Origin of the sequence: Dactylosporangium siamense (genome assembly GCF_016862795.1) — a bacterium.
Classification (GTDB): domain Bacteria; phylum Actinomycetota; class Actinomycetes; order Mycobacteriales; family Micromonosporaceae; genus Dactylosporangium; species Dactylosporangium siamense.
The window spans coordinates 56293-111948 of sequence record NZ_BONQ01000056.1; the positions used below are offsets into that span (position 1 = coordinate 56293).

At 71.3% G+C, this 55656-nt stretch carries 56 protein-coding genes and 1 riboswitch (1 of these 57 only partly in view); of the genes, 35 read left to right on the plus strand and 21 right to left on the minus strand.

What is annotated here, in order from left to right:
* The first annotated feature begins 42 nt into the window (after window positions 1-42).
* The 3 genes from cobC to cobA are packed head-to-tail and all read left to right on the plus strand — an operon-like array spanning window position 43 to window position 3289.
* The gene (cobC, locus tag Dsi01nite_RS19305) at window positions 43-1044 is read left to right on the plus strand and encodes an Rv2231c family histidinol phosphate aminotransferase CobC (RefSeq protein ID WP_203847584.1); all 1002 of its coding nucleotides are present in this window, start codon (window positions 43-45) and stop codon (window positions 1042-1044) included.
* Between the two features lie 2 nt (window positions 1045-1046).
* The gene (cobT, locus tag Dsi01nite_RS19310) at window positions 1047-2090 is read left to right on the plus strand and encodes a nicotinate-nucleotide--dimethylbenzimidazole phosphoribosyltransferase (protein ID WP_203847585.1); all 1044 of its coding nucleotides are present in this window, start codon (window positions 1047-1049) and stop codon (window positions 2088-2090) included.
* The gene (gene cobA, locus Dsi01nite_RS19315; RefSeq protein WP_203847586.1) at window positions 2087-3289 is read left to right on the plus strand and encodes a uroporphyrinogen-III C-methyltransferase; all 1203 of its coding nucleotides are present in this window, start codon (window positions 2087-2089) and stop codon (window positions 3287-3289) included. Before cobT ends, cobA begins: the two co-directional genes overlap by 4 nt.
* Before the next feature lie 68 nt (window positions 3290-3357).
* Here the strand turns inward: cobA and otsB are convergent, their stop codons facing one another.
* A complete protein-coding gene (otsB, locus tag Dsi01nite_RS19320; protein WP_203847587.1) occupies window positions 3358-5910 on the minus strand; it encodes a trehalose-phosphatase in 2553 nt (850 codons plus the stop codon).
* Between the two features lie 81 nt (window positions 5911-5991).
* Complete coding sequence (locus tag Dsi01nite_RS19325; RefSeq protein ID WP_203847588.1) at window positions 5992-7392, minus strand: alpha,alpha-trehalose-phosphate synthase (UDP-forming); 1401 nt, start codon at window positions 7390-7392, stop codon at window positions 5992-5994.
* Window positions 7393-7502: 110 nt separating this feature from the next.
* On the opposite strand from Dsi01nite_RS19325, the gene Dsi01nite_RS19330 reads away from it, so the two are divergent.
* The 8 genes from Dsi01nite_RS19330 (at window position 7503) to Dsi01nite_RS19365 (ending at window position 14474) form a co-directional block, all read left to right on the plus strand.
* Window positions 7503-8102, plus strand: a complete 600-nt coding sequence (locus Dsi01nite_RS19330) for a hypothetical protein (protein ID WP_203847589.1) — start codon at window positions 7503-7505, stop codon at window positions 8100-8102.
* An 81-nt stretch (window positions 8103-8183) separates the two neighbouring features.
* Window positions 8184-9863, plus strand: a complete 1680-nt coding sequence (ettA, locus tag Dsi01nite_RS19335) for an energy-dependent translational throttle protein EttA (RefSeq protein ID WP_203847590.1) — start codon at window positions 8184-8186, stop codon at window positions 9861-9863.
* A gap of 1 nt (window position 9864) precedes the next feature.
* Entirely contained in the window at window positions 9865-10266 is a 402-nt protein-coding gene (locus Dsi01nite_RS19340) for an acyl-CoA thioesterase (protein WP_239136000.1), read from the plus strand.
* A complete protein-coding gene (locus Dsi01nite_RS19345; protein ID WP_308442068.1) occupies window positions 10254-10886 on the plus strand; it encodes a DUF8185 domain-containing protein in 633 nt (210 codons plus the stop codon). The genes Dsi01nite_RS19340 and Dsi01nite_RS19345 overlap by 13 nt, the downstream gene beginning before the upstream one ends.
* Window positions 10887-11056: 170 nt before the next feature.
* The gene (locus Dsi01nite_RS19350; RefSeq protein WP_203847591.1) at window positions 11057-11611 is read left to right on the plus strand and encodes a type III secretion system chaperone family protein; all 555 of its coding nucleotides are present in this window, start codon (window positions 11057-11059) and stop codon (window positions 11609-11611) included.
* 135 nt (window positions 11612-11746) lie between these two features.
* Complete coding sequence (lepA, locus tag Dsi01nite_RS19355) at window positions 11747-13624, plus strand: translation elongation factor 4 (protein ID WP_203847592.1); 1878 nt, start codon at window positions 11747-11749, stop codon at window positions 13622-13624.
* Window positions 13625-13665: 41 nt separating this feature from the next.
* Window positions 13666-14124, plus strand: coding sequence for an NUDIX hydrolase (locus tag Dsi01nite_RS19360; RefSeq protein ID WP_203847593.1), 459 nt, complete (start codon window positions 13666-13668; stop codon window positions 14122-14124).
* A 68-nt stretch (window positions 14125-14192) separates the two neighbouring features.
* Window positions 14193-14474, plus strand: a complete 282-nt coding sequence (locus Dsi01nite_RS19365; protein WP_203847594.1) for a GlsB/YeaQ/YmgE family stress response membrane protein — start codon at window positions 14193-14195, stop codon at window positions 14472-14474.
* A gap of 191 nt (window positions 14475-14665) precedes the next feature.
* On the opposite strand, the gene Dsi01nite_RS19370 is transcribed toward Dsi01nite_RS19365, so the two are convergent.
* The 3 genes from Dsi01nite_RS19370 to Dsi01nite_RS19380 all read right to left on the minus strand — a co-directional run bounded on the left by Dsi01nite_RS19370 (window position 14666) and on the right by Dsi01nite_RS19380 (window position 17496).
* The gene (locus Dsi01nite_RS19370; RefSeq protein WP_203847595.1) at window positions 14666-15586 is read right to left on the minus strand and encodes a phytanoyl-CoA dioxygenase family protein; all 921 of its coding nucleotides are present in this window, start codon (window positions 15584-15586) and stop codon (window positions 14666-14668) included.
* Window positions 15587-15732: 146 nt separating this feature from the next.
* Window positions 15733-16632, minus strand: a complete 900-nt coding sequence (locus tag Dsi01nite_RS19375; protein WP_373318797.1) for a VldE C-terminal domain-containing protein — start codon at window positions 16630-16632, stop codon at window positions 15733-15735.
* Between the two features lie 87 nt (window positions 16633-16719).
* Window positions 16720-17496: an enoyl-CoA hydratase-related protein gene (locus Dsi01nite_RS19380; protein WP_203847597.1), complete on the minus strand. Its 777-nt coding sequence runs from the start codon at window positions 17494-17496 to the stop codon at window positions 16720-16722.
* A 17-nt stretch (window positions 17497-17513) separates the two neighbouring features.
* On the opposite strand from Dsi01nite_RS19380, the gene hemW reads away from it, so the two are divergent.
* Complete coding sequence (gene hemW / locus Dsi01nite_RS19385; protein ID WP_203847598.1) at window positions 17514-18713, plus strand: radical SAM family heme chaperone HemW; 1200 nt, start codon at window positions 17514-17516, stop codon at window positions 18711-18713.
* 43 nt (window positions 18714-18756) lie between these two features.
* Here hemW and Dsi01nite_RS19390 read toward each other — a convergent pair whose 3' ends face one another.
* Entirely contained in the window at window positions 18757-19335 is a 579-nt protein-coding gene (locus tag Dsi01nite_RS19390) for a DUF4870 domain-containing protein (protein ID WP_203847599.1), read from the minus strand.
* Window positions 19336-19521: 186 nt separating this feature from the next.
* Here Dsi01nite_RS19390 and hrcA point away from each other — a divergent pair, with 186 nt between their 5' ends.
* From hrcA to Dsi01nite_RS19405, 3 genes are all read left to right on the plus strand, one after another.
* Window positions 19522-20544, plus strand: coding sequence for a heat-inducible transcriptional repressor HrcA (gene hrcA / locus Dsi01nite_RS19395; RefSeq protein WP_203847600.1), 1023 nt, complete (start codon window positions 19522-19524; stop codon window positions 20542-20544).
* A 32-nt stretch (window positions 20545-20576) separates the two neighbouring features.
* Complete coding sequence (dnaJ, locus tag Dsi01nite_RS19400; RefSeq protein ID WP_203847601.1) at window positions 20577-21701, plus strand: molecular chaperone DnaJ; 1125 nt, start codon at window positions 20577-20579, stop codon at window positions 21699-21701.
* A gap of 199 nt (window positions 21702-21900) precedes the next feature.
* Window positions 21901-22599: a 16S rRNA (uracil(1498)-N(3))-methyltransferase gene (locus Dsi01nite_RS19405; RefSeq protein ID WP_203847602.1), complete on the plus strand. Its 699-nt coding sequence runs from the start codon at window positions 21901-21903 to the stop codon at window positions 22597-22599.
* A gap of 151 nt (window positions 22600-22750) precedes the next feature.
* On the opposite strand, the gene Dsi01nite_RS19410 is transcribed toward Dsi01nite_RS19405, so the two are convergent.
* Complete coding sequence (locus Dsi01nite_RS19410; protein WP_203847603.1) at window positions 22751-23488, minus strand: SDR family NAD(P)-dependent oxidoreductase; 738 nt, start codon at window positions 23486-23488, stop codon at window positions 22751-22753.
* A 33-nt stretch (window positions 23489-23521) separates the two neighbouring features.
* Here Dsi01nite_RS19410 and Dsi01nite_RS19415 point away from each other — a divergent pair, with 33 nt between their 5' ends.
* Window positions 23522-23872: a histidine triad nucleotide-binding protein gene (locus Dsi01nite_RS19415; RefSeq protein ID WP_203847604.1), complete on the plus strand. Its 351-nt coding sequence runs from the start codon at window positions 23522-23524 to the stop codon at window positions 23870-23872.
* Window positions 23869-25218 carry a serine hydrolase domain-containing protein gene (locus Dsi01nite_RS19420; RefSeq protein WP_203847605.1) on the plus strand — a complete coding sequence of 450 codons (1350 nt, stop codon included), beginning with the start codon at window positions 23869-23871 and terminating at the stop codon, window positions 25216-25218. Before Dsi01nite_RS19415 ends, Dsi01nite_RS19420 begins: the two co-directional genes overlap by 4 nt.
* On the opposite strand, the gene Dsi01nite_RS19425 is transcribed toward Dsi01nite_RS19420, so the two are convergent.
* On the minus strand, window positions 25215-25985 hold the full coding sequence (locus tag Dsi01nite_RS19425) for a VOC family protein (protein WP_203847606.1): 771 nt from the start codon (window positions 25983-25985) through the stop codon (window positions 25215-25217). The genes Dsi01nite_RS19420 and Dsi01nite_RS19425 overlap by 4 nt on opposite strands.
* 262 nt (window positions 25986-26247) lie before the next feature.
* On the opposite strand from Dsi01nite_RS19425, the gene Dsi01nite_RS19430 reads away from it, so the two are divergent.
* The 6 genes from Dsi01nite_RS19430 to Dsi01nite_RS19455 are packed head-to-tail and all read left to right on the plus strand — an operon-like array spanning window position 26248 to window position 30893.
* Complete coding sequence (locus tag Dsi01nite_RS19430; RefSeq protein WP_203847607.1) at window positions 26248-27306, plus strand: PhoH family protein; 1059 nt, start codon at window positions 26248-26250, stop codon at window positions 27304-27306.
* A gap of 24 nt (window positions 27307-27330) precedes the next feature.
* Window positions 27331-27783, plus strand: a complete 453-nt coding sequence (ybeY, locus tag Dsi01nite_RS19435; protein ID WP_033364073.1) for an rRNA maturation RNase YbeY — start codon at window positions 27331-27333, stop codon at window positions 27781-27783.
* A 5-nt stretch (window positions 27784-27788) separates the two neighbouring features.
* Window positions 27789-29099 (plus strand): hemolysin family protein, encoded by a 1311-nt coding sequence (locus tag Dsi01nite_RS19440; RefSeq protein ID WP_203847608.1) that lies wholly within the window; start codon window positions 27789-27791, stop codon window positions 29097-29099.
* Complete coding sequence (locus Dsi01nite_RS19445; RefSeq protein WP_203847609.1) at window positions 29092-29433, plus strand: cytidine deaminase-like protein; 342 nt, start codon at window positions 29092-29094, stop codon at window positions 29431-29433. Before Dsi01nite_RS19440 ends, Dsi01nite_RS19445 begins: the two co-directional genes overlap by 8 nt.
* Before the next feature lie 31 nt (window positions 29434-29464).
* Window positions 29465-29977: a MarR family winged helix-turn-helix transcriptional regulator gene (locus tag Dsi01nite_RS19450; protein ID WP_203847610.1), complete on the plus strand. Its 513-nt coding sequence runs from the start codon at window positions 29465-29467 to the stop codon at window positions 29975-29977.
* A gap of 1 nt (window position 29978) precedes the next feature.
* Window positions 29979-30893, plus strand: a complete 915-nt coding sequence (locus Dsi01nite_RS19455; protein WP_203847611.1) for an aminotransferase class IV — start codon at window positions 29979-29981, stop codon at window positions 30891-30893.
* On the opposite strand, the gene Dsi01nite_RS19460 is transcribed toward Dsi01nite_RS19455, so the two are convergent.
* Window positions 30863-31561, minus strand: a complete 699-nt coding sequence (locus Dsi01nite_RS19460; protein WP_203847612.1) for a sulfotransferase-like domain-containing protein — start codon at window positions 31559-31561, stop codon at window positions 30863-30865. The genes Dsi01nite_RS19455 and Dsi01nite_RS19460 overlap by 31 nt on opposite strands.
* Before the next feature lie 209 nt (window positions 31562-31770).
* Between Dsi01nite_RS19460 and Dsi01nite_RS19465 the strand changes: the two genes are divergently transcribed.
* The 4 genes from Dsi01nite_RS19465 to Dsi01nite_RS19480 are packed head-to-tail and all read left to right on the plus strand — an operon-like array spanning window position 31771 to window position 37653.
* On the plus strand, window positions 31771-35154 hold the full coding sequence (locus tag Dsi01nite_RS19465) for a type VII secretion EssC family protein (protein WP_203847613.1): 3384 nt from the start codon (window positions 31771-31773) through the stop codon (window positions 35152-35154).
* Between the two features lie 15 nt (window positions 35155-35169).
* Entirely contained in the window at window positions 35170-36057 is an 888-nt protein-coding gene (era, locus tag Dsi01nite_RS19470) for a GTPase Era (RefSeq protein WP_203847614.1), read from the plus strand.
* 10 nt (window positions 36058-36067) lie between these two features.
* Complete coding sequence (gene recO, locus Dsi01nite_RS19475) at window positions 36068-36862, plus strand: DNA repair protein RecO (protein WP_203847615.1); 795 nt, start codon at window positions 36068-36070, stop codon at window positions 36860-36862.
* Window positions 36859-37653 (plus strand): isoprenyl transferase, encoded by a 795-nt coding sequence (locus tag Dsi01nite_RS19480; protein ID WP_203847616.1) that lies wholly within the window; start codon window positions 36859-36861, stop codon window positions 37651-37653. Before recO ends, Dsi01nite_RS19480 begins: the two co-directional genes overlap by 4 nt.
* 294 nt (window positions 37654-37947) lie before the next feature.
* Here Dsi01nite_RS19480 and Dsi01nite_RS19485 read toward each other — a convergent pair whose 3' ends face one another.
* The 5 genes from Dsi01nite_RS19485 to Dsi01nite_RS19505 all read right to left on the minus strand — a co-directional run bounded on the left by Dsi01nite_RS19485 (window position 37948) and on the right by Dsi01nite_RS19505 (window position 42741).
* Window positions 37948-38328: a hypothetical protein gene (locus Dsi01nite_RS19485; protein ID WP_203847617.1), complete on the minus strand. Its 381-nt coding sequence runs from the start codon at window positions 38326-38328 to the stop codon at window positions 37948-37950.
* Window positions 38328-40022 carry a PHP domain-containing protein gene (locus Dsi01nite_RS19490; protein ID WP_239136002.1) on the minus strand — a complete coding sequence of 565 codons (1695 nt, stop codon included), beginning with the start codon at window positions 40020-40022 and terminating at the stop codon, window positions 38328-38330. The genes Dsi01nite_RS19485 and Dsi01nite_RS19490 overlap by 1 nt, the downstream gene beginning before the upstream one ends.
* 110 nt (window positions 40023-40132) lie before the next feature.
* Window positions 40133-40870, minus strand: a complete 738-nt coding sequence (locus Dsi01nite_RS19495; protein WP_203847619.1) for an energy-coupling factor transporter transmembrane component T family protein — start codon at window positions 40868-40870, stop codon at window positions 40133-40135.
* Entirely contained in the window at window positions 40867-42168 is a 1302-nt protein-coding gene (locus Dsi01nite_RS19500; protein ID WP_203847620.1) for an ABC transporter ATP-binding protein, read from the minus strand. The genes Dsi01nite_RS19495 and Dsi01nite_RS19500 overlap by 4 nt, the downstream gene beginning before the upstream one ends.
* 6 nt (window positions 42169-42174) lie before the next feature.
* Window positions 42175-42741, minus strand: a complete 567-nt coding sequence (locus tag Dsi01nite_RS19505) for an ECF transporter S component (protein ID WP_203847621.1) — start codon at window positions 42739-42741, stop codon at window positions 42175-42177.
* 90 nt (window positions 42742-42831) lie between these two features.
* Window positions 42832-42948: riboswitch (TPP riboswitch) on the minus strand.
* Between the two features lie 219 nt (window positions 42949-43167).
* Here Dsi01nite_RS19505 and Dsi01nite_RS19510 point away from each other — a divergent pair.
* The gene (locus Dsi01nite_RS19510; RefSeq protein WP_203847622.1) at window positions 43168-45114 is read left to right on the plus strand and encodes an acyl-CoA dehydrogenase family protein; all 1947 of its coding nucleotides are present in this window, start codon (window positions 43168-43170) and stop codon (window positions 45112-45114) included.
* Window positions 45115-45426: 312 nt separating this feature from the next.
* On the opposite strand, the gene Dsi01nite_RS19515 is transcribed toward Dsi01nite_RS19510, so the two are convergent.
* The 5 genes from Dsi01nite_RS19515 to Dsi01nite_RS19535 all read right to left on the minus strand — a co-directional run bounded on the left by Dsi01nite_RS19515 (window position 45427) and on the right by Dsi01nite_RS19535 (window position 48431).
* On the minus strand, window positions 45427-46062 hold the full coding sequence (locus Dsi01nite_RS19515; RefSeq protein ID WP_203847623.1) for a hypothetical protein: 636 nt from the start codon (window positions 46060-46062) through the stop codon (window positions 45427-45429).
* 121 nt (window positions 46063-46183) lie between these two features.
* Window positions 46184-46480, minus strand: coding sequence for an ArsR/SmtB family transcription factor (locus tag Dsi01nite_RS19520; protein ID WP_203847624.1), 297 nt, complete (start codon window positions 46478-46480; stop codon window positions 46184-46186).
* Between the two features lie 20 nt (window positions 46481-46500).
* Complete coding sequence (locus tag Dsi01nite_RS19525) at window positions 46501-47391, minus strand: metal ABC transporter permease (protein ID WP_203847625.1); 891 nt, start codon at window positions 47389-47391, stop codon at window positions 46501-46503.
* The gene (locus tag Dsi01nite_RS19530) at window positions 47388-48143 is read right to left on the minus strand and encodes a metal ABC transporter ATP-binding protein (RefSeq protein ID WP_203847626.1); all 756 of its coding nucleotides are present in this window, start codon (window positions 48141-48143) and stop codon (window positions 47388-47390) included. The genes Dsi01nite_RS19525 and Dsi01nite_RS19530 overlap by 4 nt, the downstream gene beginning before the upstream one ends.
* A gap of 39 nt (window positions 48144-48182) precedes the next feature.
* Complete coding sequence (locus tag Dsi01nite_RS19535; protein ID WP_203847627.1) at window positions 48183-48431, minus strand: DUF6703 family protein; 249 nt, start codon at window positions 48429-48431, stop codon at window positions 48183-48185.
* Window positions 48432-48467: 36 nt separating this feature from the next.
* Here Dsi01nite_RS19535 and Dsi01nite_RS19540 point away from each other — a divergent pair, with 36 nt between their 5' ends.
* The 3 genes from Dsi01nite_RS19540 (at window position 48468) to Dsi01nite_RS19550 (ending at window position 50842) form a co-directional block, all read left to right on the plus strand.
* Window positions 48468-48791: an antibiotic biosynthesis monooxygenase family protein gene (locus Dsi01nite_RS19540; RefSeq protein WP_203847628.1), complete on the plus strand. Its 324-nt coding sequence runs from the start codon at window positions 48468-48470 to the stop codon at window positions 48789-48791.
* 17 nt (window positions 48792-48808) lie between these two features.
* A complete protein-coding gene (locus Dsi01nite_RS19545) occupies window positions 48809-49303 on the plus strand; it encodes an Rv0361 family membrane protein (RefSeq protein ID WP_203847629.1) in 495 nt (164 codons plus the stop codon).
* A 156-nt stretch (window positions 49304-49459) separates the two neighbouring features.
* Complete coding sequence (locus tag Dsi01nite_RS19550) at window positions 49460-50842, plus strand: glycine--tRNA ligase (RefSeq protein ID WP_203847630.1); 1383 nt, start codon at window positions 49460-49462, stop codon at window positions 50840-50842.
* Here Dsi01nite_RS19550 and Dsi01nite_RS19555 read toward each other — a convergent pair.
* Window positions 50839-51273 (minus strand): XdhC family protein, encoded by a 435-nt coding sequence (locus tag Dsi01nite_RS19555; protein ID WP_203847631.1) that lies wholly within the window; start codon window positions 51271-51273, stop codon window positions 50839-50841. The two genes, Dsi01nite_RS19550 and Dsi01nite_RS19555, sit on opposite strands and share 4 nt — an antisense overlap.
* Window positions 51274-51321: 48 nt before the next feature.
* Here Dsi01nite_RS19555 and Dsi01nite_RS19560 point away from each other — a divergent pair, with 48 nt between their 5' ends.
* From Dsi01nite_RS19560 to Dsi01nite_RS19575, 4 genes are all read left to right on the plus strand, one after another.
* On the plus strand, window positions 51322-52320 hold the full coding sequence (locus tag Dsi01nite_RS19560; RefSeq protein ID WP_203847647.1) for a permease: 999 nt from the start codon (window positions 51322-51324) through the stop codon (window positions 52318-52320).
* Complete coding sequence (locus tag Dsi01nite_RS19565) at window positions 52317-53273, plus strand: TIGR03943 family putative permease subunit (RefSeq protein ID WP_239136003.1); 957 nt, start codon at window positions 52317-52319, stop codon at window positions 53271-53273. The genes Dsi01nite_RS19560 and Dsi01nite_RS19565 overlap by 4 nt, the downstream gene beginning before the upstream one ends.
* Before the next feature lie 119 nt (window positions 53274-53392).
* Window positions 53393-54121, plus strand: a complete 729-nt coding sequence (locus Dsi01nite_RS19570) for a histidine phosphatase family protein (protein WP_203847632.1) — start codon at window positions 53393-53395, stop codon at window positions 54119-54121.
* A 70-nt stretch (window positions 54122-54191) separates the two neighbouring features.
* Window positions 54192-54731, plus strand: coding sequence for a hypothetical protein (locus Dsi01nite_RS19575; RefSeq protein ID WP_203847633.1), 540 nt, complete (start codon window positions 54192-54194; stop codon window positions 54729-54731).
* 11 nt (window positions 54732-54742) lie between these two features.
* Here the strand turns inward: Dsi01nite_RS19575 and Dsi01nite_RS19580 are convergent, their stop codons facing one another.
* Window positions 54743-55656 carry the 3' portion of a class I SAM-dependent methyltransferase gene (locus Dsi01nite_RS19580; RefSeq protein ID WP_239136004.1) on the minus strand. 109 nt of this gene lie beyond the right edge of the window, so only the last 914 of its 1023 coding nucleotides appear in the window; its start codon lies off the right edge, out of view — the gene reads right to left on this strand; the stop codon is at window positions 54743-54745.

Consider the following 55656-nt stretch of genomic DNA (forward strand, 5'->3'; position numbering starts at 1 on the left):
CAAGCTAGGACAAATCGCCTCGCTGTACGCGACGATCGCCTGATGCTGCGGTTCCATGGTGATGCCGAGGTCGCGCCGGGTCTGGTCGACCTGGCGGTCAACGTGCGACAGGAGACGCCGCCGTCGTGGCTCACGGGCCCGATCGCGGCGTCGCTGGCGCACCTCGCGCGGTATCCGGATCCGGTGGAGGCGACGGCGGCGATCGCGGCGCGGCACGGGCGGCCGGCTGACGAGGTGCTGCTGACCGCGGGGGCCGCACAGGCGTTCACGCTGCTGGCGCAGGCGCTGCGGCCCGCGCACGCGGTGGTGGTGCATCCGCAGTTCACCGAGCCGGAGAGCGCGCTGCTGACCGCGGGCCACGCGGTGGACCGGCTGATCCTCGACGCCGAGGACGGATTTACACTGAAAAATCCGCCGGAATCGGCGGATCTCGTCATCGTCGGAAATCCCACCAATCCAACGTCATGTCTGCATAAATCAGCGCAAATCGCGAGCTGGGTCAGGGCAGGGCGGACGGTCGTCGTCGACGAAGCGTTCGCGGACACCGTCCCCGGGGAGCCCGAAACGCTCACCGGCAACCGCGACGTCGTCGTCATCCGGAGCCTGACGAAGACCTGGGGCCTCGCCGGGCTGCGCATCGGCTACGTCCTGGGCCCCCGCGACCTGATCGCCGAACTGGCCCGCCACGCACCCCTGTGGAGCGTCTCGACGCCCGCCCTGGCCGCCGCCCTCGCGTGCGCGTCGCCGCGCGCCGTGCAGACCGAGCGGGCCATCGCGGAGCGGCTCACCGCCGACCGGGACCACCTCGTCGCCGCGCTGCGCCGGGAAGGCGTGGCGGTCGCCGGTGTGCCCCGCAGCTCGTTCGTGCTGATCAGGGTCGCCGATGGCACGCGGGTCCGGGAGGCGCTGCGGGCCCACGGCTTCGCGGTGCGACGTGGCGAAACGTTCCCGGGACTGGGCCAGGACTGGTTACGTATTGCGGTGCGGGACACTGCCACGAGTGACGCGTTCGTCGCGGTGTTGTCGAAGGTACTGGGAGGGTGAGCATGCTTACGGAGACACTCGCGGCGATCCGGCCGCTCGACGACGAGGCGATCGCGGCGGCCAGGGCGCTGCAGGCCAGGCTGACGAAGCCACCGGGCTCGCTCGGTGCGCTGGAGATGCTCGCGGTGCGCCTCGCGGGGCTGGCCGGCGCGTGCCCGCCGCCCATCCCGGAGCCCGCCGCGCTGGCGATCTTCGCCGGCGACCACGGGGTGCACGCGCAAGGGGTGACGCCGTGGCCGCAGGAGGTCACGGGGCAGATGGTCGCCAACTTCCTGGCCGGCGGGGCGGTCGTCAACGCGTTCGCCCGGCAGTGCGGCGCGACCGTCACCGTCGTCGACGTCGGCGTGAAGACCACCCTCGACCCGGCCAAGGGGCTGGAGCTGCGCAAGGTCCGGGCCGGCACCCGTGACCTCAGCGTCGAGCCGGCGATGACCCGCGAGGAGGCGCTGCAGGCCGTCGAGGTCGGCATCGAGATCGCCCAGAAGCTCGTCGACGAGGGCGCGAAGGTGCTGCTGACCGGCGACATGGGCATCGCCAACACCACCCCGTCGGCGGCGCTGATCGCCGCGTTCACGCACGCCGACCCGGCCGCGGTGACCGGCCTCGGCACCGGCATCGACAGCGAGACCCACGCCCGGAAGGTGGCGGTCGTCACGTCCGCGGTCGTCGCGCTGCACGCCGAGGACCCGGTCGACGTCCTCGCCGCCGTCGGTGGCCTGGAGCACGCCGCCCTCGTCGGCTACATCCTGCGCGGCGCGGCGCTGCGCGTTCCCGTGATCATCGACGGGGTCATCGCCGCGTCGGCGGCCCTCGCCGCCGCCGCGCTCGCCCCGGCCAGCACCGCGGCGATGGTCGCCGGGCACCGGTCGGCCGAACCCGGCGCCAGCGTGGCGCTCAGCTATCTTGAGCTGGAACCGCTCGTCGACCTGGGCCTGCGCCTGGGCGAGGGCACCGGCGCCGTCCTGGCGCTGCCGATCGTGGCCAGTGCTGTCCGCGTGTTGCACGAGGTAGCCACTTTCGACTCAGCTGGAGTTGCCCACAAGTGAACCCATACCCCCTCGGTCTGGTGCTCAACGGTTTGCGTGTCCTGGTGGTCGGCGGCGGTGCCGTGGCCACCAGGCGCGTTCCCGCGCTGCTCGACGCCGCCGCGGACGTCGTGCTGGTGTCACCCCACATCACCCCGGCACTGCGGGCGCACGTCGACGCCGGCCGGGTCACCTGGCGCGCCCGGCGCTTCGAGCCGTCCGACATCGACGACGCGTGGCTGGTCCACGTGGCGGTCAGCGACCCCGACGCGGCGGCCACGATCAGCGACCTCGCGGCGGCCCGCCGGGTCTTCTGCGTCCGTGCCGACGACCGCCACGCCGCCACCGCCTGGACCCCGGCGGTGACCCGGCAGGGGCCGGTGACCGTCGCCGTGCTCGGCGGGGGCGACCCGGCCCGTTCCGTCGCCGTCCGTGACGCGATCGGCGAGCAGCTCGCCGCCGGCGCGATCGTGGCCGCCACCCCGCCCGAGGCCGCACCCGGCCGGGTCGCGCTGGTCGGCTCCGGCCCCGGCGACCCGGAGCTGCTGACGGTCCGGGGGCGCCGGCTCCTGGCCGCCGCCGACGTGGTCGTCATCGACCGGCTCGCCGCCGGGCTCCTGCTGGACGAGTTGCGGCCCGAGGTCGAGCTGTTCGACGCCTCGAAGATCCCCTACGGCCCGTCGGCCGCGCAGGAGGAGATCAACCGGGTCCTCGTCGACCGGGCCCGGCAGGGGAAGTTCGTGGTCCGGCTCAAGGGCGGCGACCCGTACGTCTTCGGACGTGGCGGCGAGGAACTGCTGGCCTGTGTGGCAGCCGGGGTGCCGGTGAGCGTCGTGCCCGGCATCAGCAGCTCGATCGCGGTGCCCGCCGCGGCCGGCATCCCGATCACCCACCGGGGGCTGGCGCACGAGTTCACCGTCGTCTCCGGGCACCTCGCGCCGACCCACCCCGAGTCGCTGGTCGACTGGGCCGCCCTCGCCCGGCTGCGGGGCACCCTGAGCATCCTGATGGGCCTGAAGAACCTCCCGGCGATCGCCTCGGTCCTGCAGGAGCACGGCCGGGCGCCGGACACCCCGGTCGCGGTGATCCAGGAGGGCACGACCCGCGGCCAGCGGGTGGTGCGCGCGCAGCTGTCCACGGTCGCGGACGCGGTGAAGGAGGCGGCGCTGCGCCCGCCCGCGGTCATCGTCGTGGGCCCGGTCGTCGACGCCCTGACATAGCCGTTTTGCTCATGATCCGGAAGACCTGTGCACCCAGGGGTACACAAGGTCTTCCGGATCACGGGACGTTACGAGCGGTCGAGCTCCAGCGCGCAGCGGATCAGACCCAGGTGCGAGTACGCCTGCGGGTGGTTGCCCAGGGCGCGCTCGGTCAGCGGGTCGTACTCCTCCGGCAGCAGGCCCGTCGGGCCGGCGCACTCGATGAACTGGGCGAAGAGCTCCTCCGCGTCGGCCCGGCGGCCGGTGCGCAGGTACGCCTCGATCATCCACGTGGTGCAGAGGTGGAAGCCGCCCTCGACGCCGGGCAGGCCGTCGTCCCAGCGGTACCGGTACACCGTCGGGCCCTCGCGCAGGTCGGCCTCGACGGCCAGCACCGTGGCCAGGAAGCGCGGGTCGTCGTCGGAGAGCAGACCGGACAGCCCGATCCACAGCACCGACGCGTCCATCTCGTCGTAGCCGTAGGCCACGGTGTAGGCGCCGAGCTTCTCGTCCCAGCCCTTGTCGAGCACGTTCTCGGCGATGGTGGTGCGCAGCGCCCGCCACGCCTCCGGCACCGCCCGGCCGGCCCGCTCGAAGAGCTGGATGCCCCGGTCGACGGTCATCCAGCACATGACCTTCGAGTAGACGTAGTGCCGGGGTCGCCGGCGCGCCTCCCAGATGCCGTGGTCGGGCTCGTGCCAGCGCCGCTCGACCGCCTCGACCATCGCCTCCATGAGCGCGAAGTCGCCGGCCTCCGGCGGGCGGAGCTCGGCGAGGGTGGTCACCAGGTCGGCGACCGGGCCGAACACGTCGAGCTGCACCTGGCCGTTGGCGGCGTTGCCGACCCGCACCGGGCGGGAGCCCGCGTAGCCGGGCAGCGCCTCGATGACCGCCTCCGGGCCGAGCTCGGTGCCGTCGAGGTTGTACAGCGGGTGGAGCCGCTCCGGGTGCCCGTCGGTGTTGTCGGCGACCTTCAGCGTCCACCGCAACAGCGACTCGGCCTCCTCGGTGGAGCCGAGGTCGACGAGGGCCTTGGCGGTCAGCGACGCGTCGCGCAGCCAGCAGTACCGGTAGTCCCAGTTGCGGGACCCGCCGACCTCCTCCGGCAGTGAGGACGTCGCCGCGGCCAGGATCGCCCCGGTCGGCTTGTGCCACAGCCCGCGCAGCGTGAGCGCGCTGCGCTTGACCAGGTCACGGGCGACCGACGGCAGCTTCAGCGCGTCGGACCAGTCCCGCCACGCGGCCTCCGCGGTGATCTGCCGCTCGTCGAAGCGCTCCTGCGGCGCCTCGATCGAGTCGGTGCCCAGGCGCAGCTCCAGCATGGCGCTGCCGCCGGTGGCGCCGAGGTCGACCGTCGCCCGCGCCAGGTCGCTGTGCCCGTCGGAGCTGATCTCCCACTCGATGCCGGGGGAGTAGAGCACCATCGGCTCGTTGGAGCCGAGCACCAGCAGGCCCTCGTCGCCGATCGGCTGCAGCCGGATGTGCACCTGGCCGAAGTCCGGGCGCGGCACGAAGTCGATCCGGGCCCGGGAGCTGCCCGACAGCACCCGGATGAGCGAGTTGCCGGTCGGGTGGTGGTCCAGCCAGTCGGTGACCGTCAGCCCCGACCAGCGGGTCTCCACGGTCATCGTGCCCGGCCGGTACCGCTGGCCGAGCGGGATGCCACCGCGCTCCGGCTGGACCGTGAAGTGGCCCGCCGCGGTGTCGCCGAGCAGGTCGGCGAAGACCGCGCCGGAGTCCGGCTTCGGGTGGCACAGCCAGGTGACCCTGGCGGCCGGCGTCAGCAGGGCGACGGTGTGCGTGTTGGACAGCATCGAGTGCCGCTCGATCGGCACTGCCTGCTCGCCGAACAGCCAGCGCCGCCGGGTGTGCAGCAGCAGCTCCAGCACGCCGACGGCCACCTCGGCGTCGGTGATGCTGAAGCGGGCCTGGGTCTCGCCGGCACCGACCTTGATGCCGAGGTCGGGCCCGTGCAGGTGGGCGAAGGCCTTCTCGTCGGTCGCGTCGTCGCCGAGGTACACGATGGCGCTCGCCGAGACCTGCATCCGCAGCGCGTCGACGGCGAGGCCCTTGTCGGTCGGCACCACCGACAGCTCGATGACCTCCTTGCCGGTGGTCACCTCGATGTCGGGCCACAGGGCCGCACCGCTGCGGACCGCGTCGAAGACCCGCCCGGCGACGTCGCGGGGGGCGGCGCGGGTGTGCACCGCGACGCTGGCCGGCTTCGCCTCGAGGCGGACCCCCGGCTGGTCGCGGCAGATCGCGTTGAGCGCCGCGTGCAGCTCCGCACGTCGCTGCTGGCGCTCCGGTGGCAACTCGTCGACATAGCCGACGTCGAACTCGGAGCCGTGGCTGCCGACCAGTCGCACCTCGGCGGGGAGGCGGGACAGGGCGGCCAGGTCGCGCAGCGCGCGACCTGAGATCACGCCGACGGTCGTCTGCGGCAACGAGGACAACGCGCGGACGGCCGCTACGGATTCTGGGCTGGGTGTCGCCTTCGTTGGGTCGGCGACGATGGGCGCGAGGGTGCCGTCGTAGTCACATGCCACCAGGAGGTTCGGCACGCGGGCGACGCGCAGCACCGCCGCGCGGAGGTCCGGGTCGAGCGAGAGGACGGTGCCTGTCGCCGAGTGTTGGTTCATGTCCGGCCTGTTCGTGGGAGCGATGGAGGTCGATGAAGCGATTGACGTGCACACGGCGGTGCAAGGGCGGGCGTGTGGAGGTCAAGATGCTGCGCCGAGAGCGTCCAGAAACGCGTCCGCCCAGGCGCGGACATCGTGTGAGCGCAGGTGGGAATGCATAGCATGCATCCGTTTGCGCCCTTCGACCGGGTCTACGTGGATTGCGCGCATGAGGGCGTCTTTCACCCCGTCGAGGTCGTGCGGATTGCACAGGAACGCCTGACGCAGCTCGGCCGCCGCGCCGGCGAATTCCGACAGCACGAGGGCGCCGCCGCCGTCGGCGCGAGCACCGACGTATTCCTTGGCAACCAGATTCATGCCGTCCCTCAGCGGAGTCACCATCATGACGTCGGCCGCGACGTACAGCGCGGCCAACTCAGCCCGACTGTACGACTGATGGAGATAGTGCACGGCCGGTTGGCCAACTCGTCCGTACTCCCCATTGATCCGCCCGACCTCACGTTCAACGTTCACCCGCAGCGTCTGGTAGTGCTCCACCCGCTCCCGACTCGGCGTAGCCACTTGTACCATCACCGTCTCCGGTGCCGTGAGTCGCCCATCCGACAACAATTCGCGAAAAGCCTTCAGCCGCCGCTCGATCCCCTTGGTGTAGTCCAGTCGGTCCACCCCGAGGATGATGGTCTTCGGCTCACCCAACTCCGTCCGGATCGCCTTGGCCCTGGCCTGCACTTCCGGCGAGCCGGCGAGCCGCTCCATCTCCTCGACGTCGATGGAGATCGGGAACGCCTCGGCCCGCACCGTGCGGCCCTCCCACTCCACGACGCCGCGCCGCACGCGGGTGCCCAGCAGATGTCGGGACAGTTGGACGAAGTTCTGTGCGCCGAGTGGCCGTTGGAAACCAACCAGATCGGCACCGAGCAGACCCTTGAGAAGTTCCGCCCGGCGGGGTAGTTGCATGAAGAGTTCGACCGGGGGGAATGGAATGTGCAGAAAAAACCCGATCTTGAGATCGGGTCGGGTCTCGCGCAGCAGGGCCGGCACGAGCTGCAGCTGGTAGTCCTGGATCCATACGGTGGCGCCGGGTGCCGCGTCGTCGGCGACGGCCTTGGTGAACCGCTCGTTGACCAGCCGGTACGACTCCCACCATCGTCGTTTGAAGATCGGTGTCTCGACCGCGTCGTGGTACAGCGGCCACAGGCTGGAGTTGGAGAAGCCCTCGTAATACCGCTCGACCTCACCCGCGCTGAGCGCGACCGGGTGCAGCTTCACCCCGCCGGCCTCGAACGTCTCCTCCGGAAGCTGCGAGTCCCCGGTGCCGCCCGACCAGCCCACCCACGTCCCGTTGCGCTGCTGGAGCACCGGCTCGAGCGCGGTGACCAGGCCTCCTGGGCTCCTGCGGAAGCTGACCTCGCCGTCCGGCCCGACGACCTTGTCGACCGGCAGCCGATTGGCGACCACCACGAATGCACTGTTTCCAGCCACGTGTCGTGTCCTCCCCCTGGGTGATCCACCCTCGTACTTTCAGCCTACTGATCCCCGAAGGGGCCCGGCAGCATGCAGCGTGCTGGCTCACAGGTGCGATCCTGCTGGGCATGTCCTCGCACGATGCCTACGGCGAACCCGAACGGGGCAGGACCTTCACGGTCGTCCTGCTCGCGTTGCTGATCCTGACCGTTATCGGGGCTTTGTTCGGGTTCGTGCTGGGTCGTCGGAGCGACGGCGACACAACGTCGGGCGCCGGTAACGCACAGTCTCCAGGACCATCGACGGCCGTCACAACGCAGGGTGCTCCGACGGCTGCGGCCTCGGCCGCCGCCACGCCGTGCCCGCAGTTCATCGGCGACGCCGCCAAGAAGCGCGACCCCAAGGCCGCGCTGCCGTTGACGCTGAAGCTCTTCGTCCGCACCGACAACCGTGAGGCCTGGATCTGCCTGGAGGCCGACGGCCAGGGGCTGTGGTATCAGGGGCACGACAAGAAGAAGAGCTTCTACAACAACGGCGCCGGTGAGACGCCGGAGGACGGGGTCAACGGGCTGCTGCTGAGCACCGTCACCTCGTCCCTCAAGGACGGCAACGAGATATTCATCGCCACCATCAACAACTCCACCATCACCGTCGCCAGGGACAAGTTCGCGGTCTCCGGTGGCCAGAACTACGCCGAGGACGTGCGGGAGTCCCTGCCCAAGAAGTGACGCCCGATTTGGGGACCGGCACCGGGGCCTGGAAAGATTGACCCGACGCGAACACAGACTTACCGGAGGTAGGGGCGCACCGTGGCTCAGTACATCTACGTGCTCGAGAAGGCGCGCAAGGCGCACGGCGACAAGGTCGTGCTCGACAACGTCACGCTGTCGTTCCTGCCCGGCGCGAAGATCGGTGTGGTCGGCCCGAACGGCGCCGGCAAGTCGAGCCTGCTCAAGATCATGGCCGGGCTCGACAAGCCGAGCAACGGCGAGGCCCGGCTCATGCCCGGCTACACCGTCGGCATGCTGCTGCAGGAGCCGCCGCTCAACGAGTCCAAGACCGTCCTCGGCAACATCGAGGAGGCCGTCGCGGACACCAAGGCGAAGCTCGCCCGGTTCAACGAGATCGCCGAGCTCATGGCGACCGACTACTCCGACGCGCTGATGGAGGAGATGGGCAAGCTCCAGGAGGAGCTCGACCACGCCGACGCGTGGGACATCGACTCCGCCCTCGCCCTGGCCATGGACGCGCTGCGCTGCCCGCCGCCGGACGCCGACGTCACCACCCTCTCCGGTGGTGAGCGCCGCCGCGTCGCGCTGTGCAAGCTGCTGCTCGAGGCGCCCGACCTGCTGCTGCTCGACGAGCCCACCAACCACCTCGACGCGGAGAGCGTCAACTGGCTGGAGCAGCACCTGCAGAAGTACGCCGGCGCCGTGCTCGCCGTCACCCACGACCGGTACTTCCTGGACCACGTCGCCCAGTGGATCGCCGAGGTCGACCGCGGCCAGGTCCACGGCTACCAGGGCAACTACTCCACCTACCTGGAGAAGAAGGCCCAGCGGCTGGCGGTCGCCGGCCGCAAGGACCAGAAGCTGCAGAAGCGCCTCACCGAGGAGCTGGAGTGGGTCCGCTCCAACGCCAAGGCCCGGCAGACCAAGTCCAAGGCCCGCCTCGAGCGCTACGAGGAGATGGCCAACGAGGCCGAGAAGACCCGCAAGCTGGACTTCGAGGAGATCCAGATCCCGCCGGGCCCGCGCCTGGGCAACCTGGTCATCGAGTCGAAGGACCTGCTGAAGGGCTTCGACGAGCGGGGCGTGCTGATCGAGAACCTGTCGTTCTCGCTGCCGCGCAACGGCATCGTCGGCATCATCGGTCCCAACGGCGTGGGCAAGACCACGCTGTTCAAGACCATCGTCGGGCTGGAGCAGCCCGACGCCGGTCAGGTCCGCGTCGGCGAGACGGTCAAGCTGTCCTACGTCGACCAGAGCCGCTCCGGCCTCGACGGTGACAAGACGGTCTGGGAGGTCGTCTCCGACGGCCTGGACCACCTCATGGTGGGCAAGGTCGAGATGCCGTCCCGGGCGTATGTCGCGGCGTTCGGCTTCAAGGGCCCCGACCAGCAGAAGCCGACGAAGGTCCTGTCCGGCGGCGAGCGCAACCGGCTCAACCTGGCGCTGACGCTGAAGATCGGCGGCAACGTGCTGCTGCTCGACGAGCCGACCAACGACCTGGACGTCGAGACGCTGTCGTCGCTGGAGAACGCGTTGCTGGAGTTCCCCGGCTGCGCCGTGGTCATCTCCCACGACCGGATGTTCCTGGACCGGGTCGCGACCCACATCCTCGCCTGGGAGGGCGACGAGAAGGACCCGGCCAAGTGGTTCTGGTTCGAGGGCAACTTCGAGGCCTACGAGAAGAACAAGGTCGACCGGTTGGGCCAGGAGGCGGCGCGTCCGCACAGCGTCACCTACCGCAAGCTCACCCGCGACTGAAGTGGCCCGCTTCGTCTATCACTGCGCCCTGCGCTGGTCCGACCTGGACGCGTACGGGCACGTCAACAACGCGCGCTTCCTCACCCTCTACGAAGAGGCGCGCGTTGCATTGATGTTCACCGCGGCGAAGGCGGCCGGGTTGCAGACGTTCGAGGACGGCATCGTCATCTCACGCCATGAGATCGACTACCTGCGTCCCATCGACTACGGCGACCCGGTGCGCATCGAGCTGTGGCTGGAGGAGATCAAGGCGAGTCGATTGACCGTCGCCTACGAGCTCTTCGACGGTGACGCGGTCGCATCCCGCGCGCGGACCGTCTGCGTGCCCTTCGATCTGGCCGCCGGCCGGCCCCGCCGGGTCAAGGACGTCGAGCGCGAGTTCCTGTCCCCGTGGCTTGGCTGAACGGCCTCGGGGCCACGGACGCCCGGGCGTTCCTGGCCCGGGCGGTCCGCCTGGACGCCGGCGCGGTGGTCCGGCTGCGATCGGCGGGTGACGATCGCGTCACCCTCTGGTCACACCTGCCGTGGGGCGTCCTGGTGAGTCGGGCCGTGCCCGGACACGTCGACGGCGATCACACCGTCCTGGCCCGTGAGCTCCTGACGGCCCTCGATGGAGATCTTCCCACGCTTCGGGACAGTGAGTGGCGCTGGTCCATCCCGGGTGACCCGGGAGCCGTCGTGGAGCGGATCCCGGCGGCCGACATCCGGCGCGTCGGGGAGGCCGCCGCGGACACGTTGCGGACCGCCGCGGCGGAGGGGGTGGGGGGCCGGGCGGTCGGTTCGAGGGTGCTCCGCGACGCGCTTCTGGATCACGTGCCGATCGTCGTGACGACCGCCACCGGAGAGCGCGTCGAAATACCGCAGCGGCTCGTGCAGGCGGCCGTGCGAATGGGGTTCACGATGAGCGACCGTGCAGCTGCACGAGACTTTGTCGATGTTCGGAAATCGGGTCCATGGACGGCCCTGGCCTGCGCATATGGCTCTGCCTGGCATCGTGCTGCCAAGACTCTGCTCATCGGATAGACGGTGGTAAGACCCTCACCCGAACGGGTGGGGCGAGGGTGAAATTGGGGGCTGCTGAAACTCGTCCGAACGGGTACCGTCCTCTTTCGGGTCCACCGCCGAGCGAAATCACTCGGCGACGGACTGCTATTGCGGGTGGAGGCCACGGGGGAGCTAGGGAGCGCGGGACGATGCCAAAGTGGCCATGGCGTGCCGAGCAGACGGACGGGTCGCAGACCGACACGACCGTCGCGCAACTGGCACGGGAGGAGCCGACTCCGGTGACCGACGCGGTGTGCGACGGACCCCCGGACGTGGGTGCGGGCGTGATCGCACCGGTGACGTTGCTGCGGGTCGCGGAGGCCCTCGAGCAGCTTGAGATTCGATACCTGACCGATGGGGATGGCAGCCTTCTCGCGCTCTGGGAGCGCCACGCGGTGCTGTTCGCCCTCGAGGGGCCGTCGGACGAGATCCTCGTCGTCCGCGCCCGGCCACACGCCACGGTGCCACCGGACTGGGCCGACCGCTCGTATCGGGTGGTCAACGAGTGGAACCACACGCGCCGCTTCTACAAGGCCTATGTCGGCGACCCCACGGACCGTGGCCAGCTCCCGATCTACGCCGAGATGCAGGTGCCGCTGCTCTCCGGCGCCCACCCCGAGCTCATCGCCGAGCTCGTCGACTGCGCGGCCGTCGTCGCGATGGGCTTCGTCGACTGGCTGCACGACGAGGGTGCCCTGCTCTGACGGTGCTTGCTGCTGCCCCGCCTAATCCGGACAAGTCGGGTAACGGCGGGGCACCGAACCAGCGGCGCTTCGAACAGATCTCCGGGCATGGGACGATAGGGGTCTGATCCCCACCATCATGGAGAACGGACGCCTGTGCCACCGACGAACGACCCCGGCGTGAACCGTCCCGGTGCGACCGTGCCGGACCGGATCCGCAACTTCTGCATCATCGCGCACATCGACCACGGCAAGTCGACGCTGGCCGACAGGATGCTGCAGCTGACCGAGGTGGTCGACGCGCGGCAGATGCGGGCGCAGTATCTCGACCGCATGGACATCGAGCGCGAGCGCGGCATCACCATCAAGAGCCAGGCCGTGCGCATGCCGTGGGTGGTCCGCGAGGGCGACCTGACCGGCGAGCAGTTCGTGCTCAACATGATCGACACCCCGGGCCACGTGGACTTCACCTATGAGGTCTCCCGCAGCCTGGCCGCCTGTGAGGGCGCGGTGCTGCTGGTCGACGCGGCCCAGGGCATCGAGGCGCAGACCCTCGCGAACCTGTATCTCGCGCTCGAGAACGACATGACGATCATCCCGGTGCTCAACAAGATCGACCTGCCGGCCGCGCAGCCCGAGAAGTACGCCGAGGAGCTCGCCCACCTCATCGGCTGTGACCCCGACGACTGCCTCCGGGTGTCCGGCAAGACCGGTGCCGGGGTGTCGCACCTGCTCGACGAGATCGTGCGGCAGCTGCCCACGCCCCAGCCGGGCAACGACGGCGCCGCCCGCGCGATGATCTTCGACTCGGTCTACGACGTGTACCGCGGCGTGGTCACCTACGTCCGCGTCGTCGACGGCCGGCTCGGCGCCCGCGACCGGATCAAGATGATGTCGACCGGCGCCGTCCACGAGCTCCTCGAGATCGGCGTCATCTCGCCCGAGCCGATCAAGAGCGACGGCCTGGGCGCCGGCGAGGTGGGCTACCTCATCACCGGCGTGAAGGACGTGCGCCAGTCCAGGGTCGGTGACACGGTCACCATCAACGCCAGGCCGGCCACCGAGGCGCTCGGCGGCTACAAGGACCCGAAGCCGATGGTCTATTCGGGGCTCTACCCGATCGACGGCTCGGACTACCCGCTGCTCCGCGACGCCCTGGACAAGCTCAAGCTCAACGACGCCGCCCTGGTGTACGAGCCGGAGACGAGCCTGGCGCTGGGCTTCGGCTTCCGTTGCGGCTTCCTCGGCCTGCTCCACCTGGAGATCATCCAGGAGCGGCTCGAGCGCGAGTTCAACCTCGACCTGATCTCCACCGCGCCCAACGTGGTCTACCGGGTGATCACCACCGACGGCACCGAGGTCGCGGTCACCAACCCCAGCGAGTTCCCGGACGGCAAGACCGGGGAGATCTTCGAGCCGACGGTCCGGGCGACGGTGCTGACCCCCAACGACTTCGTCGGTGCGGTCATGGAGCTGTGCCAGGGCCGCCGCGGCGTCCTGCTCGGCATGGACTACCTGTCCGCCGACCGGGTCGAGCTGCGCTACACGCTGCCGCTCGGCGAGATCATCTACGACTTCTTCGACCAGCTGAAGAGCCGCACCAAGGGCTACGCCAGCCTCGACTACGAGCCCAGCGGTGAGCAGGCCTCCGACCTGGTGAAGGTCGACATCCTGCTGCACGGTGAGCCGGTGGACGCCTTCAGCTCCATCGTGCACAAGGACAAGGCGTACAACTACGGCGTCACGATCGCGGGCAAGCTGCAGAAGCTGATCCCGCGCCAGCAGTTCGAGGTGCCGATCCAGGCCGCCATCGGCAGCCGGATCATCGCCCGCGAGACGATCCGCGCCATCCGCAAGGACGTCCTCGCCAAGTGCTACGGCGGTGACATCAGCCGGAAGCGCAAGCTGCTGGAGAAGCAGAAGGAAGGCAAGAAGCGGATGAAGATGGTCGGCCGCGTCGAGGTGCCCCAGGAGGCGTTCATCGCCGCGCTGTCGACGTCCGACGCCCCCGCGGGGGACAAGTCGAAGAAGTGAGGCACTGCCCACGCTGCGGGGCGTCCACGGACGCTCCGCCGGTGGAGTGCGCCGCCTGCGGCTACGCCGTCTTCGTCAACCCCCGCCCGACCGGCACCGCCATCATTTTCGACGACGCCGGGCGCTTCCTGGTGATCCGCCGCGCCCGGCCGCCCCAGCAGGGCTGGTGGGACCTGCCGGGCGGCTTCTGCGACGGCTGGGAGCACCCGTCCGACGCCGCCGTCCGCGAGGCCCGCGAGGAGCTGGGCGTCGAGATCGACCTCGGTGCCTTCGTCGGCTCGTGGATCGGCACGTACGAGTTCCAGGACGAGCCGCTGCCCGTCCTGGACTGCTTCTGGCTGGCTCGGCTGGCCCCCGGCACCACCGGCATCACCCTGGACCCGGCCGAGGGCACCGAACACGCCTGGGTGCCGTTGTCCGATCCGCCGCCTCTCGCGTTCTCCACCATGGAGTCGGCGATACGTGAGGTTCGTCAATCGTCTGGGCGTTTGGTCCCCTGACGGCACGGGCAATAAGAGCACAACCGCAACTGCAAAACCCCCTGGTTGAGGCTCTGAAGGAGGACACCGTGACTGTCACCGGAATCATCACGGCACTGATCGTCGGCCTGATCGTCGGCGCGCTCGGGCGGCTGGTCGTCCCCGGCCGCCAGAACATCCCGATCTGGCTGACCATGGTGATCGGCGTGGTCGCCGCCCTGCTCGGCACCGTCATCGCGAACGCCATCGGCGTCTCCACCGACACCCCCGGCGTCGACTGGGGCGAGCTGCTGATCCAGGTGCTGGTCGCCGCCGTCGGCGTGGCCCTGGTGGTCGGTGTGTCCGGTCGCGGTCGCCGCAGCACCCTGTAACACCCCATCCAGCGAATGGCCCCCAGCCTCCCCGGACTGGGGGCCTTTGCTGTTCCCCGCGCATGGCGTCGCCTTCGATCGGGCTGTTGAGCGGGAACGCCGAAGCGGCCGTGCGCCTCGGAAGTGAGGTGCACGGCCGCTTCGGCGGAAAAGACGGTGCGGGAAAAACGGTGCGGAAAAACGGCGCGGGACTAGCGGAGCCAGGGGACGGAACGGTCGAGCAGGCCGCGCGTCTTGAGCTCCTTGCGCAGCGGGATCTCCTCGTCGATGTAGCCGTTCCAGTTGATGCCCCAGTAGTTGGCCGTGTGCGTGGCCTCGCCCAGCAGCTGGCGCTGGACGGGGGTGCGGTTGGCCCACCACTCGCCGTCGTAGTCGATCGGCATGTCGTCGAGGTTGCGGATCCATCGGTACGTGTACCCGACGAAGAGCATCTTGCGGGTGACGTCCGAGTAGTTCGGCGACCGGGAGTGCCAGAGGCGCCGGTCGAAGATGAAGCAGTCGCCCGGGTTGGCCGTGATCTCGACGGTGCCCTCGGGGTCGGGGTTCTCGATCGTGGTGTCCGCGGGGCGGGGCAGCGAGTTCCACAGGTGGCTGCCCGGGATGACCTTGGTGGCGCCCCGGCCGGTCTCCGACAGGTCGGAGATGACATAGCCGATCTTCAGCGAGAACATCGGCCGCGGCAGGTTGGGGTCCATGGTCTCCGGGTCGGAGTTCTGCCGGTAGCCGTCCTGGTGCCAGCCCCACGAGGGGGCCTCGGTCATCGCCGCGGGCGGGGTGATGTCGAGGTGGTTGTGGTGCGTGTAGATGTTCCAGCCGGCCAGGCCCCACATGTACGGGAAGAGCGTCGGCTGGGTCAGCAGGTGCCCGAAGAGCTCGTCGCGGTTCAGGAAGCCCAGCAGGTGCAGCGTCCCGTCCTTCTTCATGCTGCTGGAGCCGGCTGCCTGCTCCTCGGCGTAGACCCGGTCCATGGCCGCTTCGAGCTGCGCGCGGTGGTCTTCCTTCAGAACGTTGCGGACCAGCAGGAAGCCCTGATCCAGGAATTCCTTGCGGTCGGCCTCGCTGATCGGCTCATAGCCGGTCAGACCGCCGTAGTCGGGTGCAGCGGACGTCATGTCCTCCCCTTACTTTCGTCAACCAGGGAACGACCGATGGTAACGCGAGGTGCACATGGGGCCGACTCCGGAGTTGGCCTCCGGACAGTGCGCAAAGCCGCCCGAACGGCCGACAACCTGCGCGTCGTGCGCGACGTCAAGGTCTGTCAGTAGACCTCGGCGACGACCTGTCCGGCTGCGGTGCCACCACGCTGCGTGACCCGGGTCCAGCCGCCGCTCTTCGCGGTCCACTCCATGTCGTTGAAGGCGACCCGCTTGACGCCGTGGTCCTGGGCGTGCGCGACCAGCCAGTGCGCGTACTGCCAGCCGGTCTTCTGCTCGCGGACCTTGAGCGCGACGCCGACGAGGTCGGCGACGTCGGCGGTGCTGACGTTGTTGCCCCAGTCGAGTTTGACGCCGGCGGTGAGGGTCTTCGCGGCCTCGACGCCGTGGCTGGTGGACTCGGTGACGGTGCAGGCGACCGCGCTGGTGGCGTCGCCGCTCAGCGCGCGGGCCATGATCTCCGACTCGTCGACCCACTTCTCGTAGGCCTCGGGGTGAGCGCTGCGCTGGACCTCCTGCGCGGCGTCGGTGACCCGCATCTTCTCCCAGCCCTTGACCTTCAGCAGGGCGGTGTAGAAGGCGTTCGCGGCGAAACGGGGGTCGGCGATCTGCTCGGGCTTGCCCCAGCCCTGGCTGGGCCGCTGCTGGAACAGGCCGATCGAGTCGCGGTCACCGCCGCTGAGGTTCTCCAGCTTCGACTCCTGCCAGGCGGTGGCGAGGGCGACGACCAGCCCCCGCTGTGACACCCCCCGGCGCAGGCCGACGGCGGTGATGGTCGCGGCGTTGGCGACCTGCTCCGCGTCGAGGGGGACCGAGGTGTCCGTGCCCGAGGAGGTGCCCGCGGTGACCGAGGCGTTGCCGGTGTTGATGACGCAGGCGTGGCCCGGCGGCAGCAGCTGCGGCAGGTGGTCGCTGATCCGCTGCACGAGCACGTAGACACCGATGGACGCGACGACGGCGAACACCGCCAACCCCGCCAGCACATGTCGTGTACGCATCGTCACCTCCTCGTTCTGAGAACTCGACCAGCGTACGTCCCGCCCGCCACATGATTCCCGGGTTGCACGCGGGGTCAGGGCGAGTCGGACCGTTCAGCTGAGGCCGTCAGGGATCCAGTTTGGTGGTCTTTTGTCCCTGAATGCCGTAATTCCCTCGATTCCCTCCGCTGAACCGAAATACTCCACCGAGAGCGTTGTCATGGCCGCGACCTCGTCACGGAACGTGTCGGCTTTCTGTCGCCGCAACAGCGCCTTGGTGCCACGCAGCGCGCCCGGCGCACCCCGCACCAACGCCGCGACGAACGAAGCGACCGCCTCGTCGACCTCGCCGGCCGGGACGGCGGCCGTGACCAGGCCGATGTCGCGGGCCCGGGCACCGTCGAAGGTGGCGCCGGTCAGGAACAGCTCGCCGGCGGCGCGCGGGGACAGGCGTGGCAGCACCGTGGTGGAGATCACGGCCGGGATCACGCCGATGCGCACCTCGGAGAACGCGAACGTCGCGTCGAGCGAGCACACCGCGAGGTCAGCGGCGGCGATGAGGCCCAGGCCACCCGCCCGGGCCGGCCCGGTCAGCCGCGCGACGACGGGCTTCGGCCCCTCCCAGATCGCGGTGAGGACCTCGCCGAGCCGGTTGATCGGCGGCCGGCCGGACCCGAACGCGGCCGCGGTCTCCTTCAGGTCGGCCCCGGAGCAGAAGACGGGGCCGGTGTGGGTGAGCACCACGACCCGCACCGCGTCGTCCTCGGCGGCGGCGGCCAGGGCCGCGAGGAGCTCCTCGATCAGGGCCGTCGACAGCGCGTTGCGGTTCGACGGGCTGTCGAGCGTGACCGTCGCCACGCCGTGCGCCGTCTGTGACCGTACGAGTGGCATGCGGGCACACTAGTGAAATGCCCGGAACACTGCCAGAAGGCGAGCCGATCCCGCGCGACGGCGCGCTGCCCGACGGGGTCGCGGACGCGGCGGGGGAGGCCGGGTTCGGGGTCTACGTCCACGTCCCGTTCTGCGCCACCCGGTGCGGCTACTGCGACTTCAACACGTACACCGCCGACGAGGGCGTGCTCAGCGCCGGCTACGCGGAGCAGGTCCTCGACGAGCTGGCCCTCGCGGCGAAGGTGGTCCGGCCGCCCCGGGTCGACACGGTCTTCTTCGGCGGCGGCACGCCGACGCTGCTGCCGCCGTCGGAGCTGGGCCGCATCCTGGACGGCATCGACCGCACCTGGGGTCTGGCCGGCGACGCCGAGGTGACCACCGAGGCCAACCCGGAGTCGGTCGACGCGGCCGGCCTGCGCGGGCTGCGCGCCGCCGGGTTCAACCGGATCTCGCTCGGCATGCAGTCCGCCGCGCCCGGGGTCCTGGCGGTGCTCGACCGCCGCCACACGCCGGGCCGGCCCGCGGCCGCGGTCGCCGAGGCGCACGCCGCCGGCTTCGAGCGCGTGAATCTCGATCTGATCTACGGTACGCCCGGCGAACGCCCCTCGGATTTCGCCGACTCGTTGCGCATGGTGATCGATTCCGGGGTGGACCACGTCAGCGCCTACGCCCTGATCGTCGAGGACGGGACGCGGCTCGCGGCCCGCATGCGCCGTGGTGAGCTGCCGTTTCCCGACGACGACGTCGCCGCCGACCGTTACCTGGCGGCCGAACAGGCCCTCACCGAGGCCGGCATGACCTGGTACGAGGTGTCGAACTGGTCCCGTGACTCGCCCTGCCGGCACAACGAGCTGTACTGGCGCGGCGGCGACTGGTGGGGTCTCGGCCCCGGCGCGCACAGCCATGTGCGGGGGGTGCGCTGGTGGAACGTGAAGCACCCGCACACCTACGCCGCGCGCCTGGCCGAGGGTGCCTCGCCGGGCCACGCCCGTGAGGTGCTCACGGCGGCCGAGCGGCACTTCGAGGACGTGCTGCTGCGGATCCGGCTGTCCGACGGGCTGCCGCTGTCCGTGCTCGACCCGGCGGGGCTGGACGGCGCGCGTCGTTGCCTGGCCGACGGCCTGCTCGACGGTGCCGCGTTCGACGCCGGCCGGGCCGTGCTGACCCTGCGCGGGCGGCTGCTGGCCGACGCGGTCGCCCGGGACCTGACCCCATGAAAAAGGGACGGACCTCGGTGGTCCGTCCCTTCAGCGGGGGTTGTTACTTGATGAAGCGGTAGGTCATCGGGTAGCGGTAGAGCTCGCCGCCGTTGGCCTTCATGCCGGCGATGATCGCGAACACGATGATGATGATCCACGGCACGATGAGCGTGAGGCCGAACGTGCACACCGAGAGCAGGGCACCCACGAACAGGATGATGCCCCACGTGATGTGGAAGTTCAGCGCCTCATTGGCGTGCGCCTTGACCGTGGGCGACTCGTTGCCCTTGGCGAGCAGCGCGATGAGCGGGGCGATGAAGCCGATGAAGATGCCACCGAAGTGGGCGATCAGGGCCCAGGTCTTCTCGTCGCTGTTGGCGTAGCCGACCGGGCCGGCACCGGGGTAGCCACCCGGCTGCTGGTAGCCGCCGGGCTGCTGGTAGCCACCCGGTTGCTGGTAGCCACCGGGCTGCTGGTAGCCCTGCTGGTAGGCGTTCGGGTCCTGGTAGCCGCCACCGCTGGTGGGCGGCGGGTATCCGCCACCGCTGGTGGGCGGATACTGTGCCCCGCCCGGCGTCGAATAGGGGTTGTTGGGGTCGTGCGGAACGCCGTACTCCCCGGGGCGAGGTGGTTCACTCATGGGGGCCACGGTAGGGGTACCGATCAACTATCGCCAGCGACGCGGCATGACTTCTTTTGGACAAACTTTACGCAGACCAGCCCAATAGCGGCGGTTCGCACACATGACGATCATTCCGTGGGCGGCGGGGGCGACGTAGACTGGCACTCGCGAAGTGGGAGTGCCAGTTCTATTGAGGGGGTGCGTATGGCTCTCGACGAGCGCAAGCTCGAGGTCCTGCGCGCCATCGTCGAGGACTATGTCGCCACCCAGGAGCCCGTCGGCAGCAAGGCCCTCGTCGAGCGGCACAACCTGCGGGTCTCCCCGGCGACCGTCCGCAACGACATGGCCGTCCTCGAGGAGGAGGGCTACATCCGGCAGCCGCACACCAGTGCCGGCCGGGTGCCCACCGACGCCGGCTACCGCCTCTTCGTCGACAAGCTGTCCCGGGTCAAGCCGCTGAGCCCCGCGGAGCGCCGGGCCATCGAGCGGTTCCTGATCGGCGCGATCGACCTCGACGACGTCGTGCACCGCACCGTCCGGCTGCTCGCGCAGCTCACCCGGCAGGTCGCCGTCGTGCAGTATCCGAGCCTGTCCCGCGCCAGCGTCCGGCACTTCGAGCTGGTGCCGATCTCCACCACCCGGCTGATGGTGGTCATGATCGCCGAGACCGGCCGGGTCGAGCAGCGGCTCGTCGACCTGCCCGGCCCGATCCTCGCCGACGACGTCACCGAGCTGCGCCAGCGGATCAACGAGAAGCTCGTCGGCAAGCGCCTCGTGGACACCCCGCCATTGGTTCTCGCCCTGGTCGAGGAATCGGTGCCGAGCCTGCGCCCGCCGATGACCGCCCTGTCGACGGTGCTGCTGGAGACGCTGGTGGAGCGCGCCGAGGAGCGGATCGCGCTCGCCGGCACCGCCAACCTCGCCCGTGGCGGCCTGCTGGACTTCCAGGGCTCGCTGCGCCCCATCCTCGAGGCGCTCGAGGAGGAAGTGATCCTGCTCAAGCTCTTCGGTGAGGTCGAGCCGAGCATGACCCGGGTCCGCATCGGCGACGAGAACGAGATCGAAGACCTGCGCAGCGCCTCGATCGTGGCGACCGGCTACGGGCCGGGCTCGATCGTGGTGGGCGGCATGGGTGTGCTGGGGCCGACCCGGATGGACTACCCCGGCAACATCGCCACGGTGCGTGCCGTGGCACGCTACGTCGGCGATCTGCTGGGACAAAGTTGAACCTCATGGACGAGTCAGGGGCATAGGACTCAGTGGCGAAGGACTACTACGGGACTCTCGGTGTCAAGCGGGACTCCACGGCCGATGAGATCAAGCGCGCCTACCGGCGGTTGGCGCGCGAGTTCCACCCGGACGTCAATCCCGATCCCGTGGCACAGGAAAAGTTCAAGGAGATCAACGCGGCCTACGAGGTGCTGTCCGACCCGCGCAAGCGGGAGATGGTCGACCTCGGCGGCGACCCTCTGGCGCCCGGTGGCGGCGGTGGCGGCCCGCAGGGCGGCGCGTTCGTCGGTTTCCAGGACATCATGGACGCGTTCTTCGGCACGACCGCCAGCCGCGGGCCGCGCCCGCGGATCCGGCCCGGCGCCGACGCGATCCTCCGCCTCGACCTCGACCTGCACGAGACCGCGTTCGGCGTCGAGGCGCCGATCACGGTCGACACCGCGGTCGTGTGCGCCACCTGCACCGGCGCCGGCACCGCGCCCAACACCCACCCGACGACCTGCGAGATCTGCGGCGGTCGCGGCGAGGTCCAGTCGGTGCAGCGCACGTTCCTCGGCCAGGTCGTCTCGGCCCGGCCCTGCTCGGCCTGCCAGGGCTTCGGCACCGTCATCCCGCACCCGTGCGCGACCTGCGGCGGCGACGGCCGGGTCCGCACCCGCCGCACGCTGACCGTGAAGATCCCGTCCGGGGTCGAGGACGGCATGCGCATCCGCCTGGCCCAGCAGGGCGAGGTCGGCCCCGGCGGCGGCCCTCCCGGCGACCTGTATGTCGAGATCCACGAGCGCCCGCACGACGTCTATTCGCGCAAGGACGACGACCTGCACTGCCGGGTCACCGTCCCGATGACGGCGGCGGCGCTCGGCACCCGGCTCACGATCAAGACCCTCGACGGCGAGGAGACGGTCGACGTCAAGGCCGGCACCCAGCCCAACCAGACCCTGCGCATCCGCGGCAAGGGCGTCCCGCACCTGCGCGGCGCCGGCCGCGGCGACCTGCACGTCCACCTCGACGTGCGGACCCCGACCCGGCTCGAGCCGGAGCAGGAGAAGCTGCTGCGCGACTTCGCCCGCACCCGCGGCGAGGAGGTCGCTGAGCTGTCCAAGCAGGGCGGCTTCTTCTCCCGGGTGCGCGACGCGTTCAATGGTCACGCGTGAGGGCCTGGAGCGCAGCGGAGGGCACTCACGTGTGTGTTCGGGTTTTTGGTGTGACAGCGTGAGGGTCTGGAGCGCAGCGGAGGGCACTCACGTGTGTGTTCGGGTTTTTGGTGTGACAGCGTGAGGGCCTGGAGCGCAGCGGAGGGCACTCACGTGTGTGTGTTCGGGTTTGGTGTGACCGCGTGAGGGTCCGGAGCGCGTGAGCCTCCCGCTTTTTCTGGTTCCTTCCCTGCCGCCGCCGGATTCCCGGTGGCGGCTGGACGGGCCCGAGGGCCATCACGCGGCCAATGTGCAGCGGCTCTCCGTGGGGGAGTCGCTGCTGCTGTCCGACGGGCGCGGCGGCCTGCTGCAAGCGGTCGTCGTCTCGGCGCACAAGGGCGCCCTGGATCTTGACCTGTCCGCTTCGACCTTCGTCCCGGCACACGACCCGCAGATCACCGTGGTGCAGGGGATCGCGAAGGGGGAGCGGGCGGAGCTGGCGGTGCAGCTGATGACCGAGCTCGGCGTCGACCGGATCGTGCCGTGGCAGGCGGCCCGCAGCATCGCCCGGTGGAAGGACGCCAAGCCGGTCGAGAAGTGGCGCGCCACGGTCCGCGAGGCGGTCAAGCAGTCCCGCCGGGCCTGGTTGCCCGAGGTCACCGACGCGCGGACCACGAAGCAGCTCACCCTGACCGGCACGGTGCTGCTGCTGCACGAGGAGGCGTCGGCACCCCTGTCGACCGTCCCGCTCGCCGGCGACATCACCCTCGTCGTCGGGCCGGAGGGCGGGATCGCGCCGGAGGAGCTGGCCGCGTTCCCGGACGCGGTGCCGGTCCGGCTGGGCCGCGAGATCCTGCGCACGTCGACCGCCGGTGCTGCCGCGCTGGCCGCTTTGTCGGTCCGCCTCGGCCGTTGGTGACGCTCCGCGGCTGGTGACCCCTCCGCACGCTCCCCATGATCCGGTCGACTTCGTGTACCCCTGGGTGGTCAAAGTCGACCATCCCCGCGCCGTGTAGCTGAATATTTGAAGGTCTGGACGACCACCACCCGCGAACCGCAACCACGGCCGGTCACCGGAAATACGACGCACCGTTCAGATCGAGCACGGCACCCGACGACCACTCCGAACCGGCCAGGAACAGCACCGCCTCCGCGACCTCCTCAGGCCGCGCGACCCGGTTGAACGGGCTCTGCGCCCGGATCGCGGCGCCGTCCCCGGCGTCCATGATCGCGTTGCCCATGTCGGTGGCGACGAACCCCGGGGCGACCGCGTTGACGGCGATCCCGCTCGGTGCGAGCGCGAGGGCCAGGGACTGGGTCAGCGAGTTCAGGCCCGCCTTGGCCGCGCCGTAGGCCGGGTAGAGGGGTTCGCCGCGGTACGCGCCGCGGGAGGACACGTTGACGATCCTGCCGCCCTCGCCGAGGTGCCGGGCCGCGCACCAGCAGACGTTGGCCGGGCCGGTCAGGTTGGCCGACAGGGTGTGCTGCCAGGCCGCCTGCCAGGACGCGTAGTCGTCGGTGAGGATCGGGTGCTCGACCGCGACCGCCGCGTTGTTGACGACGACGTCGAGGCCGCCGAGGGAGAGCGCGGCGCCGTCGACGAACGCCCGCACCGCGGCGGGGTCCGTCAGGTCGCCGGAGACGATCACGTGCCCCTCGCCGGGCAGGCTCGCCCGCACCTTCTCCGCCAGTTCCGCGGAGTCGCGGTGGTGCACCGCCACGACGTCACCCCGATCGGCGAACGCCCGCGCGACCGCCTCGCCGATGCCGCGGGAGGCCCCTGTCACCAACACCTTGCGTCCAGACATGGCAGCACCCTACAAGCCGAATACGATGCGACTGTGACTGATGACTGCCTGTTCTGCCGCATCGTCGCGGGGGAGATCCCGGCGACGGTGGTCCACGAGACCGACGACACTCTGGCGTTCCGCGACATCGGGCCGAAGGCGCCGGTGCACGTGCTGGTGATCCCGAAGGCCCATCACAACGACGTGGCCGCGCTCGCCGCCGCCGACCCGGCCCTCGCGGGGAAGGTGCTCGCCGCGTGCGGCGCGGTCGCCGGGCAGGAGGGCCTGACCGGTGACGGGTACCGGGTCATCTTCAACACGGGCCGGTTCGGCGGCCAGGAGGTCTTCCACGTGCACGGGCACGTCGTCGGCGGCCGCCCGCTCGGCCCGATGCTGTCGGCATGACGGCGCTGGAGCGGTACGAGCGGCTGGCCCGCCAGGTCCAGGCCGACGCGCGCGTCCCGGCGCTGAGCGTGGCCATCCACCGCGCCGACCGGCCGTTGTGGACGTTCACCGTCGGCGCCGACGTCGACGCGCGCAGCCAGCTGCGGATCGGGTCGGTCACCAAGACGTTCACCGCGGTCCTGGTGATGCAGTGCCGCGACGAGGGTCTCCTGGAGCTCGACGACCCGATCTCGCGGCACCTGCCGGTGAAGGCGCACGGCGACCTGACCGTCGGCCGGATGCTGTCGCACCTGTCGGGCCTGCAGCGGGAGCCGTTCGGCGACGTCTGGGACACGATGCAGGCGCCCGACGTCGACACCCTGCTCGACCAGCTCGACCGGGCCGAGCGGGTGCTGCCGGCCGGGCGGCGGTTCCACTACTCCAACCTGGCGATCGCGCTGCTCGGCCACCTCGCCGGGACGCTGCGCGGCGGGACCTGGGAGGAGGTGCTGCGCGAGCGGATCCTCGACCCGCTCGGGCTGGACGACACCGTCGTCACGCCGAGCCGGCCCGTCGTCGGGTATCAGGTCGACGCCTGGTCCGACTACGCGCACCCGGAGCCGCCCGACGACTTCGGCGCGGTCGGGCCGGCCGCCCAGCTGTGGAGCACCGCCGCGGACCTGGCGAAGTGGGCCGCGTTCCTGGCCGACCCGAAATCGGTCGACGCCGCCGAAACGGTCCTCGCGGCGGCGACGGTCGAGGAGATGCGGGCTCCGCAGGCGGTGACCGAGGACGTGCTGTGGGCGCGGGGTCTCGGTCTCGGGCTGATCCTGCAGCCGCAGCCGGGCGCCGAGCGGATCGTGCACGTCGGCCACGACGGCGCGATGCCGGGCTTCCTGGCCGGCGCCTACGGGCGGGTCGGCGGCACCGGCACCCCCGGCGCGTTCGGCGCGGCCGCGCTCGGGTCGTCCGGCACCGCCGGGGAGGTCATCGACCTGGCGCACCAGCTGCTCGCCGCGGCGGTCGACGCCGACCCGGCCGACATCGCGCCGTGGACGCCCGCGCCGGCACCGCCGCAGCGGTACCGCTCGGTGCTCGGCCGCTGGTGGGGTGAGGGCTTCGAGTACGTCTTCAGCTGGCACGGCGGCGCGCTGCAGGCCCGGTCGGTGGATCAGCCGGCCAACCGCCCGCCGGCAGTGTTCGCGCCGGTCGACGGCCAGCCGGACGTGTTCCGCACCGTGTCCGGCCGGGAGACGGGCGAGCTGTTGCGGCTGACCCGCGCCGCGGACGGCACCGTGGAGCGGTTGCACTGGGCGACGTACCGGTTCACCAGGGGCCAGGAGACCTTTGACCGGTTCCGGTTCTAACGCGAGATCATGGTGAAGACGGCGCCGTTGGGGTCCACGACGACCGCGATGCGGCCGTGCGGGGAGTCGAACGGCCCGTGCTGGACCTGGCCGCCCGCCGACCGGACCCGGTCGGCGGCGCGGTCGGTGTCCTCGGCGGCGAAGTAGACCATCCAGTGCGGCGGGATGCCCTCCCACGCCTCGGTCATGGTGAGCCGCCCGGCGACGGGGTCGGCGTTGCCGAGGCTCCACGCCGTGTAGTCGAACTGCTCGTCGGCCTCGACCCTGGTCTGCCGGTATCCGAACAGGCCCTGGTAGAAGGTGTCGACGGCGTCCGGTTCGCGGGTGTTGACCTCGGCCCAGCACAGCGCGCCGTCCTCGTCGAACAGCTGCGAGCCGGTGTGCTGGCCGGGCTCCCACGCGCCGAACGCGGCGCCGGACGGGTCGAGGGCGAAGAGCATCCGGCCGTTGCTGGGGATGTCCATCGGCGCGACGATGACCTTGCCGCCGCCGGCGTCGACGCGCCTGGCGGTGTCCTCCAGGTCGTGTGACATCAGGTACAGGCTCCAGGCGGCGGGGGTCTGCTCGGCGCCCGGCATCGGCGGGCTCATCCCGGCGACGACCTTGCCGTCCTTGAGGCACATGACGTAGTGCCCGAAGTCGGCGCCGGTGTCCAGGAACGTCCAGCCGAACAGCGTCGAGTAGAACCGCTGCGCGGCGGCGAGATCGGGTGCCACCAGGTCGGCCCAGCAGGGCTCACCGTCCACGTATCCGCTGCGCTCGACCATGCGTGTGGGCCTCCCGTCGATGTGTTCACCTGCCTCAGTACCACCGTGCGAGTGGGCGTGTCCGGACTTTCGGCGCGAACGGCATGATCGGGCGACCCCGAACCGGGTGATGCGGATATTGGCTGCATCGGGAATGAACCGGACATCGGCAAGAAATGGGAACGGCCGGAGGGGCGGTCAGCCGATACCATGAAGAGCCTGGACATGAAGCCAGCAGGAGCGAGCCCGGAAGCAGGTGCTTGAGGCCCCACGTGGCCGACGTATGACCGAGACCCCGACCCCCGCACCGGCAGTGTCGTCGGAGCCGCCCGTGCGGGCCATCAGCAAGATCACGGTCCCCGACCCGCACACGATGGTCAGGTTGCTCGGCGCGGGAGACGAGATCCTCAAGCTCGTCGAGCGGGCCGTCAACAGCGACGTGCACGTGCGGGGCAACGAGATCACCATCACCGGCACGGCCGCGGACAACGCCCTGGCCGAGCGCATCTTCAGCGAACTCATCGAGCTGGTGCGCAAGGGCGAGACCCTCACCCCGGACAACGTCCGGCGCACCGTCGGCATGCTCCAGCAGAACACCGCCGAGCGCCCCGCCGACGTGCTGACCCTCAACATCCTCTCCCGTCGCGGCCGCACCATCCGGCCCAAGACCCTCGGCCAGAAGCGGTATGTCGACTCGATCGACCAGCACACGATCGTGTTCGGCATCGGCCCGGCCGGCACCGGCAAGACCTATCTCGCCATGGCGAAGGCGGTCCAGGCGCTGCAGGCCAAGCAGGTCAACCGGATCATCCTGACCCGGCCGGCGGTCGAGGCCGGCGAGCGGCTGGGCTTCCTGCCCGGCACGCTCTACGACAAGATCGACCCGTACCTGCGTCCGCTCTACGACGCGCTGCACGACATGCTCGACCCGGAGTCCATCCCGAAACTCATGGCCGCCGGGACGATCGAGGTCGCGCCGCTGGCCTACATGCGGGGCCGCACGTTGAACGACGCCTTCATCATCCTGGACGAGGCGCAGAACACCACGCCCGAGCAGATGAAGATGTTCCTGACCCGGCTCGGCTTCGGTTCGCGGATCGTCGTCACCGGCGACGTGACGCAGATCGACCTTCCCGGGGGCACCCGCAGCGGCCTCAGGGTGGTCCGTGAGATCCTCGGTGACGTCGAAGACGTGCACTTCGCCCAGCTTGGCAGCGCCGACGTGGTGCGGCACAGGCTGGTGAGTGAGATCGTCGACGCCTATGCCAAGTGGGACGAGGCGCAGGAGGCGCAGCAACAGCCGCCGGTGCGCGCCGTCCCGGACCGCGGGCGACGCAGGTAAGCCCCCTTCCAACAGGAGCAGTTGTTGTCCATCGAGATCGCCAACGAGTCCGGCGTCGACGTCAACTCCGACACCATTCTCGCGGTGGCCCGGCACGCACTCGACGAGATGGGGGTCAACCCGCTCGCCGAGCTGTCGATCCTGCTCGTCGACGTCGAGTACATGACCGAGCTCAACCACCGCTGGATGGACGGCGACGGCCCGACCGACGTGCTCGCCTTCCCGATGGACGAGGGCAGCGTCGACCACGGCCCCGGTGAGGGCGGCGGCGAGCCCGCGCTGCTCGGCGACATCGTGCTGTGCCCGGAGGTGGCGGCGAAACAGGCCGCCACCGCCGGACACGCCACGATCGACGAGCTGGCGCTGCTCACCGTGCACGGCACCCTGCACCTGCTCGGCTACGACCACGCCGAGCCGGAGGAGGAGGCCGAGATGTTCGGCCTGCAGGCACGTCTCCTGGAGAGCTGGCGAAAGTGAGTGACATGACCTTGCTGACGACCGCCGCCGGGCTGGTCGTGCTGGCAGGGTTGTTCGCGATGTCCGACGCCGCGCTCAACGTGGTGTCGCCGGCCCGCGCCCACGAGCTCGCCCGCGAAGGCAAGCCCGGCGCCAACGCCCTGCAGGTCATCGCGGCCGACCCGGCCCGCTACATCAACCTGCTCCTGCTGCTGCGACTGCTGTGCGAGCTGACCGCGACCACCCTGGTCGCCCTGGTCACCGCCGCGGCCGTCGGCGGCGACCGGGACTGGCTGGCCGCGCTCATCACGGCCGGCTCGATGACGGTGGTGAGCTTCGTCGTCGTCGGGGTCGGCCCGCGCACCATCGGCCGCCAGCACGCCTACGCGGTGGCCCGGGTCGCCGCGCCCCCGGTCCGCTGGCTCGGCACGGTGCTCGGCCCGCTCGCCCGCCTGCTGATCCTCATCGGTAACGCGGTGACCCCCGGCAAGGGCTACCGCGAAGGCCCCTTCGCCACCACCATCGAGCTGCGCGAGCTCGTCGACCTCGCCGAGCAGCGCGGCGTCGTCGAGCACGGCGAGCGCGACATGATCCACTCGGTCTTCGCCCTCGGCACGACGATCGCCCGCGAGGTGATGGTCCCGCGCACCGAGATGGTCTGGATCGAGACGCACAAGACCGTCCGCCAGGCCCTCATGCTCGCGATGCGCAGCGGCTTCTCCCGCATCCCCGTCGTCGGCGAGAACGTCGACGACGTCCTGGGCGTCGCCTACCTCAAGGACCTCGTCCGGCGCACCTCCGGCGACGCCGCGGCCGGCGACATCCCCGTCGCCCAGGTCATGCGCGACGCCACCTTCGTGCCCGAGTCGAAACCCGTCGACGACCTGCTCCGCGAGATGCAGGCCGCCCGCACCCACATGGCGATCATCATCGACGAGTACGGCGGCACCGCCGGCCTCGTCACCATCGAGGACATCCTCGAGGAGATCGTCGGCGAGATCACCGACGAGTATGACGTCGCCGAGCGCCCCCCGATCGAGGAACTGCCCGACGGCGCCTTCCGGATCACCAGCCGCCTGCCGGTCGAGGACCTCGGCGAGCTGTTCGACGTGGAGCTGCCCGCCGACGAGGTCGAGACCGTCGCCGGCCTCCTCGCCCAGGCCCTCGGCCGCGTGCCGATCCCCGGCGCGACCGCGGTCGTCGCCGGCCTGGTCCTCGTCGCCGAGGGCACCACCGGCCGCCGGAACCGGATCGACACCCTCCTCGTCCGGCGGGCCGACCCCGACGACGAGGAACAGGCCAACCACGACAGCGAAAGGCAGCACGCCGATGCCTGAGGCCCTCTCCGCCGAGGACCAGAAACTGGTCACCCTCGCCCGGGCCGCCCGCGCCCGCATCGGCGCCGTCGAGGGCGCCGCGGTCCGCGACGGCGACGGCCGGACGTACAACGCCGCCTCCGTCACCCTGCCCTCCCTGTCGATCACCGCATTGCAGCTGGCGGTGGCGACCGCGGTCGCGTCCGGCGCCGGCAAGCTCGAGGCGGCCGCGGTCGTGACCGAGGCCTCCTCCCTGGACACCCTGGGCCGCGCCGCCGTCCGTGACGTCTCCCCGTCCGCCCCGATCCACCTGGCCGCCCCCGACGCGACCGTCTTCGCCACCGTCACCGACTGACCGCCGCGGCCCCTGACAGTAGGCTTCCGGGATGCGCAGGGACCGGGTCGACGAGGTCGTCGACGAGTGGCGGGTCCAGCTGCCTGACACCGTCGGGCCCGCGATGGAGCTCGGCAAGCGCATCCACCGCCTCGCCGGGCGGCTGCAGGAGATCGTGCGCGCCGAGACGGCCGCGGTCGGGTTGACGCCGGCCGAGTTCGACGTGCTGTCGGCGCTGCGGCGGGTGGGTGCGCCGTACGCGCTGAAACCCTCCGACCTCGCCAGCGGCCTGCTGCTCACGTCCGGCGGGATCAGCAACGTGCTGCGGCGGCTCCAGCAGGACGGCGTGGTCGAGCGGGCGGCCGACGCCGCCGACGCGCGGGTCGCCTGGGTCAGGCTGACCCCGAAAGGGGTCACCGTCGCGGAGCGGGTCGTGCGGGCCGTGACGAGGGCGCAGGCGCGGCTGTTCGCCCCGGTGCCCGAGCAGTTGCAGCACGACACCGTCAGGCACCTGCGGGAACTGCTGGTCGAGCTGGGCGACGAAGCCGTCCAGGAAGGAGTCTGAGGTGCTGCAGCGGTACGACCCCCGCAACGCCGACATCCGCTACTGGGTCGACGGCGTGCTGCGGCACCGCGACGAGCCGGGCATCTCGCCGTTCGACTCGGTCGTGCAGGGTGGCGACGCCGTCTGGGAGGGGCTGCGGGTCTACGACGGCGGCGTGTACGGGCTCGACGAGCACCTCGCCAGGCTGCGGCGCTCGGCGCGGGCGCTCGGCTTCGAACGGGTCCCGGCCGACGCCGACATCGTGGCCGCGGTCCGCGCGACGCTCGACGCCAACGACATGCGCGACGGGGTGCACGTGCGGCTCACCCTGACCCGCGGCGTCAAGGTCACCAGCGGCATGGACCCGCGGCTGAACCAGGCCGGCTGCACGCTGATCGTGCTCGCCGAGCACAAGCCGCCGGTGTACGACACGGGCGGGCTCACCCTGGCCACCTCAAGCGTGCGGCGGCCCGGGCCGGACGTGCTCGACCCGAAGATCCACCACAACAACCTGATCAACTCGATCCTGGCGAAGATGGAGGCGAACCTCGCCGGCGCCGACGACGCGATGATGCTCGACGGCCGCGGGTTCGTCGCCGAGACCAACGCGACGCACCTGTTCGCGGTCGTCGACGGCGGTCTCGTGACGCCCCGCGCGGTCGCCTGCCCGGAGGGCATCACCCGGGACACGGTGCTGCGGCTCGCACCCGCCGAGGGGCTCCAGGTGCAGGTCCGCGACGTGTCGCAGGTCGAGATGTACACCGCCGACGAGGTCTTCTGCACGGGCACCATGGGCGAGATCGCCGGTGTGGTGGCGATCGACGGCCGGCCCATCGGCACCGGCGCGGTCGGCCCGGTCACCGCCCGCCTCGCCCGGGTGTACCGGCAGCACGCCCGGGAGCACGCTCAGAGACTGTGGGCCGACAGCTCCGTGTAGAGCGGGGTCGCGGCCTCGACCAGCCAGGACAGGCGCGGCGGGACGTCGGCGGGGCGCGGGTCGTGGGCCGCGAACCCCGTCGACGCCTCGACCGCCGCGTACCAGTGCGGCGCCCACACCCCGTCGGTGTCGCGCCGCCCGGCGGGCCAGGCCAGCATCGCCGGGTCCCAGGGGATGCCGAGCGCGCCGCAGAGCCGCCCCAGGGTGCCGGCTGGGTCGCGCAGGACGTCGGCGGCGTCGACGACCGGGCCGCCGTGCGCGCGGAAGATCTCGACCTGCTGTTCGTAGCCGAGGTCGGCGAGGGTCGGCTCGCCGCGGACCTTCGCGTACGACGCGACCACGTGCGCCGGATCCCGGATGAGGAACGCGTTGTGGACCGAGCCCAGCCACTCCCGGCCGACGTCCGGCAGCAGGTGGTGCGTCATGTGCTTCTGGTAGAACACCCCCGCCGGCACCGGCGCGAGCAGCGCCCCCGCCGCCTGCGCCCAGTCGACCGGCTGGGACGCGAGGATCTCCTCCCGGCCGGGGTGTTCGAGGCCGGTCGCGGCCAGATAGTGGGCGTAGAGCGGCTCGTCGACGACGACCGTGTCGGCTCTCGCGCCGAAACTGCGCATCATCGCCGTGGAGATGTTGCGGGGGCCGGACCACATCGCCACTCGTACCGTCATGGGCAACGAGGGTAACCGACGTGGCATTCAGGCAGTTTTAATCCTGTATGTGATGGAATCCTGGTGCGCGTCGATGCGATCCACTGGGGCTTCCGGCGCCTACTGTCGGATGCGGAGCCCTGCAGTGCGCCCGCCCCGCCACCAGGCCTACTGGACAACGCCGACAGGTAGCCGACGGATGCACTGCGCGGGAAGGAAGGGGCCGGTCGATGGACCTGCTGATCGACGTGCGAGTGGCGCGACGGGATTCCACGACGTCCGCTGAGACGGCCGGGTCGGCACAGGACCGGACGGTCCGCCTCCGGGCCGACCACACCGGCACCGTCGCCGACCTCATCGCCGCGCTCCTCGGCGACCTCGACCCGGCCGACCGGCCGCAGCAGGCGACCTGGGCCTGGAACCTGCGCACCGGCCGCCGGCTCGACCCGGGCCGCCCGCTCGGCGCGCAGGGGCTGCGCTGCGGCGACACGGTCGTGCTCGGCCCGCCCGAACAGGCCCCGGACGCGCCGGCCGACCTTCCCGCGCACCGCTTCGAACTGCTCGTCGTCGCCGGCCCGGACGCCGGGAGGTGGCTGCCGCTGCCGGCCGGCGAGTTCGTCATCGGCACCGACCCGGCCTGCGACCTGATCCTCGCCGACCAGACCGCCGGCCGGCGCCACCTGCACCTCGGCATCGGCAGCCACGAGGTCGCCGCGACCGACCTGCGCTCACCGGCCGGCACCGGCATCGACGGCGAGCCGCTGCACGGCACGGTGACCCTCACCGCCGGGCAGCTGCTGCGCCTCGGCGCGACCCTGGTCACCGTCGAGGAGGTCCCCGCGGACCTGCCCGGGCCGGCCGGGCCGCCACCGGCGGTCTGGCTGCCGGCGGTGCCGCAGCCCGCCCGCAAGCGGCGCCTGGCGTTCCGGCGGGCGGTGGTCGACCCGGTGGTCGAGTTCGCCGCCGCCGTCGAACGCGCCGAGGCCGACGCCGCGCTCAAGCACCGCGCCGTCCTGCGGACCCGGCGGTCGGCCACCCCGAGCCTGGCGCACCTCGCGCGGGCCGCCGAACGGTACGCCGCCGTCGTGGACGGAGATCACCATGGCGCCCGCGCCGACCACCACGGTGCCCGCGCCGACCTTCACGGCACCCGCGCCGACCTTCACGGCACCCGCGCCGACCTTCACGGCGCTCGCGCCGAGCTCCACGGCGGCCGGGCCGAGCCGTACCAGGGAAGCACCGGCGAATCCGGCGGCATCGGACTGTGGAGCCGCCGGCCCGACGACCGGAACTTCCTCACACTGCGGCTGCGGACCGCTGACCTGCCGGGCCGGCTGCGGTTCGAGCAGCCACCGACCGGACCCGACGCCGACCCCGCGCACGTCGAACGCACCGACGCGCTGCGCGAACGGCACGCCGTCGACCGTGACGTGCCCGTCGAGGCCGACCTGCGGGTCCTCGGCGCCCTCGGGACGGCCGGGCCGGTCGAGGTCACCGACGGGGTCCTGCGATCCTGGCTGACCCAGCTGGCGACCCTCGCCAACCCGACCGACCTCGCCGTCGTCGTGCTCAGCGACGCACCCCAGTGGACGTGGACCGGCTGGCTGCCGCACACCCGGACGCTGACCGCCGCGATCGCCCCCGGCGCGCGCACCATCGCGGCCGGCGAGGAGGACCGCCGGCAGGTCCTCGCCCTCGTCGAGGCACTCCTGCGGCAGCGGCGCCGCGGGCGGCACGCCATCGCCGAGTCGTTCGTCCCGCACGTCGTCGTCGTGCTGCCGGACCCGTCGCTGGTGCCGCCGGCGTCGCTGAACCGGCTCGTCGAGGAGGGTCCGCGCTGCGGGATCAGCCTGCTCGTCGGCGCGGACACCCCGGGCGAGCTACCGCCGGGCGTGTCGGTGCAGGACGGCGAGCCGCTGCCCGCCGACGTCGCCGCCCAGGTCGCCCACGCGCTCGCCGCGACCCCGGACGCCGCCGGCGGCGCCGCGCCACGGGTGGCACCGCTCGCCGAGGTGCTGAACCTGACCGACCTGAGCCCGAGCGCGATCGTGAAACGCTGGGTGCCCTCGACCCGCGACCGCGGCCTCGCCGCGCCGATCGGCCTCGGCGGCAAGACCGCCGGCGGGATCGGCCCCGTCACCGTCGACCTGCGCCGCGACGGTCCGCACGGGCTCGTCGCCGGCGTCGGCGGCTCCGGCCGGTCGTGGCTGCTGCGGTCATACCTGGCGGCCCTCGCCGCGACGTACCCGGCGAACCGCCTCACGTTCGTCCTGGTCGACTTCTCGGGGCCCTCGTTCGCGGAATGTGTGGAACTGCCGCACACCGTCGGGGTGTTCACCGACACCGACCCGCACCGCACCCGCCGGGTCCTCGTGTCGCTCAACGCCGAGCTGCGCCGCCGCGAGGCGGTCCTGCGCCGGCACTCGGTCAAGGACATCGTGGAGATGGAACGCAAGTTCCCGGCGGCGGCGCCGGCGAACCTGCTCATCGTCGTCGCCGAGTTCGTCGACGCGCCCGCCGACTTCGTGCCGGGGCTGCGGGAGCTCGCCCGCCGCGGCCGGCACGCCGGGGTGCACCTGCTCCTGGCCACCGCGAAACCGCACGGCGCCGTCGACGACGACCTGCGGGCCGAGGCCGACCTGCGCATCGCGCTGCGGGTCGAGGAGGAGGCCGACAGCCTCGAGGTCCTCGAACGCCCCGACGCGGCGCACCTGTCGCCGCTGCTGGCCGGCCGGGCGTTCGTGCGGACCGTCGAGGGCGGCTTCCAGGCCGTCCAGGTCGCCTACGGCGGGTTCCGGTCCCCGGCCGGCCGGCGCGCGACGCCGACCACGGTCACCGAGGTGCGCTTCGAGTCCGGGCTCGTCGACCGGGAGGCCCTCGACGCGCCCGTCGGCGGCGACGACTCCGCCCCGACGGACCTGCAACGCCTCGTCGAGGCGATCAGCGCCGCGCACCGCGAGGCCCGGGTGCCCGACCAGCCCCGGCCGTGGCAGCCGGCGCTCGCCGTCTCGTACACCCTCGACGAGCTTCCGCAACCGGACACGGGTGCGTTCGCCGCCGCGATCGGCATGGTCGACCTGCCCAACTCCCAGGCCCGCCAGGTCTGGCAGCTCGACCTCGACGAACTCGGCCACCTGCTCGTCTTCGGCCCCACCGGCGCCGGGAAGAGCACCCTGCTGGACACGGTCGCGGCGTCGTTCGCCGCCCGGTTCGACGGCACCCGGCTGCGCGTGTACCGGGTCGACGGCACCGCCGTGGAGTCCGCGGAGGCGCTCCTCGCCACGATCGAGAAGATCGTCGTGGAGCGGGCCGCGCTCGCTGAACACGCCGGCGCCCGGGTCTTGGTCCTCGTCGACGGGCACGATGTGCGGCTCAACGACGCCCTCATCCGCCTCGCCAGCGGCGGCAAGGCCGTCGGCGTCCACGTCGTCCTGGCGACCGAGCAGCGCAGCGCCGTGCCCACGTCGCTGTCGCGGCTCATGCCGGGCCGGATCGTGCTGCGCTCCGCCGGCCGGGGCCTCGTCGAGGGCACGATCGAACTGCAGGTGGCACTCTCCGTGACGGCGCACACAACACCTGCACAGCGCCCCCGCCAGTTGCAGCTCGAGGTTTGAGTACGCTGAACCACCGTGCAGCACAACTACCACGCAGGCTTCGCGTGCTTCGTCGGCCGGCCCAACGCGGGCAAGTCGACGCTCACCAACGCGATCGTCGGGCAGAAGATCGCGATCACGTCGTCGAAGCCGCAGACGACCCGGCACACCGTGCGCGGTGTCGTCCACCGGCCGGACTCCCAGCTCGTGCTGGTGGACACGCCGGGGCTGCACCGCCCGAGGACCCTGCTGGGGGAGCGGCTCAACGACCTCGTCCGGGCGACCTGGAGCGAGGTCGACGTGATCGGCCTCTGCCTGCCCGCCGACGAGGAGATCGGCCGCGGTGACCGGTTCATCACCGGCGAGATCGCCGCGTTGAAGGCGACCGTGGTCGCGGTGGTCACCAAGACCGACCTCGTCGACCGCGGCAAGCTCGCCCAGCGGCTCATGGCCGTGCAGGAACTCGGCGAGTTCGCCGACATCGTGCCCGTCAGCGCGGTGTCGGGGGAGCAGATCCAGACGCTCGTCGACGTCATGGTCAAGCACCTGCCGCAGTCGCCGCAGCTGTACCCCGACGGCATGCTCACCGACGAACCCGAGCACGTGCTCATGGCCGAGCTCATCCGCGAGGCGGCCCTCGAAGGCGTCCGCGACGAACTGCCGCACTCGATCGCCGTCCTCGTCGAGGAGGTCTTCGTCGAGGACAGCGGCCTGACCAGGATCTTCGCCGACATCTACGTGGAGCGCCCCAGCCAGAAGGCGATCATCCTCGGCCACCAGGCGGGCCGCCTCAAGGACGTCGGCACCCGCGCCCGGCACGCCATCGAGGACCTGGTCGGCGGGCGGGTCTACCTCGACCTGCACGTCCGGGTCGCGAAGGACTGGCAGCGGGACCCGAAGCAGCTGCGACGCCTGGGCTTCTGAGGCTCCGCGGATGTCCGGCGTCGGGTTCAAGGGAAAGCTGTACCGCGATGACGCGCTCGTCCTGCGGGTGCAGAAGCTGGGCGAGTCCGACCGGATCATCACCCTGTTCACGCGCCGGCACGGCCGGGTCCGCGCCGTAGCCAAGGGCGTGCGCAAGACCATGTCCAAGTTCGGCGGCCGGCTCGAACCCTTCGGCCACGTCGACGTGCAGCTCCTCGAAGGCCGCAGCCTCGACGTGATCAGCCAGGTGGAGGGCGTCGACCTGTACGGCCGCCGGATCATGGACGACTACCCGCGGTACACGGTCGCCTCCGCGATCGCCGAAACCGCGGAGCGGCTCACCCCCGTCGAGCAGGAACCGTCGCTGCGGCTGTTCCTGCTGACCCTCGGCGCCATCCGGGCCCTCGCCCTCGGCGAGCACGGCAGCAGCCTCGTGCTGGACGCGTACCTGCTGCGCGCGATGGGCGTCGCCGGCTGGGCGCCGGCGCTGCTGGACTGCGCCGTGTGCGGCAACCCCGGCCCGCACCGCGGCTTCTCCGTCCCCGCCGGCGGCGCCGTGTGCCCGGACTGCCGCCCGCCCGGCGCGTCGCACCCGGCGCCTGCGACGATCGAGCTCATGGCGGCGCTCGCTTCGTCGGACTGGCAGGTCGCCGACGCCAGCGAACCCAACCACCGGCGCGAGGCCAGCGGGCTGGTCGCGGCGCATCTGCAGTGGCACCTGGAGCGGGCGTTACGCTCGCTCCCGCTGGTAGACCGGGACGACACCACTCGGGACCGCGCCCGGGATCGAAAGGAACGTTCGTGAGCAAATTCCGCCCGCCGTCGCAGCACCCGACCGGGGCCCGCCCGCCGGCGCTGCCGAAAGAGACCGTGCCGAAGCACGTGGCGATCATCATGGACGGCAACGGGCGCTGGGCGAAACAGCGGGGGCTGCCCCGCACCGCCGGGCACACCGCCGGCGAGGCAGCCCTGTTCGACGTGATCGAGGGCGCGCTGGAGCTCGGCGTGAAGTACGTGAGCGCCTACGCGTTCTCCACCGAGAACTGGAAGCGGTCCCCGGAAGAGGTCCGCTTCCTCATGAACTTCAACCGCGACACGATCCACCGCCGCCGCGACGAGTTCCACGAGATGGGCATCCGGGTGCGCTGGGCGGGCCGCCGCCCTCGCCTGTGGCGCAGCGTCATCAACGAGCTCGAGTACGCCGAGGAGCTCACCAAGCGCAACGACCTGCTCACGTTCACGATGTGCGTCAACTACGGCGGCCGGGCCGAGGTCGCCGACGCCGCCGCCCGGATCGCCGCCGACGTGCAGGCCGGCCGGCTCAAACCGGACCGGATCACGGAGAAGACGTTCGCCCGGTATCTCGACGAGCCGGACCTGCCGGACGTGGACCTGCTGGTGCGCAGCTCCGGCGAGATGCGCACCAGCAACTTCATGATCTGGCAGGCGGCGTACGCGGAGTTCGTCTCCGTCGACACCCTTTGGCCGGACTTCGACCGCCGGCACCTGTGGTACGCCTGCGAGGTCTACGCGAAACGCGACCGCCGCTTCGGGGGCGCCATCCCGAACCCGGTCGTGCCGACACTGACCAGCTGATTCGGGTCTGGTCGTAGCGGGTGCCTACGATGGGTGCGCTGGCGGTGACGCGATCGGAGATCGATTAGGTGGGTCGGTGTACGGTCTGAATGAGGCGTCCGACCGGCACCGTGGACCTGACGTTTCCGCAGCGTGCTCCGGGTGCGCCAGTGATCGTGTTGCTCCGGGTACGTCAGTGGTGCGCCGGGTGCGCCGGGTGCGCCAGTGGTCGTGGTGTTCCGGGTGCGCCGGTGGTGCGCCGGGTGCCCCGGGTGCGCGCCGGGTGCCCCGGGTGGTCGTGGTGTTCCGGGTGCGTCAGTGGTCGTGGCAGCAGGGGATCTGGGCCTGGGCCTCGAACGGGGTCAGGACGCCGCCGCGGCCGAACTGGGTGACGAGGGTCAGCACGCCGGCACGCCAGATCGGGCGGACGAAGCCACCCGTGTCGATCAGCATCTCCGGCACCGCGGTCAGGCCGCCGAGGATGACCACCTGCTCGATCGCGGAGTCCGCCAGCACCGTGGACACCGGCACCACCCCGGTGAGCTGCTCCCAGCCGGGAAACAGGACGGCCCGGGCGCCCTCCGGGGGTGGGCCGTCGTAGCCGACGTGGACCTCGCCGCCGGTGAAGTACGTGAACGCGGGGCGGCCGCCCACCAGGATGTGGTGGTCGGCCGCCTTGACGTCGGGGAATCCCATTACCGGGGCAGGACCCAGATCGGGTTCGCGTAGAACCAGAGGTCCTTCCACGGGTCGGCGTCGCCGACGACGTCGATCGCCGGGCCCGCCGGGTCGACCGCCGCGCCGTGGTAGCCGGGCGCGGTGCGGTTGCCGTCGGTGCCGCGCAGCCGCACGTAGAACGGCTGGTCGGCGGGGCCGAGGTCGTAGGTGAACGACACGGTGCCGGTCGACTTGTTGACCTCGAAGGACTTGACGACCTTCGTGTTCGGGGCCTTGAACGTGTCCTTGTCGGCCACGGGGCCAGTCACGTCGCCCTTGATCACGTCGACGCGGGCGAGGGTCGGCACGAAGTTCGCCCAGTTCGGCGTGTTCGCAAGGTTGATCTTGATGACGAGCTCGGCGCGCTGGCCGCGGCGCACGACGAGCGAGTCGCCGAGCGTGACGCCGCCGCCGTAGCTGCCCTTGACCCGCACCTGCACGTCCAGGCCGCTGATCAGGCCGCCGTGGTCGACCCAGACGCGGCCGGCCCGCAGGCCCTCCATCACCGCGGCGTAGCCGAAGTTGCGCGACCCGACGTGGGTGCGGCTGTAGTAGCCGGGCCAGAAGTCGCCCGGGGTGAGGCTCGTCGGCTGACCGTACACCGGGTCCGAGTGGAACCCGTTGGTGTTGAAGTCGGTGTTGTCGGGGCGCTTCGCGGTCTCCTCATAGACGACGTGGGAGTCCGAGTTCGCGCTGATCCACCACGCCTTGCCCTCGGCGAGGAGGCTGTCCCAGAGGCCGCCGACGGTGGAGGTCATCCAGTCGTAGCCGCCCCACGTGCGGTAGCTCTCCAGGGGGTACCCCGGGAACGACGCGGCGCCGGGCGCGTTGCCGTAGAAGCCGCGGGCCGAGCCGCCGCCGTTCGGCTTGGCGATGCCGGCGGCCTGGTGGCCGGGGGCGCCCTCGAAGCCGATCGCGATGCGCGGGTTCGCGTCCCGCCAGGCCCGGATCTCGTGCGGCGAGTCGATGCCGTTGCGGGCCGGGTGGTTCGCCAGGAACAGCGCGTCCTGGACCCGGCGCTTCGTGACCTGCTCGCCGAGGAACTTGATGCCGGCGATCGCCAGGGCCTCGGTGACCAGCGACGGGTCGACCGCGCCGACGGCGGAACCGTCGAACGTGTTCTCGAACTCCTTCAGCACCGCGACCTCGTTGGCGCCGGGGTGCACGAACACGGTGCCGTGCTCGGCCGCCGGGATGTTCCACTCGAGACCCTGGAAGACCAGCATGTCCTTGTAGTCGTCGCGGGCGTCACGGATACCCGGGTTGACCTTCTCCACGCCGATCTTGGCGTGCTGGACGCTGCCGTGGTCGGTGATGACCATCCAGTCCAGGCCGTACGCGGAGGCGTGCTTCACGTGGTCGCCGACCCGGTACATGCCGTCGCTGGAGAACTGGGTGTGGATGTGGTGGTCGCCGGCGAGCCACTTGTAGCCGTTGCCCAGCGGGCGGCCGTGTCCGTGCCGGTCGTACCCGTCGAAGCCGGAGTGGTCGTCGTCGTCGCCGTGCGCGTGCGCGATGCCGGCGTTGGCGAGCGCGCCACCAGCAGCGGCGGCCGCGCCGAGCAGCCCCGCGCGGCGGAGGAAACCACGGCGGGAGACGTCGCCGGGGGAGAGCTCACTGTCGGGGATCGAGGCGTCGAGCACCGCGGGGACGTCACCGGCGGCTTGCGGCATGTCCTCGTGGTGGTGATGGTGGCCGTGGCCCATGTGTGGGGCTCCGTTCAGGTCGAAGGTCCTCACCCCGGAATCTCGACCGCCCGAACGAACATCAGGTAGCGACGTGGCTATGTATGCACGAACTTCAGCAAGATCAATGCTGCCGCGAGGGCCGCGCCGACGACCACGACCGATCCGTCGGACCAGCCGAAACGGGCCTCCCGGGCGCTGGTGCGCGGCCGCCCACGGTCGAATCCGCGGGCCTCCATCGCGGTCGCGAGGCGGATCCCGCGCCGGATCGCACCGACCAGCAGGCCGAACGTCGCCGACGCGAACAACCGCAGGTGACGCAGCGGGTTCCAGCCGCCGTCGATGCCGCGGGCCCGGCGGGCGAGCAGGATCAGTCGGTACTCGTCGGTGAGCAGCGGCACCAGCCGAAACGCGGCCAGGGCCCCGATCGCGAACCGCGGCGGCACCTTCAGATGCGCGATCAGCGAGTCGGCGAGGTCCGTCGGGTCGATCGTCGCGAACACCACGAACCCGGGCAACCCGATCGCGATCAGCCGCAGCGCGTACCCGAGCGCCGGCGCATGCACGTCGAACCCGGCGACGGTGCCGACGACCGGCCCCTCCTTCGCACCGAGCAGCACCGTGAACACCAGCACCACGGTCGCCGACAGCAGCAGCGGCCAGCCGCGCCGCCACAGCTCCCGCGCGGTCAGCCCGGTCAACGGCAGCAGCGCCAGCTCCACGCCGATCGCGACGGCGGTGACGAACGGGTCGACGGTGCTGAGCACGGCCGCCGTGAGCAGCGCCGCCGCGAGCAGCTTCGCGGTCGCGTCCCGCTCCCGGATCCAGGCGGTCACCGGCGCTCCAGCCGCAACCGGCGGTCGCCCAGCGCATCGACCAGCTGCCGGTCGTGGGTGACGATGACCAGACCCCGCCCCTCGTCCCGCAGGTCCGCGAGCAGATCGACCAGCTCCCGCCACGTCTGCGGGTCCTGCCCGAACGTCGGCTCGTCCAGGATCAGCAGCTCCGGCGCCGCAGCCAGGGCCGTGGCGACGCTCAGTCTGCGTTGTTCGCCGCCGCTCAAGGTGTACGGGTTCGCCAGGGCCAGCCGGTCCAGGCGGAGCCGGCCCAGCAGCTCGTCGACGACCTCGGGGCTGCTGCCACCCAGCAGCAGCTCATCCCGGACGGTCGCGGTGACGAACTGGTGCTCCGGGTTCTGGAACACCGACCCGATCCTCGCGGCCAGTTTCGCGGCCCGCCAGCGGTGCGGCGGGCGGCGCTCGCCCGGGGCGGTCACCGTCCCGGGTTTCGCCGGCCTGGTCAGGCCGCCGAGCAGCAGCGCGAGGGTCGACTTGCCGGCGCCGTTGGGACCTTCGACGGCGAGGACCTCACCGGCGCGGACCACCTCGTCGACCACGTTGCCGGTGTCCCGCAGCGCGAGCCGATCGGCGGTGAGCAGCGTCCCACCCGGCCCGGTGCGCGCCAGCCGGTCCGGCACCACCAGCGGCGGCTGCTCCGGGCCCAGGGTCACCACCCGGTCGACCAGGGTCAGCGCGTCGGTGAGCCGGTGCTCGACCAGCACCATCGTCGCGTCGACGTCGTGGAGTGCCTTGCCGAGCGCTGCCCGTACCAGCTGCGCACCGTCCGGATCCAGGTTCGCGGTCGGCTCGTCGAGCAGGAGCAGCCTCGGCCGCAACGCGATCACGCCGGCGATCGCGAGCCGCTGCTGCTCACCACCGGACAGGGCGGCCGTGTCGCGGTCCCGGCCGTACGGGAAACCGACGGCGGCGAGCGCGGCGTCGACCCGCGGCCAGATCTCGGCCCGCGGCATACCCCGGTTCTCCAGGCCGAACGCGACGTCATCGCCGCAACGGCTCATGACCAGCTGTGTCTGCGGGTCCTGGAACACGATCCCGGTGTCGGCCCTGGCCGCCCTGGCCGGCACGCCGTCGACGAGGACCGCACCCTCCTGCTCGCCGGAGTCCTCGGCGAGCAGGCCGGCGAGCGCGGCGAGCAGGGTGCTCTTGCCGGCGCCGGAGGCACCCGCGAGCAGCACCCGCTCACCGTGCTCGATCCGCAGGTCGAAGTGGCGGACCGCCCAGGCCTTGCGCCCGGCGTGCCGCCACCCGAAACCCTTGAACTCGACGGTGCTCACTGTGAGTTAGACGGCGGCCCGTTCGCGGCCGGACGGGAACCGGTCCAGGACGCCCGTCACGGCCAGGGAGCGCTGCAACGCCCACGAGCCGGCACCGGCGATGACGGCGCCGCTGGCCACGACGATCGCCGCGTACAGGGCCTTGTCGGTGTTGCTGAACGCGCCGTAGTACACGTTGAGGTCCAGCAGCGCCGCACCGCCGCCCGCGAGGCCGCCGGCGATGATCGCGTTGCCGAGCTTGTAGCTGCGGTACCCGGTGAGGGCGAAGCCGAACTCGCCGCCGACACCCTGTACCAACCCTGAAAGGAGCACACCAAGACCCCAGGTGGAGCCGAACAGCGCCGAGACCAGCGCCGCGACGAACTCGGTGTAGAGCCCGGCGCCCGGCTTGCGGATCACCAGGGGGCCGAGCACGCCCGGGATCAGCCACACGCCGTAGATGAAGGCACGCCACGGCAGCGCGACGCTCTCCATCGCGTTCCACAGGTTGTTCCACGCGTAGAACACGGCGGCGAACGCCACCGCGAGGACCGAGGCGACGATGATGTCGACGGTCCGCCATCGGGTTTCCATTGCAGTGCCTCCTGGTTCGGGGGTGAGCCAGAAGGAGACGCGACGCCACGCCCGTTGGCCGGTTGACACCGGCCGGTGGACATGGCGTCTTGCGTGAGGTGACCGAGCTCCCTGCGCTGGCATTACCCAGATCAGGTTCGAGGGTCTGCGTCGCCCGCTGCCGCGGCCGCCGCACTCTCAGCGCTGTGCGCTCCCCTGTCGGATGTGCAGTTGTTTCCCGACGGTAACAGTGAAGGATGTTCACGCCCATGGGCAGGTCGCCAAAATCACGGCACTTGATCCTTCCCGGGGAGGCATGGCCTTTGCTACTCGCGGGTAATAGCCTGGCTGGTACAGGACTTGACACCTGGGGGTGCCGCAATGACGCAGGTCGCTTCTTCATCGACTTCCGCTACCAGCGCTCAGCCGGCCGATGCCGCCGGTCAAATGACGGCCGCTACGGACGGTCACACGACGACCGCTACGGACGGTCACACGACGGCCGCTACCGGCGGTCACACGGAAAAGCAGGCGCGGAAGGTCATCGAGGCCAGCCGCGAGACGGAATGGCGCAAGCCCAGCTTCGGCAAGGAACTGTTCCTCGGCCGGTTCCGCCTCGACCTGATCGACCCGCCGCCGGCCGACACCCGGGCTGAAGCCGGTGTCGAGTTCCGGGAGAAGCTGCGGGAGTATCTCGCCGGCGTCGACGGCCAGCAGATCGAGCGCGACGCGCGCATTCCCGACGACGTGCTCCGCTCGCTCGGTGCACTCGGCGCGTTCGGCATGAAGATCGACCCGAAGTACGGCGGCCTCGGCCTGTCCAACCTCGACTACTGCCGGGCACTGGCCCTCGTCGGCTCCGTCAACCCGTCGATCGGCGCGCTGCTGTCGGCGCACCAGTCGATCGGCGTGCCGCAGCCGCTGAAGCTCGTCGGCACCGACGAGCAGAAGTCCAGCTTCCTGCCCCGGCTCGCCGCGGGTGAGGTGTCGGCGTTCCTGCTCACCGAGCCCGAGGTCGGTTCGTATCCGGCCAACCTGCGCACCTCCGCGGTGCCCACCGAGGACGGCGACTACCTGCTCAACGGGGTCAAGCTCTGGGCCACGAACGGCACCCTCGCCACCCTGTTCGTCGTGATGGCGCTGGTGCCCCGCAGCGAGGGCCACCGCGGTGGCATCACCGCCTTCGTGGTCGAGGGTGACGCCCCCGGCGTGACGATCGAGCGGCGGAACTCGTTCATGGGCCTGCGCGGCCTGGAGAACAGCGTGACCCGTTTCCATGATGTACGGGTGCCCGCCGCCAACGTCATCGGCGGCGAGGGCCAAGGCCTGCGGATCGCGCTCAGCACCCTGAACACCGGCCGGTTGTCGCTGCCCGCGATGTGCGTCGGCGCCGGCAAGTGGTGCCTCAACGTCGCCCGCGAGTGGGCCGCCGAACGCGTCCAGATGGGCCGCCCGATCGGCACGTACGAGGCGATCGCGAAGAAGATCGCGTTCATCGCCGGCTCCACGTACGGCATGGAGGCGATGCTGGAACTGTCCTGCCGCCTCGCCGACGACGACCGCAACGACATCCGCATCGAGGCGGCGCTGGTCAAGCTGTACGCGAGCGAGCTGGCCTGGAAGGTCGCCGACGAGCTCATCCAGATCCGCGGCGGCCGCGGCTACGAGACCGCCGAGTCCCTCGCCGCCCGCGGCGAACGCCCGATCCCCGCCGAGCAGATCCTCCGCGACCTGCGCATCAACCGTATCTTCGAGGGCTCGACGGAGATCATGCACCTCGCGATCGCCCGCGAGGCCGTCGACGCCCACCTCTCCGTCGCCGGCGACATCATCGACCCCGAGGCCGGCCTGGGCGCGAAGGCCAAGGCGGCGGGCAAGGCCGGCGGCTTCTACGCCAAGTGGCTGCCGACCCTGGTCACCGGCAAGGGCCAGCTCCCGTCCGGCTTCAGCGCGTTCGGCCCGCTCGCCCAGCACCTGCGCTACGTCGAGCGCGCCTCCCGGCGCCTGGCCCGCGAGACCTTCTACGGCATGGCCCGCTGGCAGGGCAAGCTCGAACACAAGCAGGGCTTCCTCGGCCGGGTCGTCGACATCGGCGCTGAGCTGTTCGCGATGTCGGCCGCCTGCGTCAAGGCCCACAGCGAGCAGGACGACCGGCCCGAGGGCGTCGAGCTCGCCGACCTGTTCTGCCGGCAGGCGACCCTGCGCGCCGAGGCGCTCTTCCGCGACCTGTGGGACAACGCCGACGCGATCGAGTCCGCCGCCGCGAAGCGGGTCATCGCCGGGCGGTACCTGTCCCTGGAGGAGGGGATCATTCCGCCCGCGGCCGCCGGACCTTGGCTGGCCTCGTGGGAGCCCGGCGAGTCGACCGCCGAGGACGTCCGCCGACGCTTTTGAGGTGAGTGGCTGGTGTGTCGCCCGCTGCTTTTTGACACTACCCTGCGAGGTCTAATCGATCTTCGACCCCATCACCCACGGTAGTTTACCCTGATGAACGTAGGTGGCCCCATCGGGTTCCGGTGGGGCCACCGCTCGCTGTCCGCCCCGCCTGTCGCATGCCATCGAGGGCTCGGCGGGTACCCCTCATCGACCAGGTGGTTGCGGTTTCTCGCAGTGCGGGAGGCGCGGGCAACGCCCGCACCCGATTTGGGTGCTGTGTTCGAAGTTCTGCAACGACCGGCGACGGCGACTCCTGCGAGGATCGTGCGCTCAGCGTGGGCTCAGCGCGGGTCTGGTCTCCCTGGTTCCGGATCGTAGGCCGAGGCTGCGCAGCTCCAGGCTGGCGAGGGCCTCGACCGCCTGCTTGTCGCCCTTGCGCCACAGGGCCGCGATCTCCGGGTCGATCTTCACCAGCTTGCCCAGCGGCTGCGTCGCCAGTGCGCGCAGGGCGAGGAGGTCCCGGCCCGCCGTGGCGTTGCGCAGTCTCGTCGCCGACCCGGCCCGGCGCATCCACCGGATCCGCAGCGGCAGCCAGATGAGGACGAGCACCGCGACCGGCACCACGACCACCACCACCGACAGGATCCAGGCCAGATCGTTGACGACCTCCTGCTGCTGGCGGCCCGCGTCGGCGAGCGACCTGGCCGCGTCGGCCGCGCTGTTGAACGGGGCGACGACCGAGTCCGGCACGCCCGGCACGCCATTGATCTTGTCGCCGGCGCCCTTGAGGTTGTCGGCGAGGCCGTTCCCGGCGCCCTCGAGCTTCTGCCCTGGCACCGCCAGCTTCTGAATCAGGTCGAACAGCATCATTCCCAGCTTGACCCAGGCATAGACCCACACGACCACGAACACGTCGGTGAGGAACTGCCGCAGGGCGGTGGGGGCACGGTCGGCATAGAGCTTCACCACTCAAGCCTGACGCACCGGAGCTGTGACCGCACTGTGGCGAGGCGCGATCCACCGGGCCGGGGCGCGGTCGAGAGCGGCGCCCGCACCGAGTGCCGACCCGGCCTTCGGCGCGCGGGCCCTAACGGCCGGTGTTCTCGCGGGCGTGGGTGACGGCGTCGGCGACGATGTGGGCGATGTGGTCGTCGGTCAGCGCGTATGCGATCTCCCGCCCCCGGCGCGAACCCCGCACGACCCCCGCCCCGCGCAGGACGCGCAGGTGCTGGGAGACGAGCGGTTGCGGGGCGCCGAGGGTGTCGACGAGCTCGTGGACACAGCGGGGGCCGTCGGCGAGCTCGGTCACGATGCGGATGCGGAGCGGGGCGGCGAGGGCACGCAACAGCTCGCCGGCCGCTTCGTAGCCCTCAATGCTCGACATGTGCGCAACGGTAACCGTTGTCAGTAACCATGGTCCACACGGTCGAGCACCACCTCGGGTGTTGTGCGTTCCGGTGTGGACGGGCGGGGTCCGGCACGGCGGCGGACCGCGCGCCACGTGGAGACACCGACGGTGGCGGTGAAGAACCCCGCGATCGCGAGGAGGACCACGGTCGCGCCGGGGCCGGTGTCGGCGACCGTCGAGATCCAGATGCCGCCGCCGGAGACGGTCAGGCCGATCAGGACCGCGACGAGCATCGTCACCCTGAAGCCGCGGGTGAGTTGCTGCGCGGTCGCGACCGGCACCACCATGAGGGCGCTGACCAGCAGCAGGCCGACGGCCCGCATGGCGACGGTGACGGTGACCGCGGTCGTGACGGCGAGGATGAGGTTGAGGGCGCGGACGGGCAGGCCGGACACCCGCGCGTACTCCTCGTCGTGGCAGACGGCGAAGAGCCACGGGCGGAGCAGGACGGCGACGGCGAGCACCGCGCAGCCGAGGATGAGCATCACCGTCAGGTCCTGGCGGCTCGTCGTCAGCGGTGAGCCGAAGAGGTACGTGACGAGGCTGCGGTTGCTCTGCTCGTCCGACAGGTTCACGAGGATCACGCCGCCGGAGATGCCGCCGTAGAACAGCATGGCGAGGGCGACGTCGCCGGACGTCTTGCCGCGTTCGCGGACGAGCTCGATGACGACGGCGCCGAGCGCGGCCGCGACGACCGCCATCAGCACCGGCGACTGGTGCAGGAGCAGGCCGAACCCGACGCCGGTGAGCGCCACGTGGCCGAGGCCGTCGCCGATGAGTGACAGCCGCCGCTGGACGAGGTAGATGCCGATCGCGGGGGCCGAGGCGCCGGTGATCAGCGCGCCGACGAGGGCCCGGATCATGAAGTCGTACTGGAAGATGCTCATGCGCTGCCCAGCAGGCCGGGCGCCTCGACGGAGGCGTGGGGGTGGACGTGGTCGTGGCCGGGTTCGGCGTGGTGGCCGGCCGGCTCCGGGGGCGCGCCGTCGTGGATGATCTCGCCGTGGTGCACGACGACCGCGCGGGTGATCAGGGGGCGCAGCGGGCCGAGCTCGTGGGCCACGAAGACCACGGTGCCGCCCTGCTCGACGAAGTGGTGCAGGCAGGCGGCGAACGCCTCCTGGCTGGCGGCGTCGACGCCGGCCGTCGGCTCGTCCAGGACCAGCAGCTCGGGTGCGCCGGCGAGGGCGCGGGCGATGAGGACCCGCTGCTGCTGCCCGCCGGACAGCACGGACACGGGCTCGCGGGCCCGGTCGGCGAGGCCGACGGCGGTCAGGGCCTCCTCGACCGCGCGCTTGTCGGCGCCGGACGGGAAGCGCAGGAAACCCCGCCGCGCGAGGCGGCCCTCGGCGACGACCTCGCCGACGGTGGCGGGGACGCCGCTGCCGGCGCCGACGCGCTGCGGGACGTAGCCGAGCCGGTGCCACGAGCGGAAACGCCTGAGCGGGGTGCCGAAGAGGCGGACCTCGCCTTTCGCCAGGGGTACCAGACCCAACGCCGACTTCACCAGGGTGGACTTGCCCGAACCGTTGGCGCCGAGGATCGCCACGACCTCGGCGGGGTCGACCCGCAGGGACACGCCGTCAAGCACGGGTCGCCCGTCGTAGGCGACAACGGCCCGGTCCACCTCAAGTACCACGCTCCCGAGCGTGCCTGATAATGGGAATCGTTGTCAACTTCAGGTGAGCTTCGCGACGGCGAGGAGCACGACGAGCGCCAGGACGGCCAGCCGCATCACCCGTGCCCGCGGCGGGTGCAGCGGCCAGGTCTGGGCGAGCAGCCACCCGGCGCCGGCGGCGAGGGCGAGCAGCAACAGGGCGCCGACCGGGCCGGGCAGGACCAGCGCCACGAACACGAGCACACCGACGCCGAGGAACGCCGTCGTCGGCTTGACCCGTCCCAGCCGGGTCAGAACACGCTGGGTCATCTCGGGTGTGCTCCTCGGGTCCGTATGCTCGGCGGCATGCTGGTGGTGACACGGTTCGTGCTGGACGGCACCGACGAAGGGTTCGTGGAGCGCGCGCACACCGCGCTCGGCGCCCTCGCGGCCTGCCCAGGGTATCTCCGCGGCCGCCTGGCCCGCGCGTTCGACGACCCGACGCACTGGAGCATCGTCACTGAATGGCAGTCGGTGGGGGCATACCGGCGGGCACTGTCGGCCTTCGACGTGAAGATGTACGCCACGCCCCTGCTCGCCCAGTCCCTCGACGAGCCGTCGGCGTTCGAGGAGCTCGCCGAGGTCGCCCCCGGCGGTGCGCTCACGGTCACCGCGAGCGACCGGGCGTAGTTGGATACTGTTGGGGCATGATGCCCTCGCCGACCGGGGTGCCGGCGCCGCCACCGGGCCCCGGCGTGGTGACGCCGTTCGCGGCGCCGCCCCGCGACCGCGACCTGCGCGGCCTGTGGATCGGTCTCGGCGTCGGCGGGCTGGTGCTCGTGCTGTGCTGCGTCGGCGGTGTCCTCGGCGGCGGCTTCCTGCTCAACGGCCTCGAAGGGGTCGCCCGCTCCCAGCTGGTCAGCGTGGTCGACACCTACCTGACCGCGATGCGGGCGGCCGACTACGAGGCCGCCCGCGGGCAGCTGTGCCCGGAGCAGCAGCGCTCGCACCCCGTCGCGTGGTACGAGGAGCACTACCGCGGCTCCGAGGTCACCGACTTCACCGTCGACAAGAACGACGTCGACGTGAACCGCGTCCAGGTCCCGGCGACCGTGAAACGCCGCGGGCAGGGTGAGTCGCTGATGACGTTCACCATGCTGCAGCAGACGACCCGGTGGGTGATCTGCGGAGGGGTCGACTGATCGGGCCCGGTGGCACTGCGGATAATCTGGTGCGGCTCGCCCGGGCGTAACCGTACCGTCGATGTGGACGTTGACGGTTTGCCCGTCTTGACCGACCTTCCAGCACCCGACACCCGCCTTGCCGACAGCCAGTCGCCGTGAGGCCGAGGAGGAACCATGGCCGCCGATCGCATCGATTCCGTCGTCAGCCTCGCGAAGCGCCGCGGCTTTGTCTTCCCGTCCAGCGAGATCTACGGGGGCACCCGCTCCGCCTGGGACTACGGCCCCCTCGGCGTCGAGCTCAAGGACAACGTCCGGCGGCAGTGGTGGCGCACCATGGTCCAGCAGCGCGACGACATCGTCGGCCTGGACTCCGCCGTCATCCTCTCCCGGGACGTGTGGGTCGCCTCCGGCCACGTCGACGCGTTCGTCGACCCGCTGACCGAGTGCGCGTCGTGCCACAAGCGCTTCCGTGCCGACCACCTCGAAGAGGCGTTCGTCGAGAAGCACGGCGCGGACAAGCCCTTCGTCCTCGGCGAGATCAACTGCCCCAACTGCGGCAACAAGGGCACGTTCAGCGAGCCGCGCATGTTCAACGGCCTGATGAAGACCTATCTCGGCGCCGTCGAGAACGACGAGGGCCTGCACTACCTGCGGCCCGAGACCGCGCAGGGCATCTTCATCAACTACAAGAACATCGAGGGCGCCGCGCGCAAGAAGCCGCCGTTCGGCATCGCGCAGGTCGGCAAGAGCTTCCGCAACGAGATCACCCCCGGCAACTTCATCTTCCGCACGCGCGAGTTCGAGCAGATGGAGATGGAGTACTTCGTCGAGCCGGGCAAGGACGAGGAGGCTCACGAGTACTGGCTCCAGGAGCGCTGGAACTGGTACCTCGACCTCGGCCTGTCCGCCGACAACCTCCGCTTCTTCGAGCACCCGAAGGAGAAGCTGTCGCACTACTCGAAGCGCACCGTCGACATCGAGTACCGCTTCCGCTTCGGTGGCCAGGAGTTCTCCGAGCTCGAAGGCATCGCCAACCGCACCGACTTCGACCTCAACACGCACTCCAAGCACTCCGGCGTCGACCTGTCGTACTTCGACCAGGAGAAGAAGGAGCGCTGGGTGCCGTATGTCATCGAGCCGGCCGCCGGTCTCACCCGCGCGGTGCTCGCGTTCCTGCTCGAGGCCTACGACGAGGACGAGGCGCCCAACACCAAGGGCAGCGTCGAGCAGCGCACGGTCATGCGCTTCGACAAGCGGCTGGCGCCGGTCAAGGCGGCCGTGCTGCCGCTGTCCCGCAACGCCGACCTGTCGCCGAAGGCCCGTGACCTCGCGAAGCAGCTGCGCAAGCGCTGGACGGTCGACTTCGACGACGCGCAGGGCATCGGTCGCCGGTACCGGCGGCAGGACGAGATCGGCACGCCCTACTGCCTGACCGTCGACTTCGAGACGCTCAACGACAACGCCGTGACGGTCCGCGACCGCGACACGATGACGCAGGATCGGGTGTCGCTGGACCAGGTCGAGACGTACCTGATCGAGCGCCTGCCGGGCTGCTAGGGCCTTTGTTCGAAGGGGCCGCCCGGTCGGTTGTTGCGGTCGGCGATGAGGCCGGCGAGGGTCGCGAGGGCGATCTCCGCCGGCGTCTTCGAGCCGATGTTCAGGCCGACCGGGCGGTGCACCCTCGCGATCTCGTCGTCGGGGACGTCCAGGGCGCGCAGGGCCGCCACGTGCGGGCCGGCGTGCCGCATGTTGCCCATCACTCCGATCCAGCGGGCCGGTGAGTTGAGCGCGTCGCGCAGGACGGCGCCCAGCTCCGGCCGGTCGTGGTCGGTGACGACGATGTCGGTGTCCCCGTCGATCCGGGTGCCGGTGAGGTCCGGCTCGGCGAGGGCGACCCGGAAGCCGAGGGTGGTCGCGAACTGCAGCAGGTGCGTGGCCACGGGGGTGTCGAACACCGCCACCAGTGCCCTTTCAGCGTCTGTGCTCATGCGATTCGCCGAACTGTCATACCTGGACGGTAGCCTCCAGGCGTGACGATGACGTCTTCACCGCCCACCAGCACCGCCGCCGCCGCCCGACGACGGCGGCGGAGGATCGGCTCGGTCGAGGTGCTCGCCGCGCTGCTCGTGTTGGTGGTCCTGTTCCGGGATCCCCTCACCGAGTCGCTGTCGGCGCCCGCGCTGCAGACCTGGCTGACGGTGTTCGTGTCCGTGATGACCCAGGCGATCCCGTTCCTGGTGTTCGGGGTCGTGCTGTCGGGGATCATCGCGGTGTTCGTGCCGCCGTCGTTCTTCGCCAAGGCGCTGCCGAAGCATCCGGCGCTGGCCGTGCCGACCGCGAGCGTCGCCGGGGTCGTGCTGCCCGGCTGCGAGTGCGCATCCGTGCCGGTCGCCGGCGCCCTGGTCCGCCGCGGCGTGACCCCCGCGGCCGCGTTCGCGTTCCTGCTCGCCTCGCCCGCGGTCAACCCGATCGTGCTGGTCTCGACCGCGGTCGCGTTCCCCGGCCAGCCGCGGGTCGTGATCGCCCGGGCCCTGGCCAGCCTCGTCGTCGCGTGCCTGATGGGCTGGCTGTGGCAGGCGTTCGGCAAGGGCAGCTGGCTCAGGATGCCGTCGCGGGCGCACCTCGACGGGATGGACAAATGGCCGGCGTTCTGGGCCAGCGTCCGGCACGACGTGCTGCACGCCGGCGGGTTCCTGGTCATCGGCGCCGCGGCCGCCGCCGTCATCGGCGTGGTCGTGCCGAAGTCGTGGCTGGCGCACCTCGCCGCCGACCCGGTGATCGCGGTCCTGGTGCTGGGCCTGCTCGCCGTGCTGCTGTCCATCTGTTCGGAGGCCGACGCGTTCGTCGCCGCGTCGCTGACCCAGTTCTCCATGACCGCCCGGCTGGCGTTCATGGTCGTCGGTCCGATGATCGACCTGAAGCTCTTCGCCATGCAGGCCGGCATCTTCGGGCGCGGGTTCGCGCTGCGGTTCGCGCCGGCGACGTTCGTGCTCGCGATCGGGGTGGCCGCAGTGGTCGGGACGGTGCTGTTGTGAACAGGCAGGCGCAGGCGGTCATCCTGCTGCTCGTCGGGGGCGCGGTGCTGCGGGCCAGCCTCACCGATCAGTACCTCAACTACGTCAAGCCGGGGCTCCAACCGTATCTGATCCTCGCCGGGGCGATCCTGGTCGTCGCCGGGCTCTTCTCGCTCTGGTATGAGCTGCGCCCCACCAGGCCCGCGACGGCCGGTGGTCCCGCGGTGGCCGGGGCGGGCGGTGCTGGTGTGGCGGTGGCCGGAGGGTCCGCGGTTGCGGGCGTGGACGGCGCAGTCTCGCCCGGGCACGACGGGCACGGGGACGTCGGGGACGCCGCGCACGGGCACGGGGATGGCCACGGGCCTGGGCAAGGGCCTGGGCACGGGGACGACGACGGGCCCGGGCACGGGCCTGGGCACGGGCCTGGGCACGGGCACGGGCACGGGGACGGGGACGACGACGGGCATGGGCACGGGCCTGGTGGGCCGAAGGTCGCCTGGCTGCTGCTCGCGCCGGTGCTCGGGCTGTTGCTGGTGGCGCCGCCGGCGCTCGGATCGTATGCGGCCGGCCGGGCCGGGTCGGCACTGGTGGAGAAGTCCGACTTCGCGCCGCTGCCGGCCGGCGACCCGGTCAAGCTGACCATGCTCGACTACGCGTCCAGGGCCGTGTTCGACCGTGGGGTGTCGCTGGGGGAGCGGCGTGTCGAGCTGTCCGGGTTCGTGATGCGGGGACCCGAGGGCACCTGGCTGCTGGCCCGCATGATGCTCAGCTGCTGCGCCGCCGACGCTCGACCGGTGAAGGTCGCCCTCGCCGGGCAGCTGCCCGAAGGGCTCCGCGACGAGCAGTGGCTGCGGGTGACCGGCGGTTACACGGGCCGGCAGGTGAAGGACGTCGTCAACGGAGAGACGATCCCGTTCATCGAGGTGACAGACGTGGCGTTGATCGAGACGCCTGTGGAGCAGTACGAGTCGTAGCTCCGCACGCCCGCGGCGAGCGAACCCGTGGGCCCTCCGACCCGGGGTGGGGGTGCCGGTGTGAGCGTGGAGGTGCGAGAGTCGAGGGGGTTGCAAGCTCGACCGCTGAGGAGGAAACGGTGTCCAAGCGCCCGGCACTGCTGGTGCTCGTACGGCACGCCGAGTCGGCCCGGAACCAGGCGAAGAAGGGCAGCGTCTACTTCGCCGACGACGCGGCCCGGCAGGTGGTGCGCGGGGTGCCCGACCATCTCATCGACCTGACGGCCGACGGGCACAAGCAGGCGGAGCAGACCGGTCACGCGATCCGGGAGCGGTTCGGGGTCTTCGACTACGTGTACACGAGCGGATACGCGCGGACCGTGCAGACCGCCGAGGGCATTCTCGGGGCGTACACGGCGCAGGAGCGGGACCGGATGCGGCTGCGGACCAACATCTTCGTGCGGGAGCGTGACCCGGGGTTCGCGTACGACATGACGACCGCCGAGGCGGAGGCGGCGTTCCCGTGGCTGAACGAGTACTGGCACACGTTCGGCGGGTTCATGGCGCGGCCGCCGGGTGGGGAGAGCCTCGCGGACGTGACCGGGCGGGTCCACACGTTCCTCGACACACTGTTCCGGGACCGGCCGGGGCAGAAGATCATGGTTGTCACGCACGGTGGGACGTTGCGGTGCTTCCGGTTCCTGCTGGAGCGGTGGGGGTACCAGCAGGCGCAGCGCTGGCCGGAGGGGCAGACGCCGGCCAACTGCGGGGTGACGACGTATCGGGTCGCGGCGTCCGGTGAGCAGCTGGAGCTGGAGGACTACAACCGCGTCTACTGGACGGTCGGCTCGGCCAGCGACGGCATCTGACCCCGGGTGGACCGCGCCCCCTTCGGCGGACGGCACAGGTGTACGGTGTGCGCGTCGATGGGGGAGAACGATGCACATCAGCTTCACGGTCGAGCCGGATCAGGCTCGCGCCCGTCGGGCCATCAAGACCACGATGGGCGGGAAGCTGCTGCGGTTGTATGTCCTCGGTGCCGCTGTCGCGGTGCTCGGGGCGGTGATGTCCGTCAATGACATCCCGTCGGGTGCCGCGCCGCTCGCGCTCGGAGCGGGACTGTGCTGCTTCCCGTGGCTCGTCTCGCGGGCGGCCGCGCAGGCCAGGACCGGCATCCTCGGCGAGACGGCGACGTATGAGCTGACCGACGTCGACGTGCAGGCGCACACGAGGAGCCTCAACGTGGGGTACCGCTGGGAGTCCGTCCAGGCGGTGCGCGAGACGCCGGAGTTCTGGGTCGTGACGGTCGCCGGGATCAACCCCCTGGTGCTGCCGTGGACGCAGCTGCCACCCGCCGAGGCCGCCGAGGCCAGGGCGTTCCTGGTCGGCCGCGGCCTGCTCGCCGACAAGGCCGGCGCCGGCGACAAGGCCGGCGCGGCCGGCGCGACCGGTAAGCCCGAGTCGACGCTGGAGCGCTGAAACCGGCGAGGTCAGGCCCGGTCGGCCAGCGCCAGGAAGCGGTCCGGTCCGTCGTCGTAGCGCACGAGCCGCCAGCCGGAGCGGGCCGCCGCAGCGGTGAGCGGGCCCTCGGCGAGGGGCTCGTCGGGGCGCAGGACCCGGCCGTGGCGGGCGGCCAGGGCGGCCCGGCCCGTCGGGTGGAAGAGCACCAGCCGGCCGCCGGCACGCGTGACCCGGGCGAGCTCGCGGAGCCCGTCGACGGGGTCGGGCAGGTGCATGACGAGCCCGGCGGCGAAGACGGCGTCGACGCTGCCGTCCGCGAACGGCAGCCGGCCCGCGTCGGCGAGGACGAGACCGCCGTTGCCCTTCTCCTGAGCCATGGCGAGCATCTGCGGCGTGTGGTCCAGCCCGACGACCGTCCCGGCCGGGCCGACCGCGGCGCGCAGTGCGGGCAGGGCCCGGCCGGTGCCGCAGCCGGCGTCGACGACGACCCCTCCGGGCGGGAGGCCCGCGGCGTCGACCGCGGCGGCGTACGCGGGCAGGTCGTCACCGAACTTCGCGTCCCACGTCGCGGCGCGGACCCCGAAGAACGCCCGGGACTCCGCCAGGTGCCAGCGGTGATGCGGCAGGAGCCGGGGGGCGACGTGCCGGATGACCGGCCACTCGGGGTCGTGCAGGTCGACGACGATGTCCGCGGTGTCGCCCCGCGTCCCGTCGGCCTCGTGCTGCCGCCGTGACGTGCGCAGCCAGACGACCACGTCCCAGCCGCCGGCCGGCGGGTCCTCGCGCGCGGAAGACCCGTCAGCGACCACGACCGGCCCGTCAGCGACCACGGCCGGCCCGTCAGCGACCACGGCCGGAGCGTCGGCGACCACGACAGGGATGTCACCGGGCGGCCTGGCGCACGGGCGGCCGGCGGCTCGCAGTGCCGCCGCGAGCCGGTCGG

Coding starts and splice junctions, on each gene's coding strand:
- cobC (WP_203847584.1), top strand. CDS start 43: ATGCTGCGGTTCCATGGTGATGCCGAGGTCGCGCCGGGTCTGGTCGAC.
- cobT (WP_203847585.1), top strand. CDS start 1,047: ATGCTTACGGAGACACTCGCGGCGATCCGGCCGCTCGACGACGAGGCG.
- otsB (WP_203847587.1), bottom strand. CDS start 5,910: ATGAACCAACACTCGGCGACAGGCACCGTCCTCTCGCTCGACCCGGAC.
- Dsi01nite_RS19330 (WP_203847589.1), top strand. CDS start 7,503: ATGTCCTCGCACGATGCCTACGGCGAACCCGAACGGGGCAGGACCTTC.
- Dsi01nite_RS19350 (WP_203847591.1), top strand. CDS start 11,057: ATGCCAAAGTGGCCATGGCGTGCCGAGCAGACGGACGGGTCGCAGACC.
- Dsi01nite_RS19370 (WP_203847595.1), bottom strand. CDS start 15,586: ATGACGTCCGCTGCACCCGACTACGGCGGTCTGACCGGCTATGAGCCG.
- Dsi01nite_RS19380 (WP_203847597.1), bottom strand. CDS start 17,496: ATGCCACTCGTACGGTCACAGACGGCGCACGGCGTGGCGACGGTCACG.
- hemW (WP_203847598.1), top strand. CDS start 17,514: ATGCCCGGAACACTGCCAGAAGGCGAGCCGATCCCGCGCGACGGCGCG.
- Dsi01nite_RS19390 (WP_203847599.1), bottom strand. CDS start 19,335: ATGAGTGAACCACCTCGCCCCGGGGAGTACGGCGTTCCGCACGACCCC.
- hrcA (WP_203847600.1), top strand. CDS start 19,522: ATGGCTCTCGACGAGCGCAAGCTCGAGGTCCTGCGCGCCATCGTCGAG.
- Dsi01nite_RS19410 (WP_203847603.1), bottom strand. CDS start 23,488: ATGTCTGGACGCAAGGTGTTGGTGACAGGGGCCTCCCGCGGCATCGGC.
- Dsi01nite_RS19420 (WP_203847605.1), top strand. CDS start 23,869: ATGACGGCGCTGGAGCGGTACGAGCGGCTGGCCCGCCAGGTCCAGGCC.
- Dsi01nite_RS19425 (WP_203847606.1), bottom strand. CDS start 25,985: ATGGTCGAGCGCAGCGGATACGTGGACGGTGAGCCCTGCTGGGCCGAC.
- Dsi01nite_RS19430 (WP_203847607.1), top strand. CDS start 26,248: ATGACCGAGACCCCGACCCCCGCACCGGCAGTGTCGTCGGAGCCGCCC.
- Dsi01nite_RS19440 (WP_203847608.1), top strand. CDS start 27,789: ATGACCTTGCTGACGACCGCCGCCGGGCTGGTCGTGCTGGCAGGGTTG.
- Dsi01nite_RS19445 (WP_203847609.1), top strand. CDS start 29,092: ATGCCTGAGGCCCTCTCCGCCGAGGACCAGAAACTGGTCACCCTCGCC.
- Dsi01nite_RS19450 (WP_203847610.1), top strand. CDS start 29,465: ATGCGCAGGGACCGGGTCGACGAGGTCGTCGACGAGTGGCGGGTCCAG.
- Dsi01nite_RS19460 (WP_203847612.1), bottom strand. CDS start 31,561: ATGACGGTACGAGTGGCGATGTGGTCCGGCCCCCGCAACATCTCCACG.
- Dsi01nite_RS19465 (WP_203847613.1), top strand. CDS start 31,771: ATGGACCTGCTGATCGACGTGCGAGTGGCGCGACGGGATTCCACGACG.
- recO (WP_203847615.1), top strand. CDS start 36,068: ATGTCCGGCGTCGGGTTCAAGGGAAAGCTGTACCGCGATGACGCGCTC.
- Dsi01nite_RS19485 (WP_203847617.1), bottom strand. CDS start 38,328: ATGGGATTCCCCGACGTCAAGGCGGCCGACCACCACATCCTGGTGGGC.
- Dsi01nite_RS19490 (WP_239136002.1), bottom strand. CDS start 40,022: ATGCCGCAAGCCGCCGGTGACGTCCCCGCGGTGCTCGACGCCTCGATC.
- Dsi01nite_RS19505 (WP_203847621.1), bottom strand. CDS start 42,741: ATGGAAACCCGATGGCGGACCGTCGACATCATCGTCGCCTCGGTCCTC.
- Dsi01nite_RS19510 (WP_203847622.1), top strand. CDS start 43,168: ATGACGGCCGCTACGGACGGTCACACGACGACCGCTACGGACGGTCAC.
- Dsi01nite_RS19520 (WP_203847624.1), bottom strand. CDS start 46,480: ATGTCGAGCATTGAGGGCTACGAAGCGGCCGGCGAGCTGTTGCGTGCC.
- Dsi01nite_RS19525 (WP_203847625.1), bottom strand. CDS start 47,391: ATGAGCATCTTCCAGTACGACTTCATGATCCGGGCCCTCGTCGGCGCG.
- Dsi01nite_RS19535 (WP_203847627.1), bottom strand. CDS start 48,431: ATGACCCAGCGTGTTCTGACCCGGCTGGGACGGGTCAAGCCGACGACG.
- Dsi01nite_RS19540 (WP_203847628.1), top strand. CDS start 48,468: ATGCTGGTGGTGACACGGTTCGTGCTGGACGGCACCGACGAAGGGTTC.
- Dsi01nite_RS19545 (WP_203847629.1), top strand. CDS start 48,809: ATGATGCCCTCGCCGACCGGGGTGCCGGCGCCGCCACCGGGCCCCGGC.
- Dsi01nite_RS19550 (WP_203847630.1), top strand. CDS start 49,460: ATGGCCGCCGATCGCATCGATTCCGTCGTCAGCCTCGCGAAGCGCCGC.
- Dsi01nite_RS19555 (WP_203847631.1), bottom strand. CDS start 51,273: ATGAGCACAGACGCTGAAAGGGCACTGGTGGCGGTGTTCGACACCCCC.
- Dsi01nite_RS19560 (WP_203847647.1), top strand. CDS start 51,322: ATGACGTCTTCACCGCCCACCAGCACCGCCGCCGCCGCCCGACGACGG.
- Dsi01nite_RS19575 (WP_203847633.1), top strand. CDS start 54,192: ATGCACATCAGCTTCACGGTCGAGCCGGATCAGGCTCGCGCCCGTCGG.